Here is a 55,961-nt window from a genome sequence, read left to right as displayed (position 1 = left end):
ACGGCCGTGGGCGTGCCGCCGTACGGATCGGCCCCGGCTTCGAAGAGCACGCGGACGACCTCGCCGTACCCCTTGAAGACCGCGCCGGCCAGCGGCGTCTGGCCCCGGTCGTTGGCGCGGTCGACCTCGGCGCCCCGCTCGAGCAGAGCGCGGACGGTGTCCGGGTGGCCGTTGTAGGCGGCCAGCATGAGCAGGGCATCGCCCCGTTCGTTGGTCAGGTCGGGGCTCACGCCGGCGTCGACGTACGCCGCGAGCCGCTCCGTCTCGCCGTCCCGGGCCAACTGGAACAGCATCTGGGCGAACTCGAGGACCTCAGGGTCCACACCCTCCCGTGGCGAGCGCACGTCACCGTCCGCGCCGGGTCGCTCGTCGTGGTTCTGTCCGCTCATGCTCCGAATCCTATCGGGACGGCGCGGTTGCGGCATCATGGAAGGCGATGACCACTACCACCCGATCGTCACGCCGTGGTCGGTCCGTGCTCCGCACGCGGGGCGCGGTCATGGCCTCCCTCCTCGCGATCCTGTCCGGCGGGGCGGTCACCGGCGCGCTCATGGCCTCGGCGATCAACGACCCGAACTCGTCGAGCGCCGGGCGGATCGCGGCGGTCGTCCCGCAGGTCGACCCCAGGACCCTGTCGGGGCCGGCGTACGCCAACGCCGCCCCGGGAACCTGCCTGACCTGGTCCATCGATGCGGCGGACCGCGTGGCCTCCTTCGACACGGTCGACTGCGCCGAGCCCCACCGGTTCGAGGTGGCGGGGCGGATCGACCTGTCCGAGGTGCCCGGGTTCGGCGGGGACACCCCGCTCCCGGACAGTGGCGACCTGGCCCCGGTGGGCACGGACCGGTGCCTGCCGCTGATCTCCCGGTACGCGGGCGGCCGCGAGGTCGATCCGCAGGGTCGCTTCACCGGACTGGTGGTGCCGCCGTCCGAGGAGGGCTGGGACAAGGGCGATCGCAGTGTCCTGTGCGGTATCGCGGCCGCCGAACTCGACGGCCGGTCAGCCCTGTCCACGGGGACGTTCGCAGAGGCCGACCAGCACCGCCGCTGGGATCCGGGGACGTGCCTGGGCTTCACCGCCGAGGGCCTGCCCGGCGCGCCGGTGCCGTGCTCGGACGACCACTCGATCGAGATCGTCGCCGACGTCGACGTGACGGGGACCTTCCCCGAAGGGCCGGTCCCGCCGGATCCGCGTCAGCAGTCCGAGCTCACCGCCGATGCCTGCCGCGAGGCCGGGATCGCCTACCTCGGCGACCCCGAGACGCTGCGCCGCACGACGCTCATCTCGACGCTGGTCAATCCCATCTCCGAGGTCTCGTGGCGCACGGGCAGCCGCACCGTCAACTGCGGGCTGATGAGGGCCGCCGAGCCCGGGCCGTTCGCGGTGCTGCGGGGCTCGGCTCGGCAGGGCGTGCTCATCGACGGGAACACGCCGGTCGCGCCCACCACCACCGAGATCCCGCCGCCCGGCCAGCAGCCCGGTGGCGACACCGGCGCCACGACCGACACCGGTCAGGGCACGGTCGCGGTCCCGGTGCCCGGCGGGGCGCCGTGAGCATCCGCGTCGACGAGGCGCGGTTCGAGGAGCTGGTCGACGACGCGCTGGACTCGGTACCGGACGCGCTGTTCGAGGCCATGGACAACGTGGTGGTGCTCATCGCCGACCGCCATCCGGACGAGCCCGGCCTGCTCGGGCTCTACGAGGGCGTCGCGCTGACCGAACGGGACACCACCTACTCCGGGTTCCTGCCGGACACCATCACCATCTACCGGGGCGCGCTGTGTGACTACTGCTCGACCGAGGAGGAACTCGTCCACGAGGTGGCGGTGACGGTGATCCACGAGATCGCCCACCACTTCGGGATCGGTGAGGAGACCCTGCACTCGCTCGGCTGGGGCTGAGCGGCTCAGCCAATGCACGGCCGGGCGTGGGCGTGCACAACCCCAGCACGACTGCCCGCAAGTGCGCTGCCTCACTGACCCACGCTGGCTGTATGCACGGTTTCATGGGGGTTGCGCTGCCGAAACGGACCATCACGGATGCGTAAGTCACCGAGCCAGCGCGACTCAGCCCGCTTACGCTGCCGGTCCGCCCGGCAGCGCCGGGCCCACCCGCCCGCAGACCGCAGACTCTGAGTGCCACACCCCTCGCCCGGCAGCCCCGCCCGCCGAGCGCAACCGTCGCCTCAGTCGCCGGGGCCGGGCTCACCGCCAGAACGGACGCCGTGCCCGCCGTCAGTACCCGGGCCGCCCCAGGTGGTCACCCCATCGCTCGCACGCCCAGCCGCCGCCGTCCGGGGCCAGCTCGATGACACCGCAGTTGGGGATCCGGTTGTCCAACGCCCACTGCGAGGGCACGGCCCCGGCGAACACGGCGATCATCCGCATCAGTGTGCCGTGGACGACGAGCACCACGTCGACGGCGTTGTCGAGGTAGGACTCGCGCAACTCGGCGATGAGCGGCATGGCGCGCCGCCGCACGTCCAGGGCGCTCTCGCCGCCGGGGAGCCGGGAGTCGAGGTCGCCGTTCTCGAGCCAGTCGCGGACCAACCGGTTGTAGGCGAGCAGCGCCTCGGGGCCGGTCTGCATCTCGTACTCGCCGGCCTGCACCTCGTGGACGCCGGGCACGGCCTGGGTGGGCAGGCCCATCTCCCCGGCGATGAGGCCGGCGGTCTCGCGGGCGCGGGCGGCCTCCGAGCTCAGGACGACCGAGGGGCGGATGCCGGACCCGGCGAGCTCCTCGCCCACCAGCCGCGCCTGGTCGCGGCCGAGGTCGGTGAGCGGGGCGCCGGGCAGCGCGGTGTCGAGGGCGCCGGCGACGTTGGAGGGGGTCTGCCCGTGGCGGACGAGGTGGAGTCGGGCGCTCACCCCGCGCCCTCCCCACGACGTAGTCCGTCGATCCAGCGCAGCGCCTCGGCGCGGTCCGGCGGGGGCGCGCCGGCCTCGCCGCCGTCGGCGACGGGCCAGGACCCGAGGAAGCGCAGGTCGGAGGTGCGGTGGCGGAGGGCGACGAGCGCCTCGGACACCGCGGGATCGTCGATGTGGCCGACGAGGTCCACGTGGAACAGGTAGGTGAACCGCTCGACGCGGGTGGGCCGGGAGCCGATGCGGGTCAGGTCGATGTCGCGGATAGACAGCTCGGTCAGCGCCTGGACGAGCGCGTTGGGCTGGTGCGGCAGGCCGAAGACGACGCTGGTGCGGTCGCTGCCGGTGCGCGCCGGCGGCGGGGCGGGCCGGCCGACCAGGACGAAGCGGGTGCGGGCGCCGCCGACGTCGGCGACGCGCTCGGCCAGAGGGACCAGCCCGTTGATCTCGCCGGCCCGGGCGGGCGCCGCGGTGGCGTCGGCGGTGCCCGTGGCGACCTCCTCGGCTCCGGCGGCGGTGGAGGACGTGGTCTCGATGTGCGCCCGCGGCAGGTGGACGCCCACCCACCGACGGACCTGGGCGGCGGCGACGGGGTGGGTCCGCAGCACGCGCACGTCGTCGGCGGCGGTGCCGGGCCGCACGAGGATGGAGAACGCCACGTCGAGCTCGGTCTCGGCGAAGATCTGGAGCCGCTCCCCCACGGCGAGCGCGTCGCCGGTGGGGTTGACGGTGCCGTCGACGGAGTTCTCGAACGGGACGCACGCGTAGTCGGCGGCGCCCGAGCGGACCATGGCCAGCGCCTCGTCGGGGGTGGGGGCCGGGACGGCCTCGGCGTCGGCGAGCAGGCCGGAAGTCCGCGCATCCGCGCGGAGCCGGTGCAGGGCGGCGTCCGTGAAGGTGCCGGGCGGGCCGAGGTAGGCGACGGTGACCACGACGACGAGCCTAGTCAGCCCTGGTCGGGAGAGGCGGACGCGAGGTCCGCGGAGACGGCGTCGACCCGCCCGTCGGGCACGAGGGTGCACGTCACGACATCACGGATGGCCTCCCGGGCCGATCGCGACAGGCCCAGGATGCGGGCCGGGTCCGGCGCGGCGATCGCGGCGCGCACGTCCGCCCCGGTCATCGCGGCCACGGCGCCCGCGAGCAGCGCCCACACCTGGTCCACGTCGGCGCACCGGGGTACGAGGCCCGAGCCGAAGCCGACCCCGGAGTGCGCGGCCACGGCGAGCAGGTCCGCGAGGTGGTCGGCGGCAGGGCCGGGCCCGGCAAGGCCGGGTGCCACGTCGACGATCGCGGGAGTGTCCGCGGCGAGCACCCCGGACACCTCCTCCAACGCCGGGAGGCCGAGGTCGGCGGCGGGTGCGACCACGACCGGGGCGGGCGCCGACCAGCGGGCGAGCGTGCTCGCGATGGTGGCCTCGTCGGCCACGAGATCCTCCAGGAGATCGGGCCGCGAAGGGCCCCGGCTCAGCAGTTCGAGCGACACCGTCATGCACTCAGGTGTACACCCCGCCCGTTGCTACGCTGACGACCGATGGGTACCGACGACGCCCCCGTGCCCGAATACGCGGCCGACTACTCCCCCGCCCCGGACGACGCGCCGGACGCCTCCCACCTCACCCCGGAGGAGAAACGCGGCCCGCGGACCGTGCACGTCGCGGTCGGGCTCCTGGCGTTTCTGCTGATCATCGCGGTGGCCACCAATCCCGCCTCGGTGCTGCCGAGGGACTCGACGCTGCACGGGGCGAACCACCTCGACGTGGACTCGGGGCTGGAGCTCGCCGTGCCCGTGGGGTGGCGCGTGGTCAGCGACGCCGAACTCGGATCGCTGCAGATCGTGCCCGTCGGGACGGGGCACGCGCTGGAGACCCGCATCCTCGCGGGCGCCCTCGAACCCGGGATCGCCGCCGCCGCGATCGCCGACGACCAGGGGGCGGCGACCGCACTCGCCGAGACCATCCAGCTATACATCCTGGGCGTGTCCGGCATCCGCGACGAGCGGCGGGTCACGCGCGTGGACAACGAGGCCGGCACGGGCGCCGCCGTCTCCTACGTGGTGGTGCCCGACGAGTTCGCCGAACTCGACTCCGGCGGGCTGGTCTACACGGCCGTGTTCGGCTCGGAGGGCCGCCGCTGGTGGGTGGCGTACGTGACCACCTCGCAGCAGTCCGCGCCCGGTGTCAAGTGGATGGACGGGATCGTCGACAGCATCCGGCTCCCCGAATGAGCGGGTCCCCGCGCCCCGCGTCCGACGCCGGGCCCCTCCGTCGCGCACTCTCCCCCCGCGCCGCGATCGCCCGGTACGCCTCCCGGTTCGACCCGGTGACCGACCCGCGCGTCCGCCGGCTGCTGGTGGCCGAGCTCGTCGTCGTCCTGGCCGTCACCTTCGGCCTGTCCGGCGCCTACGCCGTCCTCGACCTGGTCTCCGCACTGCTCGCGCCGGCCGACCTCGCCGACCAGACCACCGCGCTCAACGTCTCCCGCTCGGAGCACCCGTGGCTCGACCTGGCCTACCAGGCGCTCGGCGTGTTGCGGTTGCTCGCGTGGGCCCTGCTGCCGCTGGTGCTGCTCGCGCACTCCGGGATCCGCGCGCGGGCGCTCGGACTCGTGCGCGAGCGACCCGGGCGGCAGGTCGCGTGGGCGCTCGCCCTCACCGCGGTGATCGGCGTGCCCGGCCTGGCGCTGTACCTGGGAGCCGTCGCCGCCGGGTTCAACCTCCAGGTCGCGGCGTCGGGGCTGGGCGAGACGTGGTGGCGGCCGGTCGTGCTGGTGCTCTCCGCGGCCGGCAACGGCGCCGCCGAGGAGATCCTCGTCGTGGGCTACCTGCTCGTGCGGCTACGGCAGCTGGGCGTGCCGCCGTGGCTGGCGCTGGCCGCCAGCGCCCTGCTGCGCGGGTCGTACCACCTCTACCAGGGTTTCGGCGGCGGACTGGGCAATCTCGCGATGGGCGTGGTGTTCGCGCTGTGGTGGATGCGGACCCGCCGACTGTGGCCGCTGGTGCTGGCGCACACGCTGCTGGACGTGATCGCGTTCCTCGGGTACGCGCTGTTGGCGCCGCACGTGTCGTGGTTGTGACGCTGGTCCCGCCGGCGCGACGGGACGCGCCGACCGCGCCGGCGGGCAAGTAGAGTCCGATCCCATGACCGACGACCCCAGGCGCCGGCACCTCACCCCCGAGGAGGCCGCCGAGCTCCGGCGACGCGCCCGCGAGCGACGCGCCTACGCCGACCCCGGCGCGCCGCGCGATCCGGCGGCCCGCCCGGGCCCGGCCGATCGCGATCCCGGCGCCCGGCGTGACGCCGCGCCTGGTCGTGACCAGGCGTCTCGGCGCGATCCGGCGGCTCGTCGGGATCCGGGGGCGCCTCGCGATCCGGCGTCCCGCGAGCCCGGGGCGCGGCGGGATCCGGGCGCGAGGGGCGCCGACGCCGGCCGTGAGCGTCCGCTCGGTCGCACCGGCTACCAGCCGCGGCAGGAGCCCCAACCGCTGACGCCCGAGGAACGGGCCCGCTACCTGCGGGAGGACCCGCGCGCCGCGCGCGACCCGAGGGACCCCCGTGACCCGCGCGATCCCCGCGACCCCCGCGCCGGGCGCGACCCCCGGGACCCCCGCGGCGGACGGGACCCGCGGGATCCCCGCGATCCGCGACGGTCGTCCCGGGCGCGTGCCGGGGCGCGCGACCCCTATCGTCAGGCGACCGACCGTCGCGGCGGGCGGCCTGATCGTCGGTCCGCGCGGGCGACGTCGGCGGCCCGCCGCGGCCGACGCCCCGGCCGGGCTCCCCTCTGGCGCCGGATCGGGCCGCTGCGCATCGTCGGACTCGTACTGGTCCTCGTACTCACGCTGGGCGTGGTCACAGCCCTGTGGGCGGACTCCAAGCTGCAACGGATCGACGCGCTCACCGACTACCCGGGGCGGGGCGGCAACACGCCCGGCACCGTGACCCTGCTCGTGGGCACCGACTCCCGCGAGGGCCTGACCCCCGAGCAGCAGACGCAACTGTCGACCGGGTCCGAGTCCGACGCCGGCGGCAAGCGCACCGACACGATGATGCTCGTCTACACCCCGCGCGGCGGCGACCGCACGATGCTCATCTCGCTGCCCCGCGACCTGCTCGTGAACATCCCCGGCTACGGCGAGAACAAGCTCAACGCGGCCTACACGTTCGGCGGACCCCCGCTGCTCACCCAGACGCTCGAGCAGCAGACGGGCGTGCGGATCGACCACTACGCGGAGATCGGGTTCGGCGGCTTCGCCGCGATCGTCGACGCCGTGGGCGGGGTGGACATCTGCATCGAGGAGCCCATCGTCGACCCGCTCGCGGGCCTCGACCTGGCCGCCGGGTGCCAGACGCTCGCCGGCCCGCAGGCCCTGGGATTCGTCCGCACCCGATACGGGTTCGCCGAGCAGGACCTCCAGCGGGTGCGTAACCAACGGCAGTTCCTCGGCGCGCTCATGCGCAAGACCCTGTCCCCCGGGAACCTGCTCAACCCGTTCACCGCGGTGCCGCTCCTGAACTCCGGTGCCGAGGCCGTCACCGTCGACACCGGCGATCACATCTGGACCCTCGCGCGGGTCATGTGGCGCCTCGGGAACGACCCGTTGACCGTGACCGCGCCCCACGACGGCATGGCGTCCGGATCGGTGGGCTCGTACCTGACGTGGGGTCCCACGACCACCGGGTTCTTCGACGCGGTCGCCGCCGGGCGGACGCCGGGCCCGGAGTACATCGACGTCGGGCCCTGATCGGCGCGTGCTCAGCCGGCCGGGGTGATGGAGACGATCCCCCACGTGCCGTCGGGGTTCTCGGCGAGTCGCACCCGCTGACGGATCAGGACCGGATCGGTCTCCGGCGGATACTCGGTGAGGTCGACCTCGAGCAGCGTGGGGGACAGCTCCCGCGCCTCCACGCAGTGGGTGGTGCCCTCGGGGACCCGCTCGACGCCCTCGACGCGCAGCTGCTCCTCGGTCATCCGACTCGACGGCGAGACCGCCTCGAACGCCTTCTCCGCCGACCGCTCCACGTAGTAGGCGTGATCGAACGCCAGAACCGCCCCGGCGGGCGTGTCGAGCGATCCGGGTCCGGCGCCGACGACGCGGCCGGGCTCCGAGATCTCCGTGCACCCGGTGACCGCCTCCTCGGAGGGGCTGACGGCCCCGCGGGTGACGACGAACCCGAGCACCGCAGACCCGCCCAGCACCGCCACCCCGGCGGCGGCCAGCAGGGCTATCCGCACCGGGCGGCGGTCGAGCACCGCGGGCGACTGCGGCGACTCCTCGACCGGTCGACGCACCTCCGCCCCGGCGGTGCCCAGCGGGAGGGTCGACAGGTCGTCGACCTCGGCGCCCGCCGTCCGGTCGGCGGGTTCGACGCCTACCGTCCGGTCGGCGCCTGCGCCTGCGCCTGTACCTGCGCCGGCACCGGCACCGGCACCGGCACCGAGCGTGATCCGGGTCGGCGGCGCCTCACGCGCGGGCTCCTCAGCGCGGTCGTCGGCCCGCGACGCCCCCGCACCGCCGGCACCCGCAGACCGGTCGACCGCGGGCACGCCAGGGCGCGAGGGGTCCGGGCCGGGTCCGGTCCGCAGCCACGGCGGGACCGTCACCTCGGGGAGACGGGACGTCTCGTCGTCGTCCCCCCTGGTCGGCCGGTCGGCCACGCGCCCCACCCCCTCGGATCATCCCGGGTCGACACATCGCGTCGTGGGCGACCATGGTCGCCACCCGAGGGGATCCTAGAACGCACGGCGCCCCGCCGGGGGTCCGTGCCGCACGGGGCGTCTAGCGGAGGGTCACCTGCCGGGCGCGCAGCCCGTCGCGGGACGACCGCTCCTCGGAGGTGAGCGGGGTGTCGTTCGCGAGCGCCTCGCGCAGCCGCGCGTCGAGCTCCTGCAGACCCGGCGCCCACTCCTGGTGGTGCATCTCGCGGTCCAGGTCGAACACCGGCACCAGCAGCCCGTGCGTGCGGAAGGACCCGGCGAAACGGGACCCCTCGCCCAGGTGCAGCCCACCGGCCGCGTGGACCCGGGCCAGCGCCTCGAACAGCGGGTCCTCGTCCTCGGGCCGGACCCAGCGGATGTGCGCCCTCTCGCCGGCGTCGACCCACCAGGCGGCCTCGATGCCGTCCGCCTCGACGCGCGCCGAGGGCATCATGACCTCGTTGGCGTTGCGGACCGCCTGCTCGATCTCGGGGGCGACCTGCACACCCTCGGCCACCCACCACGAGAAGTCGTCGTGCACGACGATCTCCAGCGGGGCGTCCTTCACCACGACGTCCGCCAGCGACGGCGTCGACTCGGTCGGGTGCGAGGAGGTGAGCGTCTCCCCGCCACCGGCGCGGCCCGCCCAGTCGATCGCGAACGCCAGATCGGCGGCCGGGTCGGGGCCGTGGACCTGCACCTGCAGGCCGACCATCGCCTCGCCGCCGAGTTCTTCGTCGCGGACGAGCGCCGCGATCGCGCCGGGCAGGACCGTCGCCAGCGTCACCTCGCGTCCGCCGCCGACCGTCGTGAGCGTCGCGGTGGCCGACGGCACGAACTCGCGCATCGCCACCATGTCGCACTCGCCGGCGAACCCGGCGAACGGCCGCGGCTCGACGCTCAGTTCCTCCCGCTCGGCCGCGCGTGCGGCGATCTTGGCCTGGCGGTTGCCGCCGACCTTGGGCTCGTTGTGCCTGTTCCGTCTACCCACGGCCCCCACGATACGGTGCGCCTTCGCGGCCCGCCCGCCGGACCGGGGAGTCGGCCGGTCGGGGCGGGGCGTTCTCCGGTGGCCGTCACCGGCTGGGGCGCTCCGGCAGCGATGGGCACGGGCGGCGGTGGCTCTCCCGAGGCCCGGGCCGGATCAACCGCCGGTGGGGGGCGCCCGGGGGTCGAGCCACTGGCCGCGCTGTGCAGAGTGCCAGCGTGACCGCCCGTGGATGCGCTGCTTTGCTGACCCGCGCTGGCTGAGTGCACGGTTTCGCGGGACTTGCGCTGCCGGATGGGACCATTCCGGGCGCGCAGGACGAGGCGCCAGCGCAGGTCAGCCGACTTATGATGCCGGATCGCTCGGTAACCCCCGGGCCGCCGCGCCCTGCCCGGTAGCCGTACCTGCCGCACCTGTCGCGCCCGCCCCCGTCGAGGTCACAGCCCCGGCGGCCCCGGCTCCGTCCGCGGGCCCCTCGGTCGGCGGCGTCGCGCCCTCGAGGACGGTCAGCGCCCGCGCCGGCACGTTGGTGCCCACCCAGTCCACGCCGAGGTCACGACACAGGAGCAGGTCGGCGGGGTCGTCGACGGTCCAGCAGTACGTCCCCATCCCGCGCGACCGCCAGTACTCGACCAGCCACGGCCGGGCGCGCAGCGCGCTGATGCTCGGCCCCATCAGCTGGGCGCCGAACCCCTCGGCGGGCCAGGACTTGAAGACGTTGCGCCGCTCGCGCAGCTGCACTGTCGGCACGTCCGGCGCCAGCTGCCGGAACCGGCGGACGGCGGAGACGGAGAAGCTCATCATCACGGCGCGCGACTCGGCGTAGGACGCGGCCCGGTGCAGCCCGAAGTACGCCAGCTCGTCACGCAGCGCGGCCTCGACGCGCCCGCCGGTGGGAACGGGGTGTTTGGTCTCGAGGAACAGTCGGACGCGGGGATACGCCTCGGCCATGACGAGGAAGCTGCGCAGGGTCATGACCGGCTCGGGCCTCCGGTGGACCGGGTGCCAGGAGCCCACGTCGAGGGCCGCGACCTGGTCGATGGTGCTGGAGTGGACCCACAGGTCCTTGTCGCCGACGCGGGTGGTGCGCGGGTCGTGGAGCAGGACCGGGACACCGTCGGCGGTGAGGCGGATGTCCACCTCGAGCGCCTCCGCGCCCTGGTCGAGGGCCTGCTGGTAGGCGACGCGGGTGAGCTCGGGGAATTCGGCCGAGGCGCCGCGGTGGGCGACGACGCCGCTTCGGGTGGAGACGGGTGAGGGCAGGTGGGTGGTCGCGGGGACCGTCACGTCTCACTCCTTCCGGGTCGCGGACGCCTCCACGATCCCCGCAGGGAGGAACCTCCGGGTGAACCGCGGGGAAGGGTCGGTGAAACTCCGCATGACGGACCGGGTCTCATGGGCGGTCCACACGGCGGCGAGGGCGGCCAGGGCGGTGAGAAGCACGGTGTCGGCGGCGGCCTGGGAGCCCTCGCCGCTGCCGCGCCACAGGGCAAGGGCGACGGCCAGGGCGTTGACGGCCCATGCCGCCCACCAGCGCCTCAGGTCGGCGCGGGAGGGGGCGCGGTCCGACGCCCGGCGTAACTCCTCCAGGTAGACGGGCAGGCGGACGAAGTTGACGACGACGAGGAGCGCCCCCGCCCACAGGCCCGCCCGTGACCGCGGATCCGGGACCGGCTCGTAGGCCCGCCGTCGGGTCTCCACGAGCCAGGCGGTCGCAGTGATGGCCGCGGCGACGCCCACGGCGATGGCGACGATCCCGGTCACCCAGACCAGCGCGGTGGTGACGGCCTCGATCCACCACGGCGCGAGCCGGTCGGCGTACCAGGCGAGCGCGGCGTAGCGCAGTCCGTGGGCGACAGCGGTGGCGGCGAACCAGGCGCCGGCGGCGCGCATGATGCCGGGGGCGGCGGAGGCAAGGCGGGCCGGCCGGGGCGCGGCAGGCGGCTCGAGGCGGTGCGGGATCGCGACCGGGGGCAGGCCCCACCTCGGCGTGGCCGGATAGGAGGGCGTCCGCGGGCCCCACGCGGGTCCGGTGCGGTAGCGCGGCAGGGGCGGTCGCGGGGTCGGGACGGGCGGCCGCCACGGCGGGTGCGCGACCCAACGCCACTGCCCCTGCCGCCGCGGTGTGGTCATGGCGACCATGCTGGCACAGCCCGGGCGGCGCGGGCGCGCGGTGTGCGGGTGGCGCGGGCGCGCGGTGTGGCACAGGCTGGGGTGATGTCCGTGAGCTGCCTCCGCGTCCACGATTTCGTCTCCGGCCGCGCCGATCCCGGGGACGCGTACGTGGTGCTCGTGGACCGGCTGTGGCCGCGGGGCGTGCGCAAGGACGCGTTCCGCCACGACGAGTGGTGTACCGCCGTGGCGCCGTCGTCCGAGCTGCGGCGCGAGTTCCACGGCGGCGATCTGGGCTTCGACGGCTTCACCCAGCGGTACCGCGCCGAACTGTCCCGCCCTTCCGCGGCCGCGGCGGTGGAGCGCCTCGCCGCGCGGGCGGCCGACGGCGACCTCGTGCTGGCGTACGCGTCGCGGGACACCGAGCAGAACCACGCCCTCGTCCTGGCCGACGCCATCCTCGCCGCCTCTCGCTGACTCGCCGCCTCGCACTGAGCGGTCCGGACCTGCGCCACTCGCCGTTCATGTATCTGTCGTCACAGAGGGGGTGACGGACCGTGTCGGCGTGTGTATGGTCTATCTCAGTAGTTGAAATCGTTCGTTGTATTTCTGTAGATCCACCGTCCTTGAGAGAGGACAGTGCGGCACCGCAGGGAAACACACAGCACGCTCTCTGCTGCAGCACCCGGTACTCCGACAAGCGGAGCACCGACTCTCGAAAGGCATCAATATGGCTACCGGTACCGTGAAGTGGTTCAACGCTGACAAGGGCTTCGGCTTCATCGCCCCCGACGACGGCTCCGCCGACGTCTTCGCCCACTTCTCCGCCATCAATGGCTCGGGCTACCGCTCGCTCGAGGAGAACCAGCAGGTCTCCTTCGACGTCGCGCAGGGCGCCAAGGGCCTGCAGGCGGAGAACATCACCCCGATGTGATCTGACGTCAGAGTGATCTGACGTTCACAGACTGCACGAGAGGGCCCCGCGGGAAAAATCCTGCGGGGCCCTTTCGCATGTCCGCGGCTGCCCGCGCAGACCGCAGCCGCTCCCGGCGATGGCTCTCGCTCCCGGGGCCGCCACGCAGCCGCTCCCCCGCCTGGCGTCTCGCGCTTCCGCCTGGCGTCTCGCTCCCCTGCCTGCCCCGCGCAGATCGCAGCCGCTCCCGGCGATGGCGTCTGGCGCGCACCGAAGAGTGGGCGAGACGCCTTCGCCGGGAGCGGCTGCGTTCGAGGTGCGCGTCGAGGCGGGCGAGACGCCATCGCGGGGAGCGGCTGCCGCGGGGTCGGGGCCACGACGGCCGGGGCCCGGGGGTCGCGAGGGCCGTGGCGGCCGCGGTCAGATGGGGCAGGCGATCCCGCTGCGCACGTGGCAGTCGTAGCCACCGGGGTTCTTGACCAGGTACTGCTGGTGGTAATCCTCGGCGTAGGCGTACTGCCCGGAGCGGACCTCCTCGAGCATCCCGATCTCCGTGGTCAGCGGCCCGTAGCCCTCGGCGTCGAGCTCCTTCTGGTAGCCCTCGGCGATGCGGCGCGCCGCCTCCAGCTGCTCCGGCGTGGTCGTGTAGATCGCCGAGCGGTACTGGGTGCCCATGTCGTTGCCCTGACGCATCCCCTGGGTGGGGTCATGCCACTCGAAGAACTCCGCCAGCAGCTTCTCCACGGGGAGCACCTCGGGATCGAAGACCACAAGAACCGCCTCGGTGTGGCCGGTCGCTCCCGTGCACGTCTCCTCGTAGGTCGGGTTGGGCGTCCACCCGCCGGCATAGACGGCCGCCGTGGTCCAGACGCCGTCGAGCTGCCAGAGCACCTTCTCCGCACCCCAGAAGCAACCCATGCCGAGCACGATCGACTCGTGCCCCTCCGGGAACGGCGGCACCATGGGATTGCCCGTGACGATGTTCTTCGGCGCCACGGCCACCGGTTCCGCCCGGCCCGGCAGCGCCGAGTCGGCGTCGACGACCTCGGTCGCCCGTCGCATCGCGGATTGTCTGATCGCGTCCTGTAGCCAGCCCATGACTTCAGGGTAACCGCGTCGCGCGATCGAGATCCGAGCGTGATGTGACCGATCCCATAGTCCGCGTTACAGTGGTCGCCAGTACGACCGAGGGGGATCTCGACGTGACCGCAACGCAGCCCGCAGCACAACGGCTCCGCGCCATCTTCGACGCAGATCAGCCGCAGCCGTTCGAGGGGACCGGCTGCAGCGATCACGTCCGCCGCCGCAACCTCGCGGTGCCCGTCGCACTCGCGGCCGTCCTGCTGATCGTGCTCATCGCCCTGCTCGTCCTCTGACCGGATCGTCGGCGACCGACGGCTCATCGGGCACGGCCGGATCGCGGCGAGGGCGCGGCGCAGCCTAATTGCGGCCAGCGCGCGGCCGGGCGCGGCCGGGGGCGCCGCGGCACCCGGTGAGGTCAGCTCACCGACGCACTTCCGAGGCATTCGCGCGCGACCCGCACCAGCAGCGGCGCCCACGGCTCACAGGCGTCCTCGGGCAGGGCCGCAATCCCGGCCAATTCGTCCGCAGTCACCCATCGCGCCTCGGCGATCTCGGCCCGCGGCTGGGGATCGCCGGCCACGCGGGCGGCGAAGACCTCCGACACCAGCAGGAATCCGGGCTCGTTGGCGGTGGCCGTGTCGAACCGGCCGAGCGGCTCCAACGCCTCTGGCGCGAGGGACACGCCCAGCTCCTCGTCGACTTCCCGCACCGCGCACTCGAGCGGCGACTCCCCCGCCTCCCACTTGCCTCCCGGCAGCATGAAGCGGTCCGTGCCGACCTTGCGCACGGTCACCACGGCGCCGTCCGGCCGGCTCAGGACGACGGCCGAGACCGAGATGGTACGCACGGCGGCCGTATCGGAGTGATCCACGCTCCTGATCATGGCAGGCCACCGGAGCCGCCCGCGAGCCCCCGGTGACGGTGGACGACGCGCTCGCCCGCAGATCACTATGGTGGAGACGGACGCCGTGACGGGCGCCACGGGTCACCCCCGGGGCGCTGCCCGTCACCCAACTGAAAGGACACTCCACTATGGCCGAGTACGTTCTTCCCGATCTCGACTACGACTACGGCGCTCTCGAGCCGCACATCTCCGGCGAGATCATGGAGCTGCACCACTCCAAGCACCACGCCACCTACGTGAAGGGCGCCAACGACGCCCTCGAGCAGCTCGCCGCGGCCCGTGAGGACGGCAGCATCTCCGGCAAGGCCCCGCTGCTGAGCAAGAACCTGGCCTTCCACCTCGGTGGCCACACGAACCACTCCATCTTCTGGAAGAACCTCTCGCCGGAGGGTGGCGACCGCCCCGAGGGTGAGCTCGCCGCCGCGATCGACGCCGAGTTCGGCTCGTTCGACAAGTTCCAGGCGCACTTCAACGCCGTCGCGACCACCCTGCAGGGCTCCGGCTGGTCCGTCCTCGGCTGGGACCACATCGGTCAGCGCATGGTCATCCAGCAGCTCACCGACCAGCAGGGCAACATCTCGGTCAACATCACCCCGCTGCTCATGCTGGACATGTGGGAGCACGCCTTCTACCTCCAGTACAAGAACGTCAAGGCCGACTACGTCAAGGCCTTCTGGAACGTCATCAACTGGAAGGACGTGGCCGAGCGCTACGCCGCCGCCAAGGGCTGAACGAGGCCCCTGACGATGCCGCGGCCCGGCTGAGCCACCCGCGGACCCGGCGCCCGGGAACGGCGCCGCCGCAGAGCGCGGCGGGTGTCGCTCCCGGGCGCCGTCGCGTGTGGCGAGGCGTGTGATCCGGCCAGCAGCTCAGTCGTACGCCCGGGCCAGCCAGTCCCGCCAGGCCTGCTCGGTCGCCTCGCGGTCGATCTCGCCGAAGAGGTAGTGGCCCACGGCCTGGGGCATGCCCATCGGCGAGTTGTCGTGGAACCGGTACAGGCCGTCGGCCGTCCGGATCGCGAGGAAGTTGACGAACTCGGGGTAGGCGAAGTCGACCACGCCCTCGAGTGGTGGCAGCCCCTCCGGGGCCAGGCGCAGTTGTTGGCCGCGCGCGAACGGCCCCTTTACCCCCAGTGCCTCCTCGAGGGCGGCCCAGGAGCCCGGGCCGGACGAGGCCGGCGGCCCCTCGGCGGTGACGAAGTGGGCGGGCCGACCGGCGAAATGCTCGAGATACTGGGCGAGGGTGTGCAGGTACATGTCCCAGCCGTGGCCGGTCATCTCGCCGAAGTCGAACTCGGCGTCCCAGTCGTCACCGAGATACCCACTGTGGACGAACGTGAGAACGGTGGTGCCGGCGTCGCCGGTGTCGACCAGTAATTGAACGCGTGGAAGGCACCGTTGGCGGCCTCCGGGGTGCGAATCGCCAGCCGTTCGTTCTCGGACGCCTCGACCTGCATCCCCTCCGTGGACTGGTAGGGGTCCGGCGACCAGCCCGCCTGCCCCTCCTGCGTGGCGATCGCCCGCCACACCTGCTCCGGCGTGGCCTCGAGCACCACGGTCTTGCGGATCTCGAAGTTCTTCGACATGACGGGCCCCTTCTAGAGTTGGTCCGGGTCGGAATCGCCCGGGTCGGGAACAGCCGGGTGCAGTGCGATGACCAGCCGGTTGAGCTTGCCCGTCCCCGTGGTGTCCGGGTGCCGGGCGGTGTGGTGCTTGGCCACCAGCTGTGTGACCGCCTCGGACAACTCCTCGGCGAAGGCCGCCCGGTCCGAGGCGGAGGCGAAACGGATGTGCCCGTCCATCGCGAACGTCGCGACCGGGCGTCCCGCTTGCTGCGCGCCGGTGAGCAACACGCCCACGTCACGCACCAGCCGCGAGGCGAGCGCGAGCAACCAGCGGGCGGAGAGCCGGTCCGGGGCGCGGCCCGGATCGGGTTGTATCCGCCCGAGAGCTCCGGGCGAGATCACGTAGGAGGCGGAGGTGGCCTGCAGGATCCGCTCGGTGAAATTTCCGCGACGCCGCTGCTCGACCTCCTCGACCAAGCCGTGCCGCTCGAGGATCCTGAGGTGGTAGTTCACCTTCTGCCGAGGGATGTCGAGGCGAGCGGCGAGGCTCGAGGCCGACCCCGGTTCCACGAGAGCGGCGAGGATCCGCCGCCTCAACGGATCCAGCGACGCCTCCGCGGCCGTCGCGTCCTCGATCACGTCCACCTCGCGCATACGACAATCGTGCTCTTGACAGTTTTTCTTGTCAAGGGTTAGACCGGAAGGACCGTCCGGACGAGCGTCCACTAGGTAGCGTCACAGGCACCGGTGTCCCCGGTCACCGCCCGCCACCCACCCTGGAGACGCGAATGTCCGACAGTCGCCCCGCCGCCACCGCCGCAGCTGCCGTGAGTCGCCGCACCGTTCTGGGCGGGGCCGCCGCGCTCGGCGGGATCGCGGCCTTGCAGTCGGTCCTGCCCGCCGTCGCCTCAGCGCAGTCCACGGCCCTGTACGTCGGCCGCGGCATCGGGGACATGACCGGAGAGCCCCTGGGCGCGGGCATGAACGGGTACGCGGACACCGAGCAGCTCTCCGTCGGGCTGCACCTTCGGCAGAGGGCCCGCGCCTTCGTCTTCGCCGACTCGCCGTCGTCGCCCCGGTTCCTCCACGTCACCGCCGAGATCGGCCTGATCTTCCAGTCGATCCAACAGGAGGTCCTCCGACGCCTGGCGGCGGAGTTCGGCGGCACCTACCACGAGGGCAACGTGGTCATCACCGCCACGCACACCCACGTCGCCCCGGGCGGCACCTCCGGCCACCCGATGGTCGACCTGTCGATGCTCGGCTTCCGACCGGTCACGTTCGAGGCCAACGTCGCCGGCATCGTCGACGCCGTCCAGATGGCGCATCACGACCTCGCCCCCTCGGAGGTCGGTGTCACCACCGGCACCCTCCGTGACGCCGGCGTCCAGCGTTCACGCGGCTCGTTCGAGCGTGACACCCCGGAGGAGCGCGCCCACTTCCCCGAGGAGATCGACCCGCGGTCGCAGTCGCTGCAGATCACCCGCGGCGGCCAGCTGGTGGGCGTCCTCAACTGGTTCGCCACCCACGCCACGTCCATGACGTCGCACAACCGCATCGCCTCCTCGGACAACAAGGGGTACGCCGCCTGGCACTGGGAGCGGGAGGTCGCGGTCCAGGACTACCTCGCCGGCGGGACCCCGCACCTGGTCACCGCCTTCGCGCAGACCAACCCCGGAGACGTCAGTCCCAACCTGGACCTCGAACCCGGCCGCGGGCCGACGCCCGACGAGTGGCTCAACACCCGTATCAACGGCGAGCGGCAGTTCGCGGCCGCCCGCGACCAGGTGGGCAGGGACGTGCGACCGCTCGGCGGCGGGATCGACGTGCGCCACGTGTGGGTCGACATGTCCGCCGTCGAGGTCCGGCCCGAGTTCACCGGCGACGGGCGGACCCACCGCACCGCCGTCGCGGCACTCGGCGCGTCGTTCGCCTCGGGCAGCCAGGAGGACGGCGGTGGCGGCGACGAGCTGCCCTTCGCCGAGGGAGACCGCGGCGGCAACCCGGCGGTCAAGGCCTTCACCGACGTCGTGATCCCGGCGTGGCTGCGCGAGGCCCACGCGCCCAAGGACGTCCTGCTCCCCGTGGGGCTAGTGCCGCACGCCGTCCAGCGCGTGTACCCGTTCCACCTCGTGCGCCTCGGTCGGCATTACCTGTTAACCCTGGGCTTCGAGCCCACCGTGGTGGCGGGCCTGCGGCTGCGGCGCACGCTCGCGGCCGAACTCGGCGTGGCGGAGGACCACGTGACCGTCCAGGGGTACTCCAACGCGTACGGCCACTACGTGACCACGCCCGAGGAGTACTCGGCCCAGAACTACGAGGGCGGCGCGACGATCTTCGGCCCGTGGACCCTGCCCGCGATCCAGCAGATCGCCGCCGACCTGGCCCGCTCGATGCGGGCGGGCACGCCGCTGGATCCCGGCACCTCCGAGCGCGACCTGACCGGCCAGATCCCGGTCTCGCCGCTCGGCAACCCGCTCGTGGACACCCCGGCGCCGCTGCGGAGCTTCGGCGACGTCCTGGACCAGCCGCTGCCGGAGTACCGGGTCGGGCAGCGCGTCCTGGTGCGGTTCTGCGGCACCCACCCGAACTCGGACCCGCGCCGCGGCGGCACCTACCTGGCGGTCGAACGCCGCGACGGCGGGCGCTGGGTGCGGGTCCACGACGACGGCGACTGGTCCACGATAATCGTGTTCGAGGGTCTGCTCACCGTCACCAACGCACTCATCACGTGGGACATCCCGCCGGGCACCCCGGCCGGCGAGTACCGGGTCGTGTACACCGCGTCGGGCCGCGGGCTCGACGGCCGCCTGTTCCCGGTTCGGGGGGAGAGCCGGGCCTTCGACGTGCGCTGACGGCGACTCTGGGACACTGATACCGACATTCGTTGCAGTTCCTAGTGAAAGGACAACGCCCGTGGACATCAAGGGTGCTTCCGTCATCGTCACCGGTGCCGCCTCCGGCCTGGGTAACGCCACCGCGCGTTCCTTCGCCGAGAAGGGCGCCGTCGTGTTCGGCCTCGACCTCCAGCAGTCGATCGACAAGGCCGTCGAGCAGGGCATCGACGAGGGCATCACCCTCATCGCCGCTGACGTGACCAGTGAGGACGACGTCAAGGCCGCCATCGCCCGCGCCACCGAGGCCGCACCGCTGCGCGTCGTCGTCAACTGCGCCGGCATCGCGCCGGCCGCCCGCATCGTCTCCAAGAAGGGCGTCCACGCGCTCGACCTGTTCGAGACCTGCATCTCCGTGAACCTCGTGGGCACCTTCAACGTGCTGCGGCTGGCCGCCGAGGCCATGTCCACCCAGGACACCGTCGACGAGGACGGCCAGCGCGGCGTCATCATCAACACCGCGTCCGTCGCCGCGTACGAGGGCCAGGTCGGGCAGATCGCCTACGCCGCCTCGAAGGGCGGCGTCTACTCGATGGGCATCTGTGCCGCCCGCGACCTCGCGCAGTTCGGCATCCGGGTCAACACCATCGCCCCGGGCACCATCGAGACCCCGATGCTCAAGGGCCTGACCGAGGAGTTCCAGAAGTCCCTCGAGGCCGCGATCCCGTTCCCGTCGCGCCTCGGCCGCCCGTCGGACTACGCGCAGCTGGCCAACGCGATCGTCGAGCACGACTACCTCAACGGCGAGAGCTTCCGCATGGACGGCGCCCTGCGCATGGCGCCGCGCTAGACAGCGCGCTGCGCCAGAGGGACCGCCGCGCTAGACGAACCGCCGCGCCGCAGCGCTCCTGATGACTGCAGGCCCGCCCCCGTCACGGGAGCGGGCCTGCAGTCGTAGGCGGGGGCGGGTATCAGCCGCGGCCGTTGTCGATCGCCGGGCCGGGGGCCGGCGGGGCCGGCGCGGGGGCCGGGGCGCCGGCGGGCGCGGGCAGGCCCGGCAGCGGCGGCAGGACGATGCCCGCGTCGAGCAGCGCCTGCTGGATCTGCGGCGCGAACGTGACGGCGGCGGCGACCGTCGCACCGACCAGCACGACCGGGATCAGGACGGCGGGGTCCTCGATGACGGTCGTCGCGCCGTCACCGATGCCGAGCGAGCCGGCGACGGGGGCGTAGAGCGGCGCGAGCGAGCCGGTGGTGGGCTCACCGATCAGCGCCGAGCCGGAGGTGTCCACGGATCCGGTGCCCTCGGCCGGAGTGAGGACGTCGACCGAGCCGTTGTCGGCGAGGGAGCCGGTCAGCGGCGCGAAGGAACCGGTGGTCGGCTCGCCGAGCAGGGTGGAACCGGACGTGTCGAGGGACCCCTCGCCGGTGGCGTTGTCCTCGGGGAAGATCTCCAGCGACCCGCCCTCGAGCGAATCGGAGACCAGGCCGAGGCTGCCGGAATCCAGGCCGCCGGTCTGGGCTCCTGCGACGCCGGGGAGACCGGCCATGGTGAGTGCGGCGGCGGCTGCGACGGCAGCGGCCTTGCGGGTGGTGAACGTCATCTTTACGTCTCCTCGGGTGGAAAGGGGTTCCCAGGCGCGGAGGCTCGTAGCCGGACCACCCCGGGTGGGGCCTGCCTGGCCCGCCAAAACGCTGTTACAACACCAACAGTGAGATGCGGACCACGCCTCACCTTATCCGTGGATTCAGGTGACATACGGCGTGAACTCAGTTAGATCTTAGTTAGATTAAGCGCCGAGATCCTTTCTCCCACACGGCGAGTGGGGAGCGCAGCGCCGTTTCGGGCCCCGCCGCGGTCGCTCGCCGCCGGACGGGCCGGCGCCGGGGCGGATAAGAGGACGCCGATACTCGCCGGTCACGGGCGCCGACTCAGCCGAACCTCGTGATCCACTCCCGCACGGCCCGCGTGGCGCGGACGTCGTCCTCGTTGTAGGCGAGGATCCGCTCGCGCCCGGCGTCGCGTTCGACGCCCCGGGCCGCCTGCGCGTCCCGGTACCACCCGAGCGAGGCCTCACCGCCCGCCTCGGGATCCCGCCAGGTGAACCCGGCGACCGGCGCGACCACCTTGAGACCCAGGCCTGACGTGGAGACGAACTGGGTGGCGACGGCCTCGTGAACATCCACCCACAGTGGAGAGGAGATGAAGCGCCGCACCTCGGCGACGCCGGGGACCCCCTTGACGACGGCGAGGGTGCCCTCCGGACCGAACCTGCCCGCCGAGGAGAGGAGCCAGCCGTTCTCGGCGGCCCGTGAATAGCAGTACGCGCGGAACGAGCGCCCCTGCCCTGCCGCCCGGTCCCGTATCCCGGTGAGCCAGCGCCAGAATTCCGCGAACGCCCGCCCCTCGTCGGCGTCCGGCAGTCGGGACCACGTGACGAACGGCCGGTAGCCCTCATCCTCGAGCGGCCGCCCGTCCCGCAGGGTGAGCAGCGTGCCCCACAGGTAGGCGCCGTCGTCGAGGTGACTCTCGAGGTCGACGTCCACCTCGACGTCCGCCCGGGGGATCGTCGGCCGCGCCACCTTGGGCACCACGACCTCGCCGTCGCGGTGCGCCCGCGCGCGCAGGACCGCGTCGGAGTACGGCTCGCCGTTCCAGTCGGCCGGCCGGTCCGGCCCGGCCTCCGCGAGGTCCGCCACGGTGCGCATCCCCCGCGCCCTCAGGGGGCCCACCTGCCCACCGCCGACGACGAGACTCACGTCATCGGACAGGACCAGCCGGCCGCGACACCCCTCGACGGGCCCGTCCCGGTCCTCCCACCCCTCCCACCACGGGCAGGTGCGGCATTCGCCGATCCGGCTGGGCGCGGTGTCCAGCTCACCGCGCACCACCGCCAGTCTCGTGGCGTGGGTGCGGTCGGCCGGGTCGAGCACCGGCTCGAGGTCGTGCACCACCGCCCGCGCCGACCCCAGCCCGAGCACCGCACCCACCGGGGACGACGCCGCGTGCCCCACCGCCTCGAGCAGACGCCACGCGTGGACGAGCCGGTCGAGGTCCGCCGGATGGCGCCGCACCCGCAGGGTCGGATCGGGCGCCGGCGCCCAGTCGAGCAGCCGCGTCACCGTCGCCGTCGACGACCCCTTCCCCCGCCGCGGGTCGACCACCTTGTGGTTGACCACCAACACCGGCGCGTACCCCCCGCCGGGCACGGCCGCCAACGTGCACCTCAGGCCCGCCCGGCCACTGCCCTCATCGGCGGGAAGGGCGGCGCCCCACACCAGAGCCGCCCCGTCGGCCAACGCCCGGAGGGTCACCTCCTCGTCGTCGTCACCCGGTACGTCCCCCGGCAGATCCGTCCAGTGGTCCCCCACCACGTCCACCACCGCGGCGTCGGGGCGCGCGCCCGCCAGCGCGCGCTCCCTCAACCCCGCGCGGCGATCCGCCGCCGCCATGGCCCGCAGCCGGACGCCCTCGTCGAGCGGCGCCGTCCGCCACCAACCCGGCCGGGCGTCGCGCTCCCGGGCCACGCGGTGCAGACATCTGGCCCCCGACGCCGGTCCCACCACCGCCGCGTCGGGGACCCGGCCCGTGGTGCGCTCGGCGTCCTCCATCGCCGTCCATCATGGCCCAGCCGCGCAGCGGACGACGGTCCGGTCCTCAGCGCCAGGCGATTCGCCTAGGCTGGGGATCTGATGATCGCGACGAGAGAAGGATCGACGCCCATGGGCAAGCTGACGACCTACCGCGACAAGCGTGCCGGACTCCGGGCCCATGCCGCGGCGCTCAAGTCCACCGCCATGACCGAGGCCAAGCTCGCGGCCAAGGAGACCCGCAAGCAGGCCAGGGAGGCCCACCGCGTGGAACTGGCGGAGGCCAAGAAGCGCGCCAAGCTCGAGGGCAAGAACGCCGACCGCAAGGCCAAGCGCGAGGAGAAGCGCGCCGAGAAGCAGAACAAGCTCGACCGCAAGGCCGCAAAGCGGGACCGCAAGGCCGAGAAGGTCCACGCCAAGGAGGAGCGCAAGACCATCAAGCGTGAGGCCAAGATTCTGGCGAAGGACCGGAAGCTCGCCGAGAAGATCGACGCCGCCGGCCGCAAGCACGAGTACCAGCTGGCCGAGATGGAGCTCGACAAGCTCAAGGGCACCAAGCTGGGCAAGGACGACGTGCAACGTTGGCTGAACATGGCCAAGGTCGCCACCCCGGTCCTGCTGCCGCTGGTCTACAAGGTCGTGTCCAACGCGCAGAGCTCCGACAAGACCGCCGAGGCCGGCGGGGTCGACCTCAAGGCAGCCGGCATCAACGCCACCGGCCCCGCCGCCGCCCTGGGTGCGCGGATCGTCCGCCTCGAGCGGACCCTCGACGGGCTCGAGACGAGCCGCGGTGGCGAGCGGGAGGTCAAGGATTTCGTCGCCTCCACCCGCACGCGCCTGACCGACCTGCGCACGGCCGTCGAGACCGCCGAGACCACGCCCACCGCCCAGCGGCGCGAGATCCACTCCTCGATCTCCGGCGAACTCGACCGAGTGAACAAGGACGTCCTGGCCCGCCTGGGGGTCAAGGCGTGACCCAGCTGCGTGGGCGTCTGGCCTCCGTCGCGGGTGGCGGCCGCGTTGCTCGGCGGCGCGACCGCACCCGCCGTGATGCTCGCGCCCGTCGCGGCCGCGCACTCCGTGCTGATCTCCGTCGACCCGGAGGACGGCCTCACAGCTCGACACGGCGCCCGAGCAGATCGTGTTGATCTTCAACGAGGAGGTCAACCAGAACTTCGCCTCCGTCGCCGTCACCGCCGGTGATGACCGGACCAATCGCGTGACCGGCGAGCCGATGGTCGACGGCGAGACCGTCACCGCCCGCGTCGACGAACCTCGCGCCCGGCGCCTACACCGTCGGCTATCGGCGTCACCTCGGCCGACGGGCACGTCGTGAGCGGGTCCTCGGTGTTCACCGTCGCCGATGCCGAGGGCGGTGCCGGCGCGGACGGGGGCGCGGCCGGTGCTGACGGCGGTGGCGAGGCTGAGGGAGGTGCCGGGGCTGAGGATTCCGATGCTGGCGGTGCCACGGCTTCCGACGCCGGTGGCGAGTCGGCGGACGCCGATGCGACCGAGGCCGACGTCGCCGACGAGACCTCCGGAGAGAGCTCCGGGGTCAATCCCGTGATCTGGGTGGTCGGCGGCCTGGCCGTCCTGCTCATCGGCGGCGCGTTCGTGCTGCTGCGCCGGGGTGGCGGCAGCGGCAGCTGACTGACGGGTCGCGGGGGCAACGAGCCGCCGACCGGGGCCTCCGCCCGCCTCTTCGCAGCCGCACGCCTCCCTGGCGTCTCGCTCCTGAGGATGGCGTCTCGCTCCCCCAGCCTCCCGGCAGCCGCACGTCTCCCTGGCGTCTCGCTCCTGAGGATGGCGTCTCGCTCCCCCAGCCTCCCGGCAGCCGCACGCCTCCCTGGCGTCTCGCTCCTGCGGATGTACGCGGCACACCACAGCCGCTCCTCAACATGGCGTCTCGCCCACCCTTCGGTGCAGGCGAGACGCCATGTTGGCGGGCGGCTGTGGTCGGGCGGGCGCTGGGTGCGGGTCCACGACGACGGCGACTGGTCCACGATAATCGTGTTCGAGGGTCTGCTCACCGTCACCAACGCACTCATCACGTGGGACATCCCGCCGGGCACCCCGGCCGGCGAGTACCGGGTCGTGTACACCGCGTCGGGCCGCGGGCTCGACGGCCGCCTGTTCCCGGTTCGGGGGGAGAGCCGGGCCTTCGACGTGCGCTGACGGCGACTCTGGGACACTGATACCGACATTCGTTGCAGTTCCTAGTGAAAGGACAACGCCCGTGGACATCAAGGGTGCTTCCGTCATCGTCACCGGTGCCGCCTCCGGCCTGGGTAACGCCACCGCGCGTTCCTTCGCCGAGAAGGGCGCCGTCGTGTTCGGCCTCGACCTCCAGCAGTCGATCGACAAGGCCGTCGAGCAGGGGCATCGACGAGGGCATCACCCTCATCGCCGCTGACGTGACCAGTGAGGACGACGTCAAGGCCGCCATCGCCCGCGCCACCGAGGCCGCACCGCTGCGCGTCGTCGTCAACTGCGCCGGCATCGCGCCGGCCGCCCGCATCGTCTCCAAGAAGGGCGTCCACGCGCTCGACCTGTTCGAGACCTGCATCTCCGTGAACCTCGTGGGCACCTTCAACGTGCTGCGGCTGGCCGCCGAGGCCATGTCCACCCAGGACACCGTCGACGAGGACGGCCAGCGCGGCGTCATCATCAACACCGCGTCCGTCGCCGCGTACGAGGGCCAGGTCGGGCAGATCGCCTACGCCGCCTCGAAGGGCGGCGTCTACTCGATGGGCATCTGTGCCGCCCGCGACCTCGCGCAGTTCGGCATCCGGGTCAACACCATCGCCCCGGGCACCATCGAGACCCCGATGCTCAAGGGCCTGACCGAGGAGTTCCAGAAGTCCCTCGAGGCCGCGATCCCCGTTCCCGTCGCGCCTCGGCCGCCCGTCGGACTACGCGCAGCTGGCCAACGCGATCGTCGAGCACGACTACCTCAACGGCGAGAGCTTCCGCATGGACGGCGCCCTGCGCATGGCGCCGCGCTAGACAGCGCGCTGCGCCAGAGGGACCGCCGCGCTAGACGAACCGCCGCGCCGCAGCGCTCCTGATGACTGCAGGCCCGCCCCCGTCACGGGAGCGGGCCTGCAGTCGTAGGCGGGGGCGGGTATCAGCCGCGGCCGTTCCCGTCGCGCCTCGGCCGCCCGTCGGACTACGCGCAGCTGGCCAACGCGATCGTCGAGCACGACTACCTCAACGGCGAGAGCTTCCGCATGGACGGCGCCCTGCGCATGGCGCCGCGCTAGACAGCGCGCTGCGCCAGAGGGACCGCCGCGCTAGACGAACCGCCGCGCCGCAGCGCTCCTGATGACTGCAGGCCCGCCCCCGTCACGGGAGCGGGCCTGCAGTCGTAGGCGGGGGCGGGTATCAGCCGCGGCCGTTGTCGATCGCCGGGCCGGGGGCCGGCGGGGCCGGCGCGGGGGCCGGGGCGCCGGCGGGCGCGGGCAGGCCCGGCAGCGGCGGCAGGACGATGCCCGCGTCGAGCAGCGCCTGCTGGATCTGCGGCGCGAACGTGACGGCGGCGGCGACCGTCGCACCGACCAGCACGACCGGGATCAGGACGGCGGGGTCCTCGATGACGGTCGTCGCGCCGTCACCGATGCCGAGCGAGCCGGCGACGGGGGCGTAGAGCGGCGCGAGCGAGCCGGTGGTGGGCTCACCGATCAGCGCCGAGCCGGAGGTGTCCACGGATCCGGTGCCCTCGGCCGGAGTGAGGACGTCGACCGAGCCGTTGTCGGCGAGGGAGCCGGTCAGCGGCGCGAAGGAACCGGTGGTCGGCTCGCCGAGCAGGGTGGAACCGGACGTGTCGAGGGACCCCTCGCCGGTGGCGTTGTCCTCGGGGAAGATCTCCAGCGACCCGCCCTCGAGCGAATCGGAGACCAGGCCGAGGCTGCCGGAATCCAGGCCGCCGGTCTGGGCTCCTGCGACGCCGGGGAGACCGGCCATGGTGAGTGCGGCGGCGGCTGCGACGGCAGCGGCCTTGCGGGTGGTGAACGTCATCTTTACGTCTCCTCGGGTGGAAAGGGGTTCCCAGGCGCGGAGGCTCGTAGCCGGACCACCCCGGGTGGGGCCTGCCTGGCCCGCCAAAACGCTGTTACAACACCAACAGTGAGATGCGGACCACGCCTCACCTTATCCGTGGATTCAGGTGACATACGGCGTGAACTCAGTTAGATCTTAGTTAGATTAAGCGCCGAGATCCTTTCTCCCACACGGCGAGTGGGGAGCGCAGCGCCGTTTCGGGCCCCGCCGCGGTCGCTCGCCGCCGGACGGGCCGGCGCCGGGGCGGATAAGAGGACGCCGATACTCGCCGGTCACGGGCGCCGACTCAGCCGAACCTCGTGATCCACTCCCGCACGGCCCGCGTGGCGCGGACGTCGTCCTCGTTGTAGGCGAGGATCCGCTCGCGCCCGGCGTCGCGTTCGACGCCCCGGGCCGCCTGCGCGTCCCGGTACCACCCGAGCGAGGCCTCACCGCCCGCCTCGGGATCCCGCCAGGTGAACCCGGCGACCGGCGCGACCACCTTGAGACCCAGGCCTGACGTGGAGACGAACTGGGTGGCGACGGCCTCGTGAACATCCACCCACAGTGGAGAGGAGATGAAGCGCCGCACCTCGGCGACGCCGGGGACCCCCTTGACGACGGCGAGGGTGCCCTCCGGACCGAACCTGCCCGCCGAGGAGAGGAGCCAGCCGTTCTCGGCGGCCCGTGAATAGCAGTACGCGCGGAACGAGCGCCCCTGCCCTGCCGCCCGGTCCCGTATCCCGGTGAGCCAGCGCCAGAATTCCGCGAACGCCCGCCCCTCGTCGGCGTCCGGCAGTCGGGACCACGTGACGAACGGCCGGTAGCCCTCATCCTCGAGCGGCCGCCCGTCCCGCAGGGTGAGCAGCGTGCCCCACAGGTAGGCGCCGTCGTCGAGGTGACTCTCGAGGTCGACGTCCACCTCGACGTCCGCCCGGGGGATCGTCGGCCGCGCCACCTTGGGCACCACGACCTCGCCGTCGCGGTGCGCCCGCGCGCGCAGGACCGCGTCGGAGTACGGCTCGCCGTTCCAGTCGGCCGGCCGGTCCGGCCCGGCCTCCGCGAGGTCCGCCACGGTGCGCATCCCCCGCGCCCTCAGGGGGCCCACCTGCCCACCGCCGACGACGAGACTCACGTCATCGGACAGGACCAGCCGGCCGCGACACCCCTCGACGGGCCCGTCCCGGTCCTCCCACCCCTCCCACCACGGGCAGGTGCGGCATTCGCCGATCCGGCTGGGCGCGGTGTCCAGCTCACCGCGCACCACCGCCAGTCTCGTGGCGTGGGTGCGGTCGGCCGGGTCGAGCACCGGCTCGAGGTCGTGCACCACCGCGCGCGCAGGACCGCGTCGGAGTACGGCTCGCCGTTCCAGTCGGCCGGCCGGTCCGGCCCGGCCTCCGCGAGGTCCGCCACGGTGCGCATCCCCCGCGCCCTCAGGGGGCCCACCTGCCCACCGCCGACGACGAGACTCACGTCATCGGACAGGACCAGCCGGCCGCGACACCCCTCGACGGGCCCGTCCCGGTCCTCCCACCCCTCCCACCACGGGCAGGTGCGGCATTCGCCGATCCGGCTGGGCGCGGTGTCCAGCTCACCGCGCACCACCGCCAGTCTCGTGGCGTGGGTGCGGTCGGCCGGGTCGAGCACCGGCTCGAGGTCGTGCACCACCGCCCGCGCCGACCCCAGCCCGAGCACCGCACCCACCGGGGACGACGCCGGCGTGCCCCACCGCCTCGAGCAGACGCCACGCGTGGACGAGCCGGTCGAGGTCCGCCGGATGGCGCCGCACCCGCAGGGTCGGATCGGGCGCCGGCGCCCAGTCGAGCAGCCGCGTCACCGTCGCCGTCGACGACCCCTTCCCCCGCCGCGGGTCGACCACCTTGTGGTTGACCACCAACACCGGCGCGTACCCCCCGCCGGGCACGGCCGCCAACGTGCACCTCAGGCCCGCCCGGCCACTGCCCTCATCGGCGGGAAGGGCGGCGCCCCACACCAGAGCCGCCCCGTCGGCCAACGCCCGGAGGGTCACCTCCTCGTCGTCGTCACCCGGTACGTCCCCCGGCAGATCCGTCCAGTGGTCCCCCACCACGTCCACCACCGCGGCGTCGGGGCGCGCGCCCGCCAGCGCGCGCTCCCTCAACCCCGCGCGGCGATCCGCCGCCGCCATGGCCCGCAGCCGGACGCCCTCGTCGAGCGGCGCCGTCCGCCACCAACCCGGCCGGGCGTCGCGCTCCCGGGCCACGCGGTGCAGACATCTGGCCCCCGACGCCGGTCCCACCACCGCCGCGTCGGGGACCCGGCCCGTGGTGCGCTCGGCGTCCTCCATCGCCGTCCATCATGGCCCAGCCGCGCAGCGGACGACGGTCCGGTCCTCAGCGCCAGGCGATTCGCCTAGGCTGGGGATCTGATGATCGCGACGAGAGAAGGATCGACGCCCATGGGCAAGCTGACGACCTACCGCGACAAGCGTGCCGGACTCCGGGCCCATGCCGCGGCGCTCAAGTCCACCGCCATGACCGAGGCCAAGCTCGCGGCCAAGGAGACCCGCAAGCAGGCCAGGGAGGCCCACCGCGTGGAACTGGCGGAGGCCAAGAAGCGCGCCAAGCTCGAGGGCAAGAACGCCGACCGCAAGGCCAAGCGCGAGGAGAAGCGCGCCGAGAAGCAGAACAAGCTCGACCGCAAGGCCGCAAAGCGGGACCGCAAGGCCGAGAAGGTCCACGCCAAGGAGGAGCGCAAGACCATCAAGCGTGAGGCCAAGATTCTGGCGAAGGACCGGAAGCTCGCCGAGAAGATCGACGCCGCCGGCCGCAAGCACGAGTACCAGCTGGCCGAGATGGAGCTCGACAAGCTCAAGGGCACCAAGCTGGGCAAGGACGACGTGCAACGTTGGCTGAACATGGCCAAGGTCGCCACCCCGGTCCTGCTGCCGCTGGTCTACAAGGTCGTGTCCAACGCGCAGAGCTCCGACAAGACCGCCGAGGCCGGCGGGGTCGACCTCAAGGCAGCCGGCATCAACGCCACCGGCCCCGCCCGCCGCCCTGGGTGCGCGGATCGTCCGCCTCGAGCGGACCCTCGACGGGCTCGAGACGAGCCGCGGTGGCGAGCGGGAGGTCAAGGATTTCGTCGCCTCCACCCGCACGCGCCTGACCGACCTGCGCACGGCCGTCGAGACCGCCGAGACCACGCCCACCGCCCAGCGGCGCGAGATCCACTCCTCGATCTCCGGCGAACTCGACCGAGTGAACAAGGACGTCCTGGCCCGCCTGGGGGTCAAGGCGTGACCCAGCTGCGTGGGCGTCTGGCCTCCGTCGCGGTGGCGGCCGCGTTGCTCGGCGGCGCGACCGCACCCGCCGTGATGCTCGCGCCCGTCGCGGCCGCGCACTCCGTGCTGATCTCCGTCGACCCGGAGGACGGCTCACAGCTCGACACGGCGCCCGAGCAGATCGTGTTGATCTTCAACGAGGAGGTCAACCAGAACTTCGCCTCCGTCGCCGTCACCGCCGGTGATGACCGGACCAATCGCGTGACCGGCGAGCCGATGGTCGACGGCGAGACCGTCACCGCCCGCGTCGACGACCTCGCGCCCGGCGCCTACACCGTCGGCTATCGCGTCACCTCGGCCGACGGGCACGTCGTGAGCGGGTCCTCGGTGTTCACCGTCGCCGATGCCGAGGGCGGTGCCGGCGCGGACGGGGGCGCGGCCGGTGCTGACGGCGGTGGCGAGGCTGAGGGAGGTGCCGGGGCTGAGGATTCCGATGCTGGCGGTGCCACGGCTTCCGACGCCGGTGGCGAGTCGGCGGACGCCGATGCGACCGAGGCCGACGTCGCCGACGAGACCTCCGGAGAGAGCTCCGGGGTCAATCCCGTGATCTGGGTGGTCGGCGGCCTGGCCGTCCTGCTCATCGGCGGCGCGTTCGTGCTGCTGCGCCGGGGTGGCGGCAGCGGCAGCTGACTGACGGGTCGGGGGGCAACGAGCCGCCGACCGGGGCCTCCGCCCGCCTCTTCGCAGCCGCACGCCTCCCTGGCGGTCTCGCTCCTGAGGATGGCGTCTCGCTCCCCCAGCCTCCCGGCAGCCGCACGTCTCCCTGGCGTCTCGCTCCTGAGGATGGCGTCTCGCTCCCCCAGCCTCCCGGCAGCCGCACGCCTCCCTGGGCGTCTCGCTCCTGCGGATGTACGCGGCACACACAGCCGCTCCTCAACATGGCGTCTCGCCCACCCTTCGGTGCAGGCGAGACGCCATGTTGGCGGGCGGCTGTGGTCGGGCGGGCGCTGGGTGCGGGTCCACGACGACGGCGACTGGTCCACGATAATCGTGTTCGAGGGTCTGCTCACCGTCACCAACGCACTCATCACGTGGGACATCCCGCCGGGCACCCCGGCCGGCGAGTACCGGGTCGTGTACACCGCGTCGGGCCGCGGGCTCGACGGCCGCCTGTTCCCGGTTCGGGGGGAGAGCCGGGCCTTCGACGTGCGCTGACGGCGACTCTGGGACACTGATACCGACATTCGTTGCAGTTCCTAGTGAAAGGACAACGCCCGTGGACATCAAGGGTGCTTCCGTCATCGTCACCGGTGCCGCCTCCGGCCTGGGGTAACGCCACCGCGCGTTCCTTCGCCGAGAAGGGCGCCGTCGTGTTCGGCCTCGACCTCCAGCAGTCGATCGACAAGGCCGTCGAGCAGGGCATCGACGAGGGCATCACCCTCATCGCCGCTGACGTGACCAGTGAGGACGACGTCAAGGCCGCCATCGCCCGCGCCACCGAGGCCGCACCGCTGCGCGTCGTCGTCAACTGCGCCGGCATCGCGCCGGCCGCCCGCATCGTCTCCAAGAAGGGCGTCCACCGCGCTCGACCTGTTCGAGACCTGCATCTCCGTGAACCTCGTGGGCACCTTCAACGTGCTGCGGCTGGCCGCCGAGGCCATGTCCACCCAGGACACCGTCGACGAGGACGGCCAGCGCGGCGTCATCATCAACACCGCGTCCGTCGCCGCGTACGAGGGCCAGGTCGGGCAGATCGCCTACGCCGCCTCGAAGGGCGGCGTCTACTCGATGGGCATCTGTGCCGCCCGCGACCTCGCGCAGTTCGGCATCCGGGTCAAACACCATCGCCCCGGGCACCATCGAGACCCCGATGCTCAAGGGCCTGACCGAGGAGTTCCAGAAGTCCCTCGAGGCCGCGATCCCGTTCCCGTCGCGCCTCGGCCGCCCGTCGGACTACGCGCAGCTGGCCAACGCGATCGTCGAGCACGACTACCTCAACGGCGAGAGCTTCCGCATGGACGGCGCCCTGCGCATGGCGCCGCGCTAGACAGCGCGCTGCGCCAGAGGGACCGCCGCGCTAGACGAACCGCCGCGCCGCAGCGCTCCTGATGACTGCAGGCCCGCCCCCGTCACGGGAGCGGGCCTGCAGTCGTAGGCGGGGGCGGGTATCAGCCGCGGCCGTTCCCGTCGCGCCTCGGCCGCCCGTCGGACTACGCGCAGCTGGCCAACGCGATCGTCGAGCACGACTACCTCAACGGCGAGAGCTTCCGCATGGACGGCGCCCTGCGCATGGCGCCGCGCTAGACAGCGCGCTGCGCCAGAGGGACCGCCGCGCTAGACGAACCGCCGCGCCGCAGCGCTCCTGATGACTGCAGGCCCGCCCCCGTCACGGGAGCGCGGCCTGCAGTCGTAGGCGGGGGCGGGTATCAGCCGCGGCCGTTGTCGATCGCCGGGCCGGGGGCCGGCGGGGCCGGCGCGGGGGCCGGGGCGCCGGCGGGCGCGGGCAGGCCCGGCAGCGGCGGCAGGACGATGCCCGCGTCGAGCAGCGCCTGCTGGATCTGCGGCGCGAACGTGACGCGCGGCGGCGACCGTCGCACCGACCAGCACGACCGGGATCAGGACGGCGGGGTCCTCGATGACGGTCGTCGCGCCGTCACCGATGCCGAGCGAGCCGGCGACGGGGGCGTAGAGCGGCGCGAGCGAGCCGGTGGTGGGCTCACCGATCAGCGCCGAGCCGGAGGTGTCCACGGATCCGGTGCCCTCGGCCGGAGTGAGGACGTCGACCGAGCCGTTGTCGGCGAGGGAGCCGGTCAGCGGCGCGAAGGAACCGGTGGTCGGCTCGCCGAGCAGGGTGGAACCGGACGTGTCGAGGGACCCCTCGCCGGTGGCGTTGTCCTCGGGGAAGATCTCCAGCGACCCGCCCTCGAGCGAATCGGAGACCAGGCCGAGGCTGCCGGAATCCAGGCCGCCGGTCTGGGCTCCTGCGACGCCGGGGAGACCGGCCATGGTGAGTGCGGCGGCGGCTGCGACGGCAGCGGCCTTGCGGGTGGTGAACGTCATCTTTACGTCTCCTCGGGTGGAAAGGGGTTCCCAGGCGCGGAGGCTCGTAGCCGGACCACCCCGGGTGGGGCCTGCCTGGCCCGCCAAAACGCTGTTACAACACCAACAGTGAGATGCGGACCACGCCTCACCTTATCCGTGGATTCAGGTGACATACGGCGTGAACTCAGTTAGATCTTAGTTAGATTAAGCGCCGAGATCCTTTCTCCCACACGGCGAGTGGGGAGCGCAGCGCCGTTTCGGGCCCCGCCGCGGTCGCTCGCCGCCGGACGGGCCGGCGCCGGGGCGGATAAGAGGACGCCGATACTCGCCGGTCACGGGCGCCGACTCAGCCGAACCTCGTGATCCACTCCCGCACGGCCCGCGTGGCGCGGACGTCGTCCTCGTTGTAGGCGAGGATCCGCTCGCGCCCGGCGTCGCGTTCGACGCCCCGGGCCGCCTGCGCGTCCCGGTACCACCCGAGCGAGGCCTCACCGCCCGCCTCGGGATCCCGCCAGGTGAACCCGGCGACCGGCGCGACCACCTTGAGACCCAGGCCTGACGTGGAGACGAACTGGGTGGCGACGGCCTCGTGAACATCCACCCACAGTGGAGAGGAGATGAAGCGCCGCACCTCGGCGACGCCGGGGACCCCCTTGACGACGGCGAGGGTGCCCTCCGGACCGAACCTGCCCGCCGAGGAGAGGAGCCAGCCGTTCTCGGCGGCCCGTGAATAGCAGTACGCGCGGAACGAGCGCCCCTGCCCTGCCGCCCGGTCCCGTATCCCGGTGAGCCAGCGCCAGAATTCCGCGAACGCCCGCCCCTCGTCGGCGTCCGGCAGTCGGGACCACGTGACGAACGGCCGGTAGCCCTCATCCTCGAGCGGCCGCCCGTCCCGCAGGGTGAGCAGCGTGCCCCACAGGTAGGCGCCGTCGTCGAGGTGACTCTCGAGGTCGACGTCCACCTCGACGTCCGCCCGGGGGATCGTCGGCCGCGCCACCTTGGGCACCACGACCTCGCCGTCGCGGTGCGCCCGCGCGCGCAGGACCGCGTCGGAGTACGGCTCGCCGTTCCAGTCGGCCGGCCGGTCCGGCCCGGCCTCCGCGAGGTCCGCCACGGTGCGCATCCCCCGCGCCCTCAGGGGGCCCACCTGCCCACCGCCGACGACGAGACTCACGTCATCGGACAGGACCAGCCGGCCGCGACACCCCTCGACGGGCCCGTCCCGGTCCTCCCACCCCTCCCACCACGGGCAGGTGCGGCATTCGCCGATCCGGCTGGGCGCGGTGTCCAGCTCACCGCGCACCACCGCCAGTCTCGTGGCGTGGGTGCGGTCGGCCGGGTCGAGCACCGGCTCGAGGTCGTGCACCACCGCGCGCGCAGGACCGCGTCGGAGTACGGCTCGCCGTTCCAGTCGGCCGGCCGGTCCGGCCCGGCCTCCGCGAGGTCCGCCACGGTGCGCATCCCCCGCGCCCTCAGGGGGCCCACCTGCCCACCGCCGACGACGAGACTCACGTCATCGGACAGGACCAGCCGGCCGCGACACCCCTCGACGGGCCCGTCCCGGTCCTCCCACCCCTCCCACCACGGGCAGGTGCGGCATTCGCCGATCCGGCTGGGCGCGGTGTCCAGCTCACCGCGCACCACCGCCAGTCTCGTGGCGTGGGTGCGGTCGGCCGGGTCGAGCACCGGCTCGAGGTCGTGCACCACCGCCCGCGCCGACCCCAGCCCGAGCACCGCACCCACCGGGGACGACGCCGCGTGCCCCACCGCCTCGAGCAGACGCCACGCGTGGACGAGCCGGTCGAGGTCCGCCGGATGGCGCCGCACCCGCAGGGTCGGATCGGGCGCCGGCGCCCAGTCGAGCAGCCGCGTCACCGTCGCCGTCGACGACCCCTTCCCCCGCCGCGGGTCGACCACCTTGTGGTTGACCACCAACACCGGCGCGTACCCCCCGCCGGGCACGGCCGCCAACGTGCACCTCAGGCCCGCCCGGCCACTGCCCTCATCGGCGGGAAGGGCGGCGCCCCACACCAGAGCCGCCCCGTCGGCCAACGCCCGGAGGGTCACCTCCTCGTCGTCGTCACCCGGTACGTCCCCCGGCAGATCCGTCCAGTGGTCCCCCACCACGTCCACCACCGCGGCGTCGGGGCGCGCGCCCGCCAGCGCGCGCTCCCTCAACCCCGCGCGGCGATCCGCCGCCGCCATGGCCCGCAGCCGGACGCCCTCGTCGAGCGGCGCCGTCCGCCACCAACCCGGCCGGGCGTCGCGCTCCCGGGCCACGCGGTGCAGACATCTGGCCCCCGACGCCGGTCCCACCACCGCCGCGTCGGGGACCCGGCCCGTGGTGCGCTCGGCGTCCTCCATCGCCGTCCATCATGGCCCAGCCGCGCAGCGGACGACGGTCCGGTCCTCAGCGCCAGGCGATTCGCCTAGGCTGGGGATCTGATGATCGCGACGAGAGAAGGATCGACGCCCATGGGCAAGCTGACGACCTACCGCGACAAGCGTGCCGGACTCCGGGCCCATGCCGCGGCGCTCAAGTCCACCGCCATGACCGAGGCCAAGCTCGCGGCCAAGGAGACCCGCAAGCAGGCCAGGGAGGCCCACCGCGTGGAACTGGCGGAGGCCAAGAAGCGCGCCAAGCTCGAGGGCAAGAACGCCGACCGCAAGGCCAAGCGCGAGGAGAAGCGCGCCGAGAAGCAGAACAAGCTCGACCGCAAGGCCGCAAAGCGGGACCGCAAGGCCGAGAAGGTCCACGCCAAGGAGGAGCGCAAGACCATCAAGCGTGAGGCCAAGATTCTGGCGAAGGACCGGAAGCTCGCCGAGAAGATCGACGCCGCCGGCCGCAAGCACGAGTACCAGCTGGCCGAGATGGAGCTCGACAAGCTCAAGGGCACCAAGCTGGGCAAGGACGACGTGCAACGTTGGCTGAACATGGCCAAGGTCGCCACCCCGGTCCTGCTGCCGCTGGTCTACAAGGTCGTGTCCAACGCGCAGAGCTCCGACAAGACCGCCGAGGCCGGCGGGGTCGACCTCAAGGCAGCCGGCATCAACGCCACCGGCCCCGCCGCCGCCCTGGGTGCGCGGATCGTCCGCCTCGAGCGGACCCTCGACGGGCTCGAGACGAGCCGCGGTGGCGAGCGGGAGGTCAAGGATTTCGTCGCCTCCACCCGCACGCGCCTGACCGACCTGCGCACGGCCGTCGAGACCGCCGAGACCACGCCCACCGCCCAGCGGCGCGAGATCCACTCCTCGATCTCCGGCGAACTCGACCGAGTGAACAAGGACGTCCTGGCCCGCCTGGGGGTCAAGGCGTGACCCAGCTGCGTGGGCGTCTGGCCTCCGTCGCGGTGGCGGCCGCGTTGCTCGGCGGCGCGACCGCACCCGCCGTGATGCTCGCGCCCGTCGCGGCCGCGCACTCCGTGCTGATCTCCGTCGACCCGGAGGACGGCTCACAGCTCGACACGGCGCCCGAGCAGATCGTGTTGATCTTCAACGAGGAGGTCAACCAGAACTTCGCCTCCGTCGCCGTCACCGCCGGTGATGACCGGACCAATCGCGTGACCGGCGAGCCGATGGTCGACGGCGAGACCGTCACCGCCCGCGTCGACGACCTCGCGCCCGGCGCCTACACCGTCGGCTATCGCGTCACCTCGGCCGACGGGCACGTCGTGAGCGGGTCCTCGGTGTTCACCGTCGCCGATGCCGAGGGCGGTGCCGGCGCGGACGGGGGCGCGGCCGGTGCTGACGGCGGTGGCGAGGCTGAGGGAGGTGCCGGGGCTGAGGATTCCGATGCTGGCGGTGCCACGGCTTCCGACGCCGGTGGCGAGTCGGCGGACGCCGATGCGACCGAGGCCGACGTCGCCGACGAGACCTCCGGAGAGAGCTCCGGGGTCAATCCCGTGATCTGGGTGGTCGGCGGCCTGGCCGTCCTGCTCATCGGCGGCGCGTTCGTGCTGCTGCGCCGGGGTGGCGGCAGCGGCAGCTGACTGACGGGTCGGGGGGCAACGAGCCGCCGACCGGGGCCTCCGCCCGCCTCTTCGCAGCCGCACGCCTCCCTGGCGTCTCGCTCCTGAGGATGGCGTCTCGCTCCCCCAGCCTCCCGGCAGCCGCACGTCTCCCTGGCGTCTCGCTCCTGAGGATGGCGTCTCGCTCCCCCAGCCTCCCGGCAGCCGCACGCCTCCCTGGCGTCTCGCTCCTGCGGATGTACGCGGCACACACAGCCGCTCCTCAACATGGCGTCTCGCCCACCCTTCGGTGCAGGCGAGACGCCATGTTGGCGGGCGGCTGTGGTCGGGCGGGCGGAGGTGCGGGCCCACCAGCAGGCCATGGCGAGAATTCCCGGCGGCTGCGGGCTGGCAGCGCGGGCCCGCCGGGCAGCGGTCGCGAAGGACCCGCCGGCAGCACTGGCCCGCCGGGCGGGCGGCACCCCCGGGCGGGCGGCACCCCCGGGCGGGCGGCACCCCCGGGCGGGCGGCACCCCCGGGCGGCGAACGCCCGGCCGGCGCACCCCCGGCCCGTCGCCGGGCTACCGCCCCGGCAGGAACCGCATCGCGTTGGTCGCGGGCGCGAGCACCTGCTGCCACCGCTTACGGGGCAGGAACGACGGACCGCCCATGTGCATCACACGCTGAGTGGCGATCGTCTGGGCCTCGGTGTACTTGAGCAGGCCCTCGTCTCCGTGCCGGCGACCGACGCCGGAGGCGCCCATGCCGCCCATGGGTCCGGCGACCGAACCCCAGCCCGCGACGTAGCCCTCGCCGACGTTGACGGTGCCCGTCCGCAGCCGCGCCGCGATCGCCTCGCCCTCCGCGTCGGTGGCGGCGAACACCGAGGAGTTGAGCCCGTACTCGGTCTTGTTGGCCTCGGCGATCGCCTCCTCGACCGAGTCGACCGGGTAGATCGACACGACCGGGCCGAACGTCTCGTCGCCGTAGCAGGTCGCGTCCTCGGGTACGTCGGCCAGCAGGGTGGGCTCGTAGAACAGCGGACCCAGGTCGGGCCGGGCCCGCCCGCCGGCCAGCACGCGGGCGCCCTTGGCCACGGCGTCGTCGACGTGCGCGCTCACGGTGTCCAGCTGGTCCTGCGAGATGAGGCTGCCCATCTCGGCCTCGAAGTCGTACCCCGGGCCGACGCTCATGGCCTTGACGCGCGCGGTGAGCTTCTCCGTCAGCTGCGCCGCCACGGACTTCTCCACGTAGAGACGCTCGACGGAGATGCACAGCTGGCCGGAGTTGGAGAAGAAGGCGCGCGTGGCGACCTCGGCGACCCGGTCGAGGTCGGCGCCGGCGGCGACGATCATGGCGTTCTTGCCACCGAGTTCGGCGGAGAACCCGATCAGCCGCTCGCCGCACTGGCGCCCGAGGGTGCGGCCGGTCGCGGTGGAACCGGTGAACATGAGGTAGTCCACGTTCTCGACGATCGCGCCACCGACGGTCCCGCCCGAACCGGGAACCACCTGGAACAGCTCGCGCGGCAGGCCGGCCCGGTAGAACATGTCGGCCGCCGCGAGCGCGCAGAACGGGGTGATCGAAGCCGGCTTGATGACGACGGCGTTGCCGGCGATCAGCGCCGCGAGCGCGTCGGTGGCGGCGAGGTTGAGCGGGTAGTTCCACGGCGCGATCACGCCCACGACGCCCTTGGGCTGGCGGCGGACCACGGCCTTGGTCAACCCGGGCAGCATGCCCTGGACCCGCTTGGGCGCGAGCAGGCCGGGAGCGGTGCGCGCGTAGTGGCGGGCGGTGATGAGGCAGTCGAGGACCTCCTCCTGCGCCGACGAACGGCTCTTGCCGGTCTCGGCCTGGACGATGTCCATGAGTTCGGCCCGGTTGCGCATGACCTCCTTGGCGAACCGGGTGATCACGGCGACGCGATCCGCGACGTCGCGTTCGGCCCACGCCACCTGGGCGGCGCGGGCCCGCTCCACCGCGGCGACCACGTCGTCGGCGGTACCGGCGGGGATCTTCGCGAGCGGCTCGCCGGTGAAGACCTCGTCGACGGTCGACGACGGGCGACTCGACGGGTCGGCGCGGAACTCGGGGATCGCGACGAGGTCGCGGAGGCGGTCGTACACGCGGGGCGCAGGTCGGCTCATGCTCGCCAAGGTTACCGGCGAGTATGGGCAGCTGTACACCCCGGCATGTTTTGTCAATCCGCGCACCCGATGCTTGACCCTGACGCGGCGTCAGGCCCCACGCTCGTCGGTGTGAGAGATGCTGGATCGATGACGACGCACGAAGGCGACGGGACGCCCGCGCCCGACAGGACGCCCGCGCCGGACGGGACGCGCGAGTCCGCCGGGCCGCACGGGCCCGGGGGTTCCGGCGGGTCGGCCGGGCTCACCGTGGGCGCGGCCGCCGCGTTGGTCGGCGTGAGCGTGCGGACCCTGCACCACTGGGACCGGATCGGGCTGGCGCGGGCGAGCGGGCGGACGTGGTCGGGCTACCGCGTGTATGGCGACGACGACATAGCGCGACTCCACCGCGTGCTGGTCTATCGGGAGCTGGGATTCCCGCTCGCGGAGATCGGCGCACTGCTCGACGACCCCGAGGTCGACGAGCGCGCCCACCTGAGCCGCCAGCGCCGGCTGCTCGTCGAGCGCATCTCGCACCTGCAGGAGATGGTCTCCGCAGTGGACCGCCTGAAGGAGGCGATGGACGTGAACGCACCCCTGACCCCGGAGGACCGGGCCGAGATCTTCGGCACCGACTGGGACCCGGGCTGGCAGGACGAGGCCGCCGAGCGCTGGGGCGACACCCCGCAGTGGGAGCAGTCGCAGCAGCGCACGGCGACGATGGGTAAGGAGGAGTGGAAGCGGGTCAAGGCCGAGACGGAGGCACTGAACGCCGACCTGGCCGCCGCGAAACGGGCCGGGGTGGGTCCCGGCTCGGCGGAGGCGGCCGCGCTGGTCGAGCGCCACCGGGCGTCGATCTCGCGGTTCTACGACTGCTCCCGGTCGATGCAGGTGCTGCTGGCCCGCATGTACCGGCAGGACGAGCGGTTCGCGCAGACCTACGAGGCGCTCGAGCCGGGGTTGACCGACTGGATCGTCGCGGCGGTCGAGGCCGATGCGCGCGCCCACGGCGTCGACCCCGACACCGCGACCTGGGACTGAGCCGCCGCCGCGCGGTGAGCGGTCGGGAAGCCGCCGCCGCGCGGTGAGCCGTCGGGAAGCAGCCGCCGCGCGCGGCGAGAAAGCCGCCCCCGCGACGCGGCCGACGGCCGTACGCTGGCCCGCATGAGCCGATGGACCACTGCCGACATCCCCGACCAGACCGGCCGGACCTTCGTCATCACCGGGGCCAACTCCGGCCTGGGCTTGCAGTCGACCCGGGCGCTGACCGACGCGGGCGCCCGGGTCCTCATGGCCTGCCGCGACACCACCCGCGCCGAGGCCGCCCGCGCGGAGCTCGCGCACCCGGAGCGCGCCGAGGTCGTCGAGCTGGACCTGGCCGACCTCGACTCGGTGCGGGCCGCGGGCGAAGTCCTGGGTGGCCGGGCGCCGGACGTGCTCATCAACAATGCCGGCCTGATGAACATCCCGCGGTCGCGCACCGCGCAGGGCCACGAGATGCAGTTCGGCGTCAATGTCCTGGGCCACTTCGCTCTCACCGAGCTGCTCGCGCCCGCGCTCACCGACCGGGTCGTGTGGCTGGGGTCGATCATGCACCGCTTCGGTTCGGTCGACCCGGACGACCTGGACTGGACCCGCCGTCGCTACTCGCCGATGACGGCGTACGCCGCCTCCAAGCTGGCCTGCGTCATGCTGGCGTACGAGCAGCAGCGCCGGCTCGAGGTGGCGGGGTCGTCGCTGAAGGCGGTGGCCGCGCATCCGGGGTACTCGGCGACCAACCTCCAGTACCGCAGCGGCAGCCGCGTGCAGGACCTGCTCATGAAGGGCGTGGAGAAGATCCCGTACCTGGTGCAGCCGGCCGAGCGGGGGGCGCTGCCGCAGCTGTACGCGGCGACGGTGGAGTCCGTGCCGGGCGGCGCGTACATCGGCCCCGACGGCCCCGGTGAGCTCACCGGGTACCCGACGACCGTGCAGTCGACGCGCGCCTCGCAGGACCCGGACGTCGCGGCCGCCCTGTGGGAGCGGTGCGCGCAGATGACCGCCGCCTGACGACCGCCGCCGCGCGGGAACCCGACCGGGGCGACGACGAGGGGCGTCCTACGCCCGCCGGCGGGACACGACCAGCAGGAGCGCGCCCAGCAGGACGGCCCCGGCGGCCAGAGCGGCCACGGTGACCGTCTGCACGCCGGTCACCGCCAACGCGGCAGGTGCCGACTGCTCGGACGGGCCGGTGACGGCGTTCCCCGCCGCGGCGTGATCGGTGGCCGGAGCGGCTGCGGCGTCCAGGGTCCGCGCCCCGTCGCCGGTCCCGACCCGCGCGTCACCGGCGGGCCCGCCCGCGCCGACCGGGGTGGCGTCGACCTCGTCGTCGTCGCCACCGGTCGTGGCACCCGGACCACCGTCCGCGGCACCGGCCGCGCCCTCGCCGTCCTGCGTCGCGGCCTCGGCGTCCCCGGTCGCGTCGGCGTCCTCGCCGGCGGCCTCGGCTTCCGCGGCGGCCTCGGCCTCGGCGCGGCGACGCTCGTTGTCCTCGTACGGATCCTCCAGCGCCGCGACCTGCACGGCCTCGATGCTCCCCGCGAGCCCGCCGGGCAGCTCCGTGCCCGCCGCGGCCGCCGCATCGGTAAGCAGCGCGCCGCCCTCGGCCGAGCCCTCGACGAGCCCGTGCCAGAAGTCCAATTCGTGCGGGTAAAGCTCGCCCGCGGCCTGCCGCTCCTCGAGCGCGGCGAAGTAACCCCCGGCGAACTGCAGCGCCAGGACGGGGATGACGTACTCGGGGACCGCGACCGAGCCCAGCCCGATGGTGCCCGACCCGACCGACCCGGTGGGGTTGGCGTACACCGACCCGGGCAGGCTGCCCGACGACGCCACCGACGCCGCCGCGGACCCGCCCGTCACGCCCACGGCCTCGGAGCGGCGCCACCGACCCCAGGACCTGCCCGACCGACTGCGCACCGTCGACAACCGGGGGCGCTGCCCGAGTCCCGCAGCGCCTCCGAACCCAGGCCACCGCCACCGATGACGATCTCGTCCGGCAGCTGACCGATCAGCTGGTCGACGCTCGACACGCCCGTCTCGGGCACCGTCGACCCCGTCCCGGTCCCCGGGCCCGGCTCGTCCTGGGCCTGCGCCACGGCGGGCACGGCGACGGCCGCCAGCACGGTGGCGGTGACAGCGGCGCCGAGGCGCCTGGTCCGGGCTCCGGAACCACTGGTCTGGGGCATCACGACAGGCCTCTCGTCACATGCCGGGTCCCGTGACCCGTGCACCGGTGAGCGTACTACTGCGCCCCCGGGGCTATTGCAGCGCCGACTCACTGCTGAGCCGACTTACTGCAGAGCCGACTTACTGCAGAGCCGACGTGAGCCGCGCGACGTTGTCCACGTACCTGCCCGCCCACGGCCGACTCATCCAGTCCTCCAACTCCAGGGTCGTGCACTCCTCGAGGTAGGCGTCCACCACGTCGTTGAGCGCCGACACCGCCTCGCCACCGAGCACCAGCATGCTCACCTCGAAGTTGAGGTTGAACGACCGCTGGTCGAGGTTGCTCGAGCCCACCACGCCCGCGTAGTCGTCGATGAGCACCGTCTTTGGTGTGCAGCACGGCCGGCGAGCGGAAGCGGTGGATCACCACCCCGGCCTCCAGCAGCGCCCGGAAGTAGGAGCGCTGCGCGTGGTGGACGAGGAACTGGTCGGCGTGCTCGGGCACGAACACCTCCACCGACACCCCGCGGTACGACGCCGACGTGAGCACGTGCAGCAGCGCCTCGTCGGGCACGAAGTACGGGCTGACGACCCGGATTCGCTCCTGCGCGTGCGTGATGAGCTGGGTGAACATCCGGAGGCCCGGCTGCGTGCGGTAGCCGGGCCCCGACGGCACCAGCTGGAACGCGCTGACCGGGTCGCCCGCCGTCGGGTCACCGCCCTTGCGGCCCGGGGCCAGCGGCGCGCCGAGCGCGAGTTGCTCGAGCGTCCCGATGACCTCGCCGGACTCGGTGAACCAGTCCACCGCGAAGACACCGTCCATCGCCTGCACGATCTCTCCACGGACCTCCATCATCAGGTCGACCCACTCGCGACCGAGCCGGGCGTTGCGCGTGCTGCCGTAGTGGCGCTCGATGAGGTTCTGCGAGCCGGCGAAGCCGTGGTGGCCGTCCACGATGAGCATTTTTGCGGTGATTGCGCAGGTCCGGACGTCGGAAGCGGCCGCGGAACGGGTTTGACCGGCAGCATGAGGTGGACCACCACCGGGGTCTTGCGGAGCTTCCGTCGCAGCCTCGTGAACCCCCGGTAGCGCAGGGACCCCAGGTGGTCCACCAGGACCCGGACCGCGACACCCCGCTCCGCCGCCTCGACCGCGGCCGTGAAGAACTCGTCTGTCTCGCCGTCCCACGACTGGGCGTAGAACTCGATGTGCACGTGGTCTCGGGCCGCGCGCACCGCCTCCGTCATCGCCGCCAACGACCGGCTGTAGTCCGAGTGCAGGGCGACGAAGTCACCGGACATGGCGGGGATCGCGGTGAGGGTCCGGTTCATCTCCAGGATGGTGCGCACGCCCTGCGCGACACCCACGCCGTCGGGGACGGTGGGCCGCTGCCGCAGCGCGTCGGCGTACAGCCGGTTGGCCTCGGCCTGGATGACGTGGCGCCGGCCGGTGATGTAGGGGTTTCCCAGCAGCAGGAACAGGGGGACACCGATGACCGGGATGAACAGGATCGCCAGCAGCCACGCCTGCGACGAGGACGGCTGCCGGTTCTCCGGCACCGTCCCCAGCGCGAGGATCTTGATGACGTACTCGGTGATGAGCAGCGCGGAGGTGACGCCCTCGGGGAAGGGGAGGAAGGCGAGGCGATCGACGGCGGGGTTCACGCCGTCGGGCGGGTCAGGACCGTGCCGAACGCCAGGGCGCGGGGATCGATGACCGCGCCCCCTCGCATCGTCCAGCGCACCACGCCCGCCAACGCCCGCTGCGCGTATACCGAGTCCGCGGAACCCAGCTCGCGGGCCCCGGGCAGCACCACGAACGCCTCGTCGTCGGCGACCGCAGCGAAGTCCGCCCGCAAGCCCTCCCGGATCTCCCCGCGATCGCGCAGCCCCACCACCGCGGCCGTATTCCCGCCCATCCAGCGCGCGACGTCCGCCAGATCGAACCCGCGGCGCCGCGCCTCGGTCCACACCACCGACAACCCCAGCCGGGCCGAGGTCACCGCGTCGACGGTGCCGTCCCGCAGTGCGTCCCACAGCAGCTCGCGGTTGGCGGCGTCGCGGATCGGCGGATCCAGCCGCGCGACCGCCGATCCGCCGTGGGTGACCTCCGAGACCAGCGCCAGCATGTGGGGGCTCGTCGAGGCCGTGACGGCCAGGTTCTCCGCCCGGGCGTCGCGCAGCAGGGGCAGCTCCTCGTGGTCGGCGACCGCCCGCACGTGCAGCCGACCGCCGGTCCGGCGGCACACCTCCAGCAGCCCGGGCAGATCGCCCGCACCGGCGTCCACCGCGAAGAGCCCGCCGTGCGCGGCCACCTCCTCCGCGGCCGCGACCAGTTGCGCGTGGTCCAGCGTCGGCGCGCCCGTCACGCCCCTCCCGGCGGCCACGGCGGAGACCCCGAACACGCCCCGGTCCAGCAGGTCGCCGAGCCTGCCCAGGTTGTCCGGCACCGCCGCGCCCCACAGTCCGGCGTCGACGACCGATTCGCCGGTGACCTCCTCGCGCCAGCGATCCACGTCCTCCGGCCGGGTGGCGGCCGGGTCGCCGTCGGTGCCGTAGTCCACGACCGTGGTGATACCGCCCTGCGCCGCCGAGCGCGTGCCGACCGCGACGTCCTCGGTACTCACGTGCGGGTCGACGAGCCCCGGCATGAGGACGACGTCGTCCCCCAGGTCGATCGTGTGGTCACCGGCCAGGCCGATGTCCCGGGCCTCCGAGCCCGTCCGCACCGACGAGATGACGCCACCGTCCACCGTCACCGCCGCCTGCTGGATGCGGCCGTCGACCACCGCGCGTCGGGCGTGGATCAGGAGTTCGTACTGGGCCACGGAAGGCTCCTTCCGGTTTCTCGGACGATGACGGGCACCCTTGATGTGACCATTGTCCCCCACCGGCGTGCTCCCACGCGGCGGCGCGGCCGGATAGCGTTACCCCGACAGACCACCGCCCAGGAGGGACCCGCATGACCGACACCCCCGCCGGATTCATCCCCACCGCGGACCTCGTCGACGAGATCGGCGAGGACGTCCGCAGCTGTGACACCCAGTTCCGCGACCTCGGCGGACGCACGGAGTTCTCCGGCCCGATCTCCACCGTGCGCTGCTTCCAGGACAACGCACTGCTCAAGAGCGTTCTAAGCGAGCCCGGCGAGGGCCGGGTCCTCGTGATCGACGGCGGCGCGAGTGTGCACACCGCGTTGGTCGGCGACATTATCGCCGAGCTCGGCCGCTCGAACGGGTGGGCCGGCGTCGTGGTGAACGGCGCCATCCGCGACTCGGCGGTCATCGCCGGGATGGAGTTCGGCTGCAAGGCCCTGGGTACGAACCCGCGCAAGTCCACGAAGACCGGCAAGGGCGATCGGGACGTGACCGTCAGCTTCGGCGGGGTCGACTTCGTCCCCGGCGAGATGCTCTACGCCGACTCCGACGGGATCGTGGTGCGCTGATGCGCGCGGGCGGCGGCCGGGAGCCGAAGCAGGGGTTGCCCACGGCAGTACTGGTGTTCATCTGCGGTTCTGCTGGGGCGGTGCCGGGCCTGGTGTCCTACGCCAGCGGGTGGCTGTAGGGGTGGCCCGGCCTGACTAGGAGGCGCCGCCGAGACTCGCGATCGGGAGGGTGACGAGCTCGCCGATCGACGCCTCGGGGCCGTAACTGCCGAGCGATCCCGGCGCGTACGAGCCCGTCGAGTTGGGCACGTCCACCGACAGGACGACCGACCCGGTGTTGATGAGCCCGGAGAGCAGATCCATGAGGGACCCCGTGCCCAGCGAGCCGTAGCCGATGCTGCCGATCGCTTCACTCACGGCGGGCGACAGAAGCCCGCTGCGGATCGTTCCAGGGCCCTCTGAGTCCTCGGTTTCCTGCGCTGACGCGGCCCCCGCTCCCGTCAGCAGGGCCGCCGCGGCGAGCGCGGAGACGGTGGTGGCGAGCGTGGTGGCGCGCATGGGGTTCCTCCAGGGTCATCGCCCCGCCCTCGGCGGGTGCGTTCGCAGGTCATGATATCGGGGGTGACACCGGCCGTGGTGCGCGCCGGGTGTGTGCCGCGGTGTTCGCCGGGACGTCTGCCGTCGTGTCCGCCGCCCGCCGCTCAGGCCTCGCGGCGGATCCAGCGCAGCAACGGCCCGAGCGAGACCCGATCGGTGAGGTCCAGGCCGCCCAGTTCGAGCATGGCCTCCTCCTCCGGGGTGCGGTCGGTCTTGCGCCGCAGGGCGGCCAACGCGGTCTTGATCCCGAGCCGCTGCCGGAAGCCGAGCTGGTCCGGCGTGACCACGCCGCGGAGCTGGAAGAGCTTGAGGTCGCGCAGCTGGTCTGACGAGAACTCGCTCGACATCAGCTCGATCCGGGCGTCGTCGGTGACCGGGGTGGCCCCGACCATGACCACGGCCACGCGACGTCCGGCCTCGACGAGGGCCTCCCAGTTGTCGCGGATGAACGCCGAACCGCCCAGGCCGCCCCCGGACCGCATCCCCGTGACGAGGACGACCGTCCCGGCGACCACCAGCTCGGCCGGATCGGCCGCGTCGTGATGGGTCGCCCGGGTGTCGAACTCCTCGGCCAGCCATGTGGCGTAGCGGGTGGCACCGGGGTCGTCGTCGTGCAACACCACCGGGGCCTGCACGCGTGAGTTCTCAGCCATCAGGTCGCACCCCGTCCCTCGCGGGCGACGACGCGCGCCGCCCGGCCACCGATCTCCACCACGTCACCGTGGACCAGGCCGCGGCCCCGGCGGGTGTCGACCTCCCCGTTGACGCTCACGGCCCCGGAGGCGACCGCGTCCTTGGCCTCGGCCCCGGAGTCCAACAGCGAAGCCAATTTGAGGAACTGGCCGAGCGTCAACTTGCTGGTCAGGTCACAGTCGACGTCGTCGACGGGCGGACCGGCCGGAGGAGGGGCCGCCCGGCCGACCCGTCCCCGTCCTGCGATGTGGCGACTCATACCGCCGAGCCTATCGGGCGCGACGTCACGTCACCGGATCCGACCTCGGTGGCTGCTCCTCGAGCTGCTCGCCGCGGCCGCGACGGGTGACCAACGCCAGCCCCGTCCCGCCCGCCACGAGCACCGACGCCGCCAACACGAGCGCGACCGTCTGCACCCCGGACATACCGAAGACCCCGGTGTCCTCCGGCTCGTCCACGACCGGCTGCCCGCCCTCGGTCGGCAGCGGCGGCAACTCGCTGAGGACCGGCAATTCCGTCACGACCACCCGGACCGCGGGGCCCGCGGGCTGCGCCGACGCCGCCGGCACGCCGACCAGCGCGGCCGTCGCGCTGAGCGCGGCGACGACACTGGCGGGGCGACGGCTGACCATAGGTGCCTTCCATGACGGAGGCCGGACGGCCTGGAGACATAGTAGACCTGATCTTAGGTTCCACTAAGGTCAGGCGCCACGGTTGGCCGTCAGCGCTGGGCCACATCCGTCGGGCGGACCGGCGCCGGCAGGGCCGTCTCCCCCATGAGGAACCGGTCCACCGAGGCGGCGGCCGCACGTCCCTCCGCGATGGCCCACACGATCAGCGACTGGCCGCGACCCATGTCACCGGCGACGAACACGCCCTCGACGTTCGTGGCGAAGGCGTCGTCACGACCGACGTTGCCGCGGTCGGTGAAATCCACCCCGAGGTCCGAGCACAGCCCGGACTTCTGCGCACCGGTGAAGCCCATCGCGAGCAGGACCAGGTCGGCCGGGTACTCGAAGTCCGTACCGGGCACGGGCTCGAAGCGGCCGTCGACCATCCTGACCTCGGAGCCCTTCAGCGCGGTGACGTGTCCGCCCTCGCCGACGAACTCCGCGGTGGAGACGCCGTAGACGCGCTCACCGTTCTCCTCGTGGGCCGAGGCGGTGCGGAACATCAGCGGGTACATCGGCCACGGGGTCGACGCCGCGCGGGTGGCCGGCGGCCGGGGCATGATCTCGAACGACTTGACCGACTTCGCGCCCTGACGGGTCGCGGTGCCGAGGCAGTCCGCACCGGTGTCGCCGCCGCCGATGATGATGACGTGCTTGTCGCGCGCGTGGATGGCGGGCAGGCCATCGGCGTCCACGACCGGGTCGCCGACCGCGGCCTTGTTGGCCAGCGGCAGGTACTCCATGGCCTGGTGGATGCCGTCGAGCTCACGACCGGGCACCGGCAGGTCCCGCCGCATGGTGGCGCCGCCGCACAGCACGACGGCGTCGAACTGGGCACGCAGCTGCGACGCGGTGATGTCCTTGCCGACGTTGACGCCGGGACGGAAGACCGTCCCCTCCGCCTCCATCTGTGCCAGGCGGCGATCGATGACCGCCTTCTCCATCTTGAACTCGGGGATCCCGTAGCGCATGAGCCCGCCGATGCGGTCGTCCCGCTCGAAGACGGTGACGGAGTGCCCGGCGCGGGTGAGCTGCTGGGCCGCCGCTAGGCCCGCGGGGCCCGATCCCACGACCGCGACGGTCTGTCCGGTGCGGAACGACGGGATGACCGGCTCCATGCCGCCGTCGGCCCACGCGGCCTCGGCGATCTCCACCTCGACCTGCTTGATCGTCACCGGCGGCTGGTTGATCCCCAGGACACAGGACCCCTCGCAGGGGGCCGGGCAGAGTCGACCGGTGAACTCCGGGAAGTTGTTGGTCGCGTGGAGCCGGTCCACCGCGTCGTCCCACTTGCCCCGGTGCACCAGGTCGTTCCACTCGGGGATGATGTTGCCCAGCGGACAGCCCTCATGGCAGAACGGGATACCGCAGCCCATGCATCGGGACGCCTGGGTACGGATCGAGTCCTCGGGCAGGACCGTGGATTCATAGACCTCTTTCCAGTCCATGATCCGCAGGTCGACGGGGCGGCGCTCGGGCAGCTCCCGCTCGGTGTGCTTGAGAAAGCCCTTCGGGTCAGCCATTTGCGGCCTCCATGATCGCCTCGTCCACGTTGCGTCCGTCCTTCTCCGCCTGCTCGATGGCCAGCAGCACGCGCTTGTAGTCGCGCGGCATGACCTTGGCGAAGTGATTCACGTTCTGGGCCCAGCCACCGAGGATCTCCCGGCCCCGGGCCGAATCGGTCTCCTCCACGTGGCGCTCCACGATCCCGTGGAGGAACTCCACGTCCTCACTGGTGAGTTCCTCCGTGTCGACGAGCTCGGCGTTGAGGTTCTCCGTGAGGACACTGCGGGGGTCGTAGAAGTAGGCGACGCCGCCGGACATCCCGGCCGCGACGTTGCGGCCGGTCGGGCCCAGCACGACCACCCGTCCGCCGGTCATGTACTCGCAGGCGTGGTCGCCCACGCCCTCCACCACCGCGGTGACGCCGGAGTTGCGCACGCAGAAGCGCTCTCCAACCATCCCGCGCAGGAACACCTCACCGTCGGTCGCGCCGTAGCAGATCACGTTGCCGGCGATGATGTTGTCCTCGGCCACGAAGTCGGGGGCCGCGTCCTCGGCCGGACGCACCACGATGCGTCCCCCGGACAGCCCCTTGCCCACGTAGTCGTTGGCGTCACCGAACACGCGCACCGTCACGCCCCGGGCGAGGAACGCCCCGAGCGAGTTACCGGCGGACCCGGTGAAGCTCAGGTCGATCGACCCGTCCGGCAGGCCGGTGGCACCGTGCGCCTTGGAGATCTCGTGGCTGAGCATGGTGCCGACCGAGCGGTTGACGTTGCAGATCGGGTAGCTGCCCGTGAACGGCCCCGCCGCCGGATCGGCGACCACGGCGCGGGCGTCCTCGATCAGCGTGCGGTCCACGACGCCCTCGAGCTTGTGGTCCTGCGACTTGGTCCGACGCAGGTCCTGGTGCATGAAGGGCGACTCGGCCTGCGCGAAGATCGGCTCCAGGTCGAGCTTGGCCACCCGCTTGTTGTGGGCGAAGGCCCGCGACTTGTCCAGGCACTCGGTGTGTCCGATCGCCTCGTCGAGCGAGCGGAAGCCCAGCTCGGCGAGGTACTCGCGCACCTCCTCGGCGATGAACTCCATGAAGTTCACGACGTACTCGGCCTTACCGTTGAACCGCTCGCGCAGCACAGGGTTCTGGGTGGCCACACCGACGGGGCAGGTGTCGAGGTGACACACGCGCATCATGACGCAGCCGGCCACGACGAGCGGCGCGGTGGCGAAGCCGAACTCCTCACCGCCGAGCAGCGCGGCGACGATGACGTCACGCCCCGTCTTGAGCTGACCGTCGACCTGGACGACGATGCGGTCGCGCAGTCCGTTGACGAGCAGCGTCTGCTGGGTCTCGGCCAGGCCGAGCTCCCACGGGCCGCCCGCGTGCTTGAGCGAGGTCAGCGGCGACGCGCCGGTGCCGCCGTCGTGACCCGAGATGAGGACGACGTCGGCGTGCGTCTTGGACACGCCCGTCGCGACCGTCCCCACGCCCTGCTCGGCCACGAGCTTGACGTGGATCCGCGCGTCCGGGTTGGCGTTCTTCAGGTCGTAGATGAGCTGCGCCAGGTCCTCGATCGAGTAGATGTCGTGGTGCGGCGGGGGCGAGATGAGTCCCACGCCCGGCGTGGAGCCGCGGACCTCGGCCACCCACGGGTAGACCTTGCCCGGCGGGAGCTGCCCGCCCTCACCCGGCTTGGCGCCCTGCGCCATCTTGATCTGGATGTCACTGCAGTTGGCCAGGTAGTGGCTGGTCACGCCGAACCGGCCGGAGGCCACCTGCTTGATGGCGGAGCGTCGCCAGTCCCCGTTCGGGTCGGGGCTGAAGCGGTCGACGGCCTCCCCGCCCTCGCCGGAGTTGGAGCGCGCCTGCAGGCGGTTCATGGCGATCGCCAGCGTCTCGTGCGCCTCGGCCGAGATGGAGCCGTAGCTCATCGCGCCCGTGGAGAACCGCTTGACGATCTCGGAGACCGGCTCGACCTCCTCGATCGGCACGGGCGGGCGGTTGCTCTTGATGTCGAACAACCCGCGCAGCGTCGCCAGCCGCTCCGACTGGTCGTCGACGAGGCGGGTGTACTCCTTGAAGATCTCGTAGCGACCCGTGCGCGTGGAGTGCTGGAGCTTGAACACCGTGTCCGGGTTGAACAGGTGGTACTCGCCCTCGCGGCGCCACTGGTACTCGCCGCCGATCTCGAGCTCGCGGTGCGCGGCCTCCTCCGGCCGGGGCAGGAACGCGAAGCGGTGCCGGAGGGCCACGTCCTCGGCGATCTCGTCCAGGCCGATGCCGTCGATGGGGCTGACGGAGCCGGTGAAGTACTCGTCGCACAGCTCCTGCGACAGGCCGGTGACGTCGAACAGCTGGGCACCGGTGTAGGAGGCGAGGGTGGAGATACCCATCTTGGACATCACCTTGAGCACGCCCTTGGCGGCGGCCTTCCGGTAGTTGTCGCAGGCCTCGGCGGTGTCGACTCCGGTGAGGTCGCCGTTCTTGACCAGCTCGTCGATCGACTCGAACGCCATGTACGGGTTGATCGCGTTGGCGCCATACCCGAACAGAACAGCCATGTGGTGGACCTCGCGGGCGTCACCGGACTCCACTACCAGGCTGACGCGGGTGCGGGTCTTCTCGCGCACCAGGTGGTGGTGCACGGCCGAGGTGAGCAGCAGCGAGGGGATGGGCGCGTTGCGCTCGTCGGACTCGCGGTCGGAGAGCACGATGAGGGTCGCGCCGCCCTGGATGGCCTCGGACACCTCTCGGCGGATGCGCTCCAGGGCGATCCGCAGGCCGCGGCCGCCGTGGGCGACGTTGTAGAGCCCGCGGACGACCACCGACCTCAGATTGGGGCGGGACTCCCCGGCCTCCAGCAGCGTGGCGAGGTCGGAGTTGCCGAGGATCGGGTTGGCGACCTTGACCTGCCTGCACGAGTCGGGGCCCGGGTTGATGAGGTCGCCCTCGGGACCGAGCGTCACGCCGTAGCTGGTGACTAGCTCCTCGCGGATGGCGTCGAGCGGCGGGTTGGTCACCTGGGCGAAGCGCTGGGCGAAGTAGTCGAACAGCATGCGCGCACGCTGGGACAGCACGGGCAGCGGGGTGTCCGTGCCCATCGACCCGATCGCCTCGGCGCCGCTCCCGGCCATCGGGGAGATGAGGATGCGCAGTTCCTCCTCGGTGTACCCGAAGACGCGCTGACGCAGCACCACGCGCTCGTGGGCCATGTAGGGCTTCTCGACCCGGGGCAGGTCCTCGAGCCTGACCAGGCCCTCGTCGAGCCACTGCTGGTACGGGTGCTCGGCGGCCAGCTGCGACTTGATCTCCTCGTCGTCGATGATCCGCCCCTCGGCGGTGTCGACGAGGAACATGCGGCCGGGCTGCAGGCGGGTCTTGGTGACCACCTTGTCCTGCGGGATGTCGAGCACTCCGACCTCGGAGGCCATCACGACGAGGCCGTCGTCGGTCACCCAGATGCGGGAGGGGCGCAGGCCGTTGCGGTCCAGCACGGCGCCGATCACGGTGCCGTCGGTGAACGTGATGGACGCCGGGCCGTCCCAGGCCTCCATGAGGGAGGCGTGGTACTCGTAGAACGCCCGCTTGGCCGGGTCCATGGTCTCGTGACGTTCCCACGCCTCGGGAACCATCATGAGCACTGCGTGCGGCAGGGTCCGGCCGGCCAGGGTGAGCAGCTCGAGCGCCTCGTCGAAGCGCGCGGTGTCCGACCCGCCCGGGGTGCAGATCGGCAGAGCCGCGGACAGGTCCTCGATACGGTCGCTGGTCATGAGCGCCTCGCGGGCCCGCATCCAGTTCTCGTTGCCCCGCGCGGTGTTGATCTCACCGTTGTGGGCGACGTAGCGGAACGGGTGGGCCAGCGGCCATGCGGGGAACGTGTTGGTGGAGAAGCGCGAGTGGACGATGCCCATCGCGGACTCGACGCGCTCGTCCTGCAGGTCCAGATAGAAGTCGGGGAGCTGCTTCTCGGTGAGCATGCCCTTGTAGACGAAGGTGCGCGGGCTCAGCGACGGGAAGTACACCGTCTCGGAGCCCAGGTCGCCCTTGCCGGCGCCCTTCGAACCGAGCTCGTGCTCGCAACGCTTGCGCACCACGAAGCACTTGCGCTCGAGCGCCAGCCCGGTCAGGAGTTCCCCGCCCGGGCCCGCGGCCTTGACGAAGATCTGGTTGATGGTGGGCTGCGCGTCGCGCGAGATCGCGCCGACCGTCGAGTCGTCGACGGGGACCTCGCGCCATCCGATCACGGTTACGCCCTGCTCGGCAGCGATCCGCTCGACCATCCGCATAGCGTCCATCGCCAGCATCCGGGACTGGGGGAGAAAACAAAGGCCGGTTGCATATGCACCGGCCTCAGGCAGTTCTACGTTCTGCTCCTCACGCATCACCTCGCGGAGGAACGAATCCGGTACCTGGATCAACAATCCCGTGCCGTCGCCGGTGTTGGCCTCGGCGCCCACGGCGCCGCGGTGCTCGAGGTTCACCAGCGCGGCGATCGCCTTCTCGACGATGTCCCGGGACTGGCGTCCGTACATGTCCACCACGAACGCGACTCCACACGAGTCGTGTTCGTATTCAGGGCGGTACAGGCTTCTGGGGCCGGGAGTCGTCATCATGTGTTCGCCTTCGCTTCTCGACGGGCGGACTCCGTGGTGGCTGGAGCACCCGTGCTCAGAGGGCCGAGGTCCTCCGGCCCGGAAATCATATGGGCAAGGGGGGCGGGTCACACAACTCGGAAAAGTCAAACCGTAGGGCCTGACGTGGAAAGGCGATTCCACCTTGTGAGATTTCTCTCAGCGTCGTCCCCGGCCGACCTGGCGAGACGCCGCAGTTCCCGCCCCCGTGCGAGCGACGGGGGCGGGAATCCTCTCAGCTATCTCACCGGATGAACGGGAGCGGGGGCAGCACCACGCCGGGGGGCAGGGCCACCTGGTAGTCGCCCAACGAGCCCGTCATGACGATCGCCGCGTTGGTCCCGACCGCGATCCCGCCCCCGTCGGCGCCCACGCCCGGCTCACCTCCGCGCCCGTTGGGCACCGAGGGCCCGGGCGCGGGCGGCGCCTCTCCCACGACCGCGCCGACGGCCACAGGAGCCGGCGGCCCCGGCAGCGGGGGAAGCACCACGCCCAGGTCCGCGGCGGCCTGAATCATCAGCGGTCCGGCAGCGAGCGAGCCGCCGATCGCCGCGGCCGGCAACAGGAGCGGAAGGGACCCGGCCGCCGAGCCCAGCGGAAGCGACCCGACCCCCGAACCGACCGGTGCCAGCGACGCCGTCAGTGACCCCAGCGGCGCGAGTGACCCCTCAGCCGACCCGGGTTCGAGGGAGCCCGAGGGGATCGATCCCTCCGCGGATCCCGTCTCGAGCGAACCGCCGAGCTCGCCCGAGCCCGCCTCGGACCCGATCGACAGCATCAGTAGAAGGCTCACCAACGACCCCGCCTCCATCGACCCGGGAGGCAGCGATCCGCCCGACGACCCGGATCCCAGCGACCCGGGTCCGACGGAACCAGTCAGCGATCCCGGTGCGAGCGAGCCCACCAGCGAGCCCGGCTCGAGCGATCCCTCGAGCGACCCCTCCCCCGAGCCCGCCTGCGACCCCATGGACACCATGACCAGCAGGCTCACCAACGATCCCGCCTCGAGAGACCCCGGTGGCAACGATCCCGGCGCCGATGAATCGGGGTCCACTGACCCCGGGTCCAGCGAACCGGGCTCGAGCGAGCCCTCGACGGCCCCCTCCAGCGAACCCGGATCCAGCGAGCCGGGCCCGGAAGACCCGGGCGACGACCCGGGGCCCAACGAGCCGGGGTCGAGCGACCCCGGCGCCAACGAGCCCGGCGCCAACGACCCGGGCCCGAGCGAGCCTTCCGACGAGCCTTGCGACGAGCCCTCGACCGAGCTGATCGGCGGCAACGACCCGGGGACGACGGAACCGGGATCCAGCGATCCGGGCGCGAGCGACCCCGGCGCCAGAGAGCCTGCGCCGTCCGAGCCGAGTGCCAGTTCGAGGTGGAGCGCGAGTTCGGCGGCGAGCCCGGCCGAGCCTTCCTGCGCCTGCGAGACGCCGCCCGCCCCGGCGATCGTGAGGACGACGGCGCCGCCGACGGCTGCGACACGCAGGGACAGTGGGTGTTGTGTGCTCATGAGCTTGCTCGATTCCCCCGTGGCCCCGCCCGGAGCGGGTGCCGATGATGAACTACCCCTCATCCCCAGAATACTGTTACCTAGATCACAGTTCCACCGCTGATTCCGGTCCCACCTAGGCTCACGCGGGTGACCACCATCTCTCGACCCGGCGGCCCGACCGCGCTGCTGCGGCGCATGGCCGACGGCACCGTCAAGCAGGTCAATCCCTTCACCGGGACCCAGGTGTGGACGGTCCCCGGCCGCGCGCACCGACCGATCGAGCACACACCCGGCACCGTCGTCGCGGTGGATCCCGACGAGCCGGAGGCGCACTGCGCGTTCTGCACGACCCGCCTGCGCGAGACCACCCCGGAGAAGGCGCGCCTCGTCCGCGAGGGGGACGCCTGGACCGTCCTCTACGAGGTCCCGGCCGACCGACTCGACGCCACGACGCCCGAGTTCCGGCTGATCGGCAATCTCTTCGAGATCGTCTCCCTCGACTACTGGAGGTCGGTGCACGACTACCGGATCCCTGCCCGCGCCGCCGCCCACCAGGCGGCCTACCTCGCGTCCCCGGCCGGCGCCGAGCACGTCCGCGCCCTGGTCCGCACCCGCATCGCCGCCGCACAGGGCGACCCGGCAGCCGCCGACGCCATGGACACCACCGCTCTCGCAGAACACTCGGAGAGCTTCTTCGGCGGCTGCCACGACGTGGTGGTCGCGCGCCGCCACCTCGTCGACGGCGCCACGTCCAGCGACCGCCACGCGTCGTCGGGGGAGCTGACACCGGAGGAGCACGAGCAGTACGTCGCCTTCAC

Annotated in this window: 54 protein-coding genes and 4 pseudogenes (2 of these 58 running past the window's edge); 26 read left to right on the top strand and 32 right to left on the bottom strand. The window is 72.6% G+C overall.

All coding sequences use genetic code 11. The annotated features are described in order from the left end of the window. A protein-coding gene (locus A6035_RS01835; protein ID WP_007631885.1) for an ankyrin repeat domain-containing protein crosses the window boundary here: on the bottom strand, positions 1 to 389 show its 5' portion. 55 nt of this gene lie to the left of the window's left edge; only the first 389 of its 444 coding nucleotides appear in the window; its start codon is at positions 387 to 389; its stop codon lies off the left edge, out of view. 47 nt (positions 390 to 436) lie between these two features. On the opposite strand from A6035_RS01835, the gene A6035_RS01830 reads away from it, so the two are divergent. Continuing rightward, positions 437 to 1,555 (top strand): septum formation family protein, encoded by a 1,119-nt coding sequence (locus tag A6035_RS01830; protein ID WP_235026794.1) that lies wholly within the window; start codon positions 437 to 439, stop codon positions 1,553 to 1,555. Beyond that, positions 1,552 to 1,902, top strand: a complete 351-nt coding sequence (locus A6035_RS01825) for a metallopeptidase family protein (protein ID WP_108846368.1) — start codon at positions 1,552 to 1,554, stop codon at positions 1,900 to 1,902. Before A6035_RS01830 ends, A6035_RS01825 begins: the two co-directional genes overlap by 4 nt. A 333-nt stretch (positions 1,903 to 2,235) precedes the next feature. Here A6035_RS01825 and A6035_RS01820 read toward each other — a convergent pair whose 3' ends face one another. The 3 genes from A6035_RS01820 to A6035_RS01810 are packed head-to-tail and all read right to left on the bottom strand — an operon-like array spanning position 2,236 to position 4,357. After that, the gene (locus A6035_RS01820; RefSeq protein WP_108846367.1) at positions 2,236 to 2,868 is read right to left on the bottom strand and encodes a histidine phosphatase family protein; all 633 of its coding nucleotides are present in this window, start codon (positions 2,866 to 2,868) and stop codon (positions 2,236 to 2,238) included. Then, positions 2,865 to 3,797 (bottom strand): prephenate dehydratase, encoded by a 933-nt coding sequence (gene pheA, locus A6035_RS01815; RefSeq protein WP_108846366.1) that lies wholly within the window; start codon positions 3,795 to 3,797, stop codon positions 2,865 to 2,867. The genes A6035_RS01820 and pheA overlap by 4 nt, the downstream gene beginning before the upstream one ends. 14 nt (positions 3,798 to 3,811) lie before the next feature. Further along, positions 3,812 to 4,357: a hypothetical protein gene (locus A6035_RS01810; protein ID WP_108846365.1), complete on the bottom strand. Its 546-nt coding sequence runs from the start codon at positions 4,355 to 4,357 to the stop codon at positions 3,812 to 3,814. Positions 4,358 to 4,399: 42 nt separating this feature from the next. Here A6035_RS01810 and A6035_RS01805 point away from each other — a divergent pair, with 42 nt between their 5' ends. The 3 genes from A6035_RS01805 to A6035_RS18570 all read left to right on the top strand — a co-directional run bounded on the left by A6035_RS01805 (position 4,400) and on the right by A6035_RS18570 (position 7,609). Further along, positions 4,400 to 5,092, top strand: coding sequence for a hypothetical protein (locus tag A6035_RS01805; RefSeq protein WP_108846364.1), 693 nt, complete (start codon positions 4,400 to 4,402; stop codon positions 5,090 to 5,092). Next, entirely contained in the window at positions 5,089 to 5,940 is an 852-nt protein-coding gene (locus A6035_RS01800) for a CPBP family intramembrane glutamic endopeptidase (protein ID WP_108846363.1), read from the top strand. The genes A6035_RS01805 and A6035_RS01800 overlap by 4 nt, the downstream gene beginning before the upstream one ends. A gap of 64 nt (positions 5,941 to 6,004) precedes the next feature. Beyond that, positions 6,005 to 7,609 carry an LCP family protein gene (locus tag A6035_RS18570; protein ID WP_244192508.1) on the top strand — a complete coding sequence of 535 codons (1,605 nt, stop codon included), beginning with the start codon at positions 6,005 to 6,007 and terminating at the stop codon, positions 7,607 to 7,609. An 11-nt stretch (positions 7,610 to 7,620) separates the two neighbouring features. Here A6035_RS18570 and A6035_RS01790 read toward each other — a convergent pair whose 3' ends face one another. From A6035_RS01790 to A6035_RS19110, 4 genes are all read right to left on the bottom strand, one after another. Next, complete coding sequence (locus A6035_RS01790; protein ID WP_244192507.1) at positions 7,621 to 8,523, bottom strand: DUF8176 domain-containing protein; 903 nt, start codon at positions 8,521 to 8,523, stop codon at positions 7,621 to 7,623. A gap of 121 nt (positions 8,524 to 8,644) precedes the next feature. After that, on the bottom strand, positions 8,645 to 9,553 hold the full coding sequence (locus A6035_RS01785) for a DUF5926 family protein (protein ID WP_108846361.1): 909 nt from the start codon (positions 9,551 to 9,553) through the stop codon (positions 8,645 to 8,647). A 342-nt stretch (positions 9,554 to 9,895) separates the two neighbouring features. Beyond that, positions 9,896 to 10,837: a glycerophosphodiester phosphodiesterase family protein gene (locus A6035_RS01780; protein ID WP_279629901.1), complete on the bottom strand. Its 942-nt coding sequence runs from the start codon at positions 10,835 to 10,837 to the stop codon at positions 9,896 to 9,898. A 3-nt stretch (positions 10,838 to 10,840) separates the two neighbouring features. Further along, positions 10,841 to 11,683: a DUF4328 domain-containing protein gene (locus tag A6035_RS19110; RefSeq protein WP_279629900.1), complete on the bottom strand. Its 843-nt coding sequence runs from the start codon at positions 11,681 to 11,683 to the stop codon at positions 10,841 to 10,843. An 84-nt stretch (positions 11,684 to 11,767) separates the two neighbouring features. Between A6035_RS19110 and A6035_RS01770 the strand changes: the two genes are divergently transcribed. Beyond that, a complete protein-coding gene (locus tag A6035_RS01770; RefSeq protein ID WP_108846360.1) occupies positions 11,768 to 12,139 on the top strand; it encodes a DUF488 domain-containing protein in 372 nt (123 codons plus the stop codon). Positions 12,140 to 12,392: 253 nt separating this feature from the next. Beyond that, positions 12,393 to 12,596, top strand: a complete 204-nt coding sequence (locus tag A6035_RS01765) for a cold-shock protein (protein ID WP_017837502.1) — start codon at positions 12,393 to 12,395, stop codon at positions 12,594 to 12,596. Positions 12,597 to 12,995: 399 nt separating this feature from the next. On the opposite strand, the gene msrA is transcribed toward A6035_RS01765, so the two are convergent. After that, positions 12,996 to 13,673, bottom strand: coding sequence for a peptide-methionine (S)-S-oxide reductase MsrA (gene msrA / locus A6035_RS01760; RefSeq protein WP_108846359.1), 678 nt, complete (start codon positions 13,671 to 13,673; stop codon positions 12,996 to 12,998). A 104-nt stretch (positions 13,674 to 13,777) separates the two neighbouring features. Between msrA and A6035_RS01755 the strand changes: the two genes are divergently transcribed. Then, the gene (locus A6035_RS01755) at positions 13,778 to 13,951 is read left to right on the top strand and encodes a hypothetical protein (RefSeq protein WP_159149497.1); all 174 of its coding nucleotides are present in this window, start codon (positions 13,778 to 13,780) and stop codon (positions 13,949 to 13,951) included. Positions 13,952 to 14,073: 122 nt separating this feature from the next. Here the strand turns inward: A6035_RS01755 and A6035_RS01750 are convergent, their stop codons facing one another. Beyond that, on the bottom strand, positions 14,074 to 14,529 hold the full coding sequence (locus tag A6035_RS01750) for an NUDIX hydrolase (protein WP_167400693.1): 456 nt from the start codon (positions 14,527 to 14,529) through the stop codon (positions 14,074 to 14,076). Positions 14,530 to 14,690: 161 nt separating this feature from the next. Between A6035_RS01750 and A6035_RS01745 the strand changes: the two genes are divergently transcribed. Beyond that, positions 14,691 to 15,293, top strand: a complete 603-nt coding sequence (locus A6035_RS01745) for a superoxide dismutase (protein ID WP_108846356.1) — start codon at positions 14,691 to 14,693, stop codon at positions 15,291 to 15,293. A gap of 138 nt (positions 15,294 to 15,431) precedes the next feature. Here A6035_RS01745 and A6035_RS01740 read toward each other — a convergent pair whose 3' ends face one another. From A6035_RS01740 to A6035_RS01730, 3 genes are read right to left on the bottom strand one after another with little or no spacing between them, the layout of a single operon-like run. Then, complete coding sequence (locus A6035_RS01740; protein WP_108846355.1) at positions 15,432 to 15,839, bottom strand: hypothetical protein; 408 nt, start codon at positions 15,837 to 15,839, stop codon at positions 15,432 to 15,434. Beyond that, positions 15,836 to 16,147, bottom strand: coding sequence for an SRPBCC family protein (locus A6035_RS01735; protein ID WP_108846354.1), 312 nt, complete (start codon positions 16,145 to 16,147; stop codon positions 15,836 to 15,838). The genes A6035_RS01740 and A6035_RS01735 overlap by 4 nt, the downstream gene beginning before the upstream one ends. Before the next feature lie 12 nt (positions 16,148 to 16,159). Then, complete coding sequence (locus tag A6035_RS01730) at positions 16,160 to 16,780, bottom strand: ArsR/SmtB family transcription factor (protein ID WP_108846353.1); 621 nt, start codon at positions 16,778 to 16,780, stop codon at positions 16,160 to 16,162. A 134-nt stretch (positions 16,781 to 16,914) separates the two neighbouring features. Between A6035_RS01730 and A6035_RS01725 the strand changes: the two genes are divergently transcribed. Then, entirely contained in the window at positions 16,915 to 18,981 is a 2,067-nt protein-coding gene (locus A6035_RS01725) for a neutral/alkaline non-lysosomal ceramidase N-terminal domain-containing protein (RefSeq protein ID WP_108846352.1), read from the top strand. A gap of 61 nt (positions 18,982 to 19,042) precedes the next feature. After that, positions 19,043 to 19,810, top strand: a complete 768-nt coding sequence (locus tag A6035_RS01720) for an SDR family NAD(P)-dependent oxidoreductase (protein WP_108846351.1) — start codon at positions 19,043 to 19,045, stop codon at positions 19,808 to 19,810. A 121-nt stretch (positions 19,811 to 19,931) separates the two neighbouring features. On the opposite strand, the gene A6035_RS01715 is transcribed toward A6035_RS01720, so the two are convergent. Both A6035_RS01715 and A6035_RS01710 read right to left on the bottom strand, forming a co-directional pair. After that, entirely contained in the window at positions 19,932 to 20,564 is a 633-nt protein-coding gene (locus A6035_RS01715) for a hypothetical protein (protein WP_108846349.1), read from the bottom strand. 328 nt (positions 20,565 to 20,892) lie between these two features. Beyond that, positions 20,893 to 22,572, bottom strand: coding sequence for a TM0106 family RecB-like putative nuclease (locus A6035_RS01710; protein ID WP_108846350.1), 1,680 nt, complete (start codon positions 22,570 to 22,572; stop codon positions 20,893 to 20,895). A gap of 81 nt (positions 22,573 to 22,653) precedes the next feature. Between A6035_RS01710 and A6035_RS01705 the strand changes: the two genes are divergently transcribed. The 5 genes and pseudogenes from A6035_RS01705 to A6035_RS01690 all read left to right on the top strand — a co-directional run bounded on the left by A6035_RS01705 (position 22,654) and on the right by A6035_RS01690 (position 25,557). Next, positions 22,654 to 23,526 carry a DUF6474 family protein gene (locus A6035_RS01705; protein ID WP_244192500.1) on the top strand — a complete coding sequence of 291 codons (873 nt, stop codon included), beginning with the start codon at positions 22,654 to 22,656 and terminating at the stop codon, positions 23,524 to 23,526. A 166-nt stretch (positions 23,527 to 23,692) separates the two neighbouring features. After that, on the top strand, positions 23,693 to 23,887 hold the full coding sequence (locus A6035_RS18560) for a hypothetical protein (RefSeq protein ID WP_244192506.1): 195 nt from the start codon (positions 23,693 to 23,695) through the stop codon (positions 23,885 to 23,887). Beyond that, positions 23,884 to 24,201: a hypothetical protein gene (locus A6035_RS18555; protein WP_244192505.1), complete on the top strand. Its 318-nt coding sequence runs from the start codon at positions 23,884 to 23,886 to the stop codon at positions 24,199 to 24,201. Before A6035_RS18560 ends, A6035_RS18555 begins: the two co-directional genes overlap by 4 nt. A 90-nt stretch (positions 24,202 to 24,291) precedes the next feature. Then, a complete protein-coding gene (locus A6035_RS01695) occupies positions 24,292 to 24,726 on the top strand; it encodes a neutral/alkaline non-lysosomal ceramidase C-terminal domain-containing protein (protein ID WP_341867167.1) in 435 nt (144 codons plus the stop codon). Between the two features lie 61 nt (positions 24,727 to 24,787). After that, positions 24,788 to 25,557 (top strand): annotated as a pseudogene (locus A6035_RS01690) (SDR family NAD(P)-dependent oxidoreductase). 378 nt (positions 25,558 to 25,935) lie between these two features. Here the strand turns inward: A6035_RS01690 and A6035_RS01680 are convergent. The 3 genes from A6035_RS01680 to A6035_RS01670 all read right to left on the bottom strand — a co-directional run bounded on the left by A6035_RS01680 (position 25,936) and on the right by A6035_RS01670 (position 28,915). Then, entirely contained in the window at positions 25,936 to 26,568 is a 633-nt protein-coding gene (locus A6035_RS01680; RefSeq protein ID WP_108846349.1) for a hypothetical protein, read from the bottom strand. A gap of 328 nt (positions 26,569 to 26,896) precedes the next feature. Continuing rightward, on the bottom strand, positions 26,897 to 27,919 hold the full coding sequence (locus A6035_RS01675) for a TM0106 family RecB-like putative nuclease (RefSeq protein WP_244192504.1): 1,023 nt from the start codon (positions 27,917 to 27,919) through the stop codon (positions 26,897 to 26,899). A gap of 261 nt (positions 27,920 to 28,180) precedes the next feature. Further along, entirely contained in the window at positions 28,181 to 28,915 is a 735-nt protein-coding gene (locus A6035_RS01670; protein ID WP_244192503.1) for a hypothetical protein, read from the bottom strand. An 81-nt stretch (positions 28,916 to 28,996) separates the two neighbouring features. Between A6035_RS01670 and A6035_RS19395 the strand changes: the two genes are divergently transcribed. The 4 genes and pseudogenes from A6035_RS19395 to A6035_RS01645 all read left to right on the top strand — a co-directional run. Then, positions 28,997 to 30,541: a DUF6474 family protein gene (locus tag A6035_RS19395; RefSeq protein ID WP_425267514.1), complete on the top strand. Its 1,545-nt coding sequence runs from the start codon at positions 28,997 to 28,999 to the stop codon at positions 30,539 to 30,541. Between the two features lie 321 nt (positions 30,542 to 30,862). Continuing rightward, on the top strand, positions 30,863 to 31,066 hold the full coding sequence (locus A6035_RS19490) for a neutral/alkaline non-lysosomal ceramidase C-terminal domain-containing protein (RefSeq protein WP_244192502.1): 204 nt from the start codon (positions 30,863 to 30,865) through the stop codon (positions 31,064 to 31,066). A gap of 61 nt (positions 31,067 to 31,127) precedes the next feature. Further along, positions 31,128 to 31,898, top strand: a pseudogene (locus tag A6035_RS01650) (SDR family NAD(P)-dependent oxidoreductase). 131 nt (positions 31,899 to 32,029) lie between these two features. After that, positions 32,030 to 32,155, top strand: a pseudogene (locus A6035_RS01645) (3-hydroxyacyl-CoA dehydrogenase); the annotation flags it as partial. A gap of 30 nt (positions 32,156 to 32,185) precedes the next feature. Here A6035_RS01645 and A6035_RS18485 read toward each other — a convergent pair. Continuing rightward, the gene (locus A6035_RS18485; RefSeq protein ID WP_208635553.1) at positions 32,186 to 32,911 is read right to left on the bottom strand and encodes a hypothetical protein; all 726 of its coding nucleotides are present in this window, start codon (positions 32,909 to 32,911) and stop codon (positions 32,186 to 32,188) included. Positions 32,912 to 33,239: 328 nt separating this feature from the next. Next, positions 33,240 to 34,241 (bottom strand): TM0106 family RecB-like putative nuclease, encoded by a 1,002-nt coding sequence (locus A6035_RS01635; RefSeq protein ID WP_244192501.1) that lies wholly within the window; start codon positions 34,239 to 34,241, stop codon positions 33,240 to 33,242. Positions 34,242 to 35,338: 1,097 nt separating this feature from the next. Here A6035_RS01635 and A6035_RS01630 point away from each other — a divergent pair. Continuing rightward, positions 35,339 to 36,211, top strand: a complete 873-nt coding sequence (locus tag A6035_RS01630; protein ID WP_244192500.1) for a DUF6474 family protein — start codon at positions 35,339 to 35,341, stop codon at positions 36,209 to 36,211. Then, positions 36,208 to 36,882 (top strand): copper resistance CopC family protein, encoded by a 675-nt coding sequence (locus tag A6035_RS01625; RefSeq protein ID WP_108846347.1) that lies wholly within the window; start codon positions 36,208 to 36,210, stop codon positions 36,880 to 36,882. The genes A6035_RS01630 and A6035_RS01625 overlap by 4 nt, the downstream gene beginning before the upstream one ends. Positions 36,883 to 37,421: 539 nt before the next feature. Here A6035_RS01625 and A6035_RS01620 read toward each other — a convergent pair. Further along, positions 37,422 to 38,987, bottom strand: a complete 1,566-nt coding sequence (locus tag A6035_RS01620) for a succinic semialdehyde dehydrogenase (RefSeq protein ID WP_167400692.1) — start codon at positions 38,985 to 38,987, stop codon at positions 37,422 to 37,424. A gap of 129 nt (positions 38,988 to 39,116) precedes the next feature. On the opposite strand from A6035_RS01620, the gene A6035_RS01615 reads away from it, so the two are divergent. Both A6035_RS01615 and A6035_RS01610 read left to right on the top strand, forming a co-directional pair. Further along, entirely contained in the window at positions 39,117 to 40,007 is an 891-nt protein-coding gene (locus tag A6035_RS01615) for a MerR family transcriptional regulator (RefSeq protein ID WP_108846345.1), read from the top strand. A gap of 123 nt (positions 40,008 to 40,130) precedes the next feature. Next, the gene (locus tag A6035_RS01610) at positions 40,131 to 41,015 is read left to right on the top strand and encodes an oxidoreductase (RefSeq protein WP_108846344.1); all 885 of its coding nucleotides are present in this window, start codon (positions 40,131 to 40,133) and stop codon (positions 41,013 to 41,015) included. Between the two features lie 48 nt (positions 41,016 to 41,063). On the opposite strand, the gene A6035_RS01605 is transcribed toward A6035_RS01610, so the two are convergent. From A6035_RS01605 to A6035_RS01595, 4 genes and pseudogenes are all read right to left on the bottom strand, one after another. Beyond that, positions 41,064 to 41,864, bottom strand: coding sequence for an LPXTG cell wall anchor domain-containing protein (locus A6035_RS01605; protein ID WP_244192499.1), 801 nt, complete (start codon positions 41,862 to 41,864; stop codon positions 41,064 to 41,066). Then, positions 41,861 to 42,190, bottom strand: coding sequence for a hypothetical protein (locus A6035_RS18550; RefSeq protein ID WP_244192498.1), 330 nt, complete (start codon positions 42,188 to 42,190; stop codon positions 41,861 to 41,863). Before A6035_RS18550 ends, A6035_RS01605 begins: the two co-directional genes overlap by 4 nt. A gap of 121 nt (positions 42,191 to 42,311) precedes the next feature. Beyond that, positions 42,312 to 43,775 (bottom strand): annotated as a pseudogene (locus A6035_RS01600) (phospholipase D-like domain-containing protein). A 56-nt stretch (positions 43,776 to 43,831) separates the two neighbouring features. Further along, a complete protein-coding gene (locus A6035_RS01595) occupies positions 43,832 to 44,998 on the bottom strand; it encodes an amidohydrolase family protein (RefSeq protein WP_108846343.1) in 1,167 nt (388 codons plus the stop codon). Positions 44,999 to 45,132: 134 nt separating this feature from the next. Between A6035_RS01595 and rraA the strand changes: the two genes are divergently transcribed. Further along, positions 45,133 to 45,615, top strand: a complete 483-nt coding sequence (gene rraA / locus A6035_RS01590; RefSeq protein WP_108846342.1) for a ribonuclease E activity regulator RraA — start codon at positions 45,133 to 45,135, stop codon at positions 45,613 to 45,615. A 135-nt stretch (positions 45,616 to 45,750) separates the two neighbouring features. Here the strand turns inward: rraA and A6035_RS01585 are convergent, their stop codons facing one another. The 7 genes from A6035_RS01585 to A6035_RS01555 form a co-directional block, all read right to left on the bottom strand. Then, positions 45,751 to 46,113 (bottom strand): hypothetical protein, encoded by a 363-nt coding sequence (locus tag A6035_RS01585; RefSeq protein WP_108846341.1) that lies wholly within the window; start codon positions 46,111 to 46,113, stop codon positions 45,751 to 45,753. Between the two features lie 143 nt (positions 46,114 to 46,256). Then, positions 46,257 to 46,805: a hypothetical protein gene (locus A6035_RS01580; RefSeq protein ID WP_108846340.1), complete on the bottom strand. Its 549-nt coding sequence runs from the start codon at positions 46,803 to 46,805 to the stop codon at positions 46,257 to 46,259. Then, complete coding sequence (locus A6035_RS01575; protein WP_235026559.1) at positions 46,805 to 47,104, bottom strand: RNA-binding S4 domain-containing protein; 300 nt, start codon at positions 47,102 to 47,104, stop codon at positions 46,805 to 46,807. Before A6035_RS01575 ends, A6035_RS01580 begins: the two co-directional genes overlap by 1 nt. A gap of 25 nt (positions 47,105 to 47,129) precedes the next feature. After that, a complete protein-coding gene (locus A6035_RS01570) occupies positions 47,130 to 47,477 on the bottom strand; it encodes a hypothetical protein (RefSeq protein ID WP_108846339.1) in 348 nt (115 codons plus the stop codon). An 89-nt stretch (positions 47,478 to 47,566) separates the two neighbouring features. Continuing rightward, positions 47,567 to 49,039 (bottom strand): glutamate synthase subunit beta, encoded by a 1,473-nt coding sequence (locus tag A6035_RS01565; RefSeq protein ID WP_108846338.1) that lies wholly within the window; start codon positions 49,037 to 49,039, stop codon positions 47,567 to 47,569. Beyond that, a complete protein-coding gene (gene gltB, locus A6035_RS01560) occupies positions 49,032 to 53,633 on the bottom strand; it encodes a glutamate synthase large subunit (protein WP_108846337.1) in 4,602 nt (1,533 codons plus the stop codon). Before gltB ends, A6035_RS01565 begins: the two co-directional genes overlap by 8 nt. A gap of 262 nt (positions 53,634 to 53,895) precedes the next feature. Then, positions 53,896 to 55,161, bottom strand: a complete 1,266-nt coding sequence (locus A6035_RS01555; RefSeq protein ID WP_108846336.1) for a hypothetical protein — start codon at positions 55,159 to 55,161, stop codon at positions 53,896 to 53,898. Between the two features lie 129 nt (positions 55,162 to 55,290). Between A6035_RS01555 and A6035_RS01550 the strand changes: the two genes are divergently transcribed. Beyond that, positions 55,291 to 55,961 carry the 5' portion of a DUF4921 family protein gene (locus tag A6035_RS01550; protein ID WP_108846335.1) on the top strand. It continues 670 nt past the right edge of the window, so the window shows 671 of its 1,341 coding nt (coding positions 1–671); it begins with the start codon at positions 55,291 to 55,293; its stop codon lies beyond the right edge, outside the window.

Origin of the sequence: Dietzia lutea, from assembly GCF_003096075.1 — a bacterium.
GTDB classification, from domain to species: domain Bacteria; phylum Actinomycetota; class Actinomycetes; order Mycobacteriales; family Mycobacteriaceae; genus Dietzia; species Dietzia lutea.
This window is presented reverse-complemented; position numbering and strand designations above follow the sequence as displayed.

Excerpts from the sequence above, each read along its gene's own strand:
- A6035_RS01695 (WP_341867167.1), top strand. The coding sequence starts at position 24,292 with ATGGCGTCTCGCTCCCCCAGCCTCCCGGCAGCCGCACGTCTCCCTGGC.
- rraA (WP_108846342.1), top strand. The coding sequence starts at position 45,133 with ATGACCGACACCCCCGCCGGATTCATCCCCACCGCGGACCTCGTCGAC.
- A6035_RS01670 (WP_244192503.1), bottom strand. The coding sequence starts at position 28,915 with ATGGAGGACGCCGAGCGCACCACGGGCCGGGTCCCCGACGCGGCGGTG.
- A6035_RS01555 (WP_108846336.1), bottom strand. The coding sequence starts at position 55,161 with ATGAGCACACAACACCCACTGTCCCTGCGTGTCGCAGCCGTCGGCGGC.
- A6035_RS01570 (WP_108846339.1), bottom strand. The coding sequence starts at position 47,477 with ATGGTCAGCCGTCGCCCCGCCAGTGTCGTCGCCGCGCTCAGCGCGACG.
- A6035_RS01740 (WP_108846355.1), bottom strand. The coding sequence starts at position 15,839 with ATGACCGGCCACGGCTGGGACATGTACCTGCACACCCTCGCCCAGTAT.
- A6035_RS01680 (WP_108846349.1), bottom strand. The coding sequence starts at position 26,568 with ATGACGTTCACCACCCGCAAGGCCGCTGCCGTCGCAGCCGCCGCCGCA.
- A6035_RS01585 (WP_108846341.1), bottom strand. The coding sequence starts at position 46,113 with ATGCGCGCCACCACGCTCGCCACCACCGTCTCCGCGCTCGCCGCGGCG.
- msrA (WP_108846359.1), bottom strand. The coding sequence starts at position 13,673 with ATGGGCTGGCTACAGGACGCGATCAGACAATCCGCGATGCGACGGGCG.
- A6035_RS01730 (WP_108846353.1), bottom strand. The coding sequence starts at position 16,780 with ATGCGCGAGGTGGACGTGATCGAGGACGCGACGGCCGCGGAGGCGTCG.
- A6035_RS01830 (WP_235026794.1), top strand. The coding sequence starts at position 437 with ATGACCACTACCACCCGATCGTCACGCCGTGGTCGGTCCGTGCTCCGC.
- A6035_RS19395 (WP_425267514.1), top strand. The coding sequence starts at position 28,997 with ATGATCGCGACGAGAGAAGGATCGACGCCCATGGGCAAGCTGACGACC.
- A6035_RS01770 (WP_108846360.1), top strand. The coding sequence starts at position 11,768 with ATGTCCGTGAGCTGCCTCCGCGTCCACGATTTCGTCTCCGGCCGCGCC.
- A6035_RS18550 (WP_244192498.1), bottom strand. The coding sequence starts at position 42,190 with ATGCCCCAGACCAGTGGTTCCGGAGCCCGGACCAGGCGCCTCGGCGCC.
- A6035_RS01705 (WP_244192500.1), top strand. The coding sequence starts at position 22,654 with ATGATCGCGACGAGAGAAGGATCGACGCCCATGGGCAAGCTGACGACC.
- A6035_RS01710 (WP_108846350.1), bottom strand. The coding sequence starts at position 22,572 with ATGGAGGACGCCGAGCGCACCACGGGCCGGGTCCCCGACGCGGCGGTG.
- A6035_RS01565 (WP_108846338.1), bottom strand. The coding sequence starts at position 49,039 with ATGGCTGACCCGAAGGGCTTTCTCAAGCACACCGAGCGGGAGCTGCCC.
- A6035_RS01765 (WP_017837502.1), top strand. The coding sequence starts at position 12,393 with ATGGCTACCGGTACCGTGAAGTGGTTCAACGCTGACAAGGGCTTCGGC.
- A6035_RS01735 (WP_108846354.1), bottom strand. The coding sequence starts at position 16,147 with ATGTCGAAGAACTTCGAGATCCGCAAGACCGTGGTGCTCGAGGCCACG.
- A6035_RS18485 (WP_208635553.1), bottom strand. The coding sequence starts at position 32,911 with ATGACGTTCACCACCCGCAAGGCCGCTGCCGTCGCAGCCGCCGCCGCA.
- A6035_RS01615 (WP_108846345.1), top strand. The coding sequence starts at position 39,117 with ATGACGACGCACGAAGGCGACGGGACGCCCGCGCCCGACAGGACGCCC.
- A6035_RS19110 (WP_279629900.1), bottom strand. The coding sequence starts at position 11,683 with ATGACCACACCGCGGCGGCAGGGGCAGTGGCGTTGGGTCGCGCACCCG.
- A6035_RS01610 (WP_108846344.1), top strand. The coding sequence starts at position 40,131 with ATGAGCCGATGGACCACTGCCGACATCCCCGACCAGACCGGCCGGACC.
- A6035_RS01620 (WP_167400692.1), bottom strand. The coding sequence starts at position 38,987 with ATGAGCCGACCTGCGCCCCGCGTGTACGACCGCCTCCGCGACCTCGTC.
- A6035_RS01630 (WP_244192500.1), top strand. The coding sequence starts at position 35,339 with ATGATCGCGACGAGAGAAGGATCGACGCCCATGGGCAAGCTGACGACC.
- A6035_RS01745 (WP_108846356.1), top strand. The coding sequence starts at position 14,691 with ATGGCCGAGTACGTTCTTCCCGATCTCGACTACGACTACGGCGCTCTC.
- A6035_RS01580 (WP_108846340.1), bottom strand. The coding sequence starts at position 46,805 with ATGGCTGAGAACTCACGCGTGCAGGCCCCGGTGGTGTTGCACGACGAC.
- A6035_RS01800 (WP_108846363.1), top strand. The coding sequence starts at position 5,089 with ATGAGCGGGTCCCCGCGCCCCGCGTCCGACGCCGGGCCCCTCCGTCGC.
- A6035_RS01805 (WP_108846364.1), top strand. The coding sequence starts at position 4,400 with ATGGGTACCGACGACGCCCCCGTGCCCGAATACGCGGCCGACTACTCC.
- gltB (WP_108846337.1), bottom strand. The coding sequence starts at position 53,633 with ATGATGACGACTCCCGGCCCCAGAAGCCTGTACCGCCCTGAATACGAA.
- A6035_RS18570 (WP_244192508.1), top strand. The coding sequence starts at position 6,005 with ATGACCGACGACCCCAGGCGCCGGCACCTCACCCCCGAGGAGGCCGCC.
- A6035_RS01575 (WP_235026559.1), bottom strand. The coding sequence starts at position 47,104 with ATGAGTCGCCACATCGCAGGACGGGGACGGGTCGGCCGGGCGGCCCCT.
- A6035_RS01810 (WP_108846365.1), bottom strand. The coding sequence starts at position 4,357 with ATGACGGTGTCGCTCGAACTGCTGAGCCGGGGCCCTTCGCGGCCCGAT.
- A6035_RS01715 (WP_108846349.1), bottom strand. The coding sequence starts at position 20,564 with ATGACGTTCACCACCCGCAAGGCCGCTGCCGTCGCAGCCGCCGCCGCA.
- A6035_RS01725 (WP_108846352.1), top strand. The coding sequence starts at position 16,915 with ATGTCCGACAGTCGCCCCGCCGCCACCGCCGCAGCTGCCGTGAGTCGC.